The sequence below is a fragment of the Streptomyces sp. NPDC001027 genome (assembly GCF_040299045.1).
Lineage (GTDB): Bacteria > Actinomycetota > Actinomycetes > Streptomycetales > Streptomycetaceae > Streptomyces.
The window spans coordinates 1-49,853 of the sequence record NZ_JBEPBI010000045.1 but is presented as its reverse complement, the minus strand read 5'-3'; the positions used below and the strand labels follow the sequence as shown (position 1 = coordinate 49,853).

Below are 49,853 nucleotides of genomic sequence, written 5' to 3'. Positions count from 1 at the left end.
CGTTTTTTTGGTGGGGGGGGTTTGGGGCGGCGCGGGGCGGCGGTGGGTGGGCGGGGGCCCCGGGGGGGGGGGGGGGGCCCTCCGTCGATGCAGGAGCGGACGTCGGCGCACGTCCCTCATGGGGGACGTCAGTGCACGTCGCCCATGAGCTCCTTGACCTTCTTGCGGTACATCCACACCGCCGCGCCGGCGATGACGGCGAGCGCGGCCTCCAGGGCCACGATGCCCGTCTTGTTGAGGTCGACGCCGGCGATGGACAGCAGACCGGTCGTGGCGTCGCCCGCGGTGACGGCCAGGAACCAGACGCCCATCATCTGCGAGGCGTACTTCGCGGGCGCCATCTTCGTGGTGACGGACAGGCCGACGGGGGAGAGGGTCAGCTCGCCGACGGTCTGCACGAAGTAGATCGCCGCCAGCCACAGCGCGGCCGCCTTGTGACCGCCCTCGGCGATCGCCAGCGGGGCCAGGAACAGGAAGAACGACGCGCCGACCAGGACCAGGCCCATCGCGAACTTCGTCGCCGTGCTCGGCTCCTTGCCGCGCCGGGCCAGCGCCAGCCAGGCCCAGGCGAAGAGCGGCGCCAGCGCCATGATCAGGACCGGGTTGACCGACTGGTACCAGGAGACCGGGAAGTCCCACCCGAACACGCTGTTCTTCGCCGAGGACTCCGCGAACAGGGACAGCGTCGAGCCGCCCTGGTCGTAGATCATCCAGAACACGGCCGCGGCGACGAAGAACCAGACGTACGCCGTCAGCTTGGACTGCTCGGCGCCGTCCAGCTCCTTGTCCCGCTTCATCCGGGCGATGACGAGCACCGGGATGACCAGGCCGGCCACCGTGATCGGCACCAGCAGCCAGTTCAGCGTGTAGACGCCGGAGACGCCCACGACGGCGTAGAAGACGATCGCGACGGCCGCCCAGAACGCGGCCTTGCGCAGCGTGGCCGCCTTCTCCTGCGCCGACAGCGGCGTGGGGACGACGTCCGAGCGGGTGCTCAGGTGGCGGCCGCCGAGGAGGAACTGGGTGAGGCCCAGGCCCATGCCGAGCGCGGCGAGCGCGAAGCCCAGGTGCCAGTTGACGTTCTCGCCGATGGTGCCGATGATCAGCGGCGCGGCGAACGCGCCCAGGTTGATGCCGATGTAGAACAGCGTGAAGCCGCCGTCCCGGCGCGGGTCGTCGGGCCCGTCGTAGAGGTGGCCGACCATCGTGGAGATGTTGGCCTTGAGCAGGCCCGAGCCGATGGCGACGAGACCGAGGCCCGCGTAGAAGGTGCCGGCGTTCGGCAGCGCGAGGGTGAGATGGCCGAGCATGATGATCGCGCCGGCGACGGCGACGGTCCTGCGGGGGCCGAGCACGCGGTCGGCGAACCAGCCGCCGGGCAGGGCGAGCAGGTACACGAGCGACAGGTAGACCGAGTAGATCGCGGTGGCCGTCGCGGCGCTGAGGTGCAGGCCGCCGGGGGCGACCAGGTACAGCGGGAGCAGGGCCCGCATGCCGTAGTAGGAGAAACGCTCCCACATCTCGGTCATGAAGAGAGTGGCCAGTCCGCGGGGGTGGCCGAAGAAGGTCTTCTGGGAGCCGGGGGTGCCCGGGCGGACCGAGTCCTTCGTCAGGCTGGACGCCATGTCGTTCCTTGCTGGTCGGGACGCGCCGCGAGAGCTCGCGCCCGGTGGGGGGCTGGCCGGCACCGGCGGACCGCGTCGCCCACTCCCACGCCCGGGGGAGTCCGCTTCGGATCGCGAAGCGGTGGACGGCGACCGCCGGGATCCACGCCCCCTCGTCGGGGGCCCGGCCACAGGTCGTTCCTTTCGAGGCCGGCGGACCGGCCCGCACACAGAAGGGACCCTCGACGTCAAGCCGACCGCCAAAGGTCCTTGTGTGCTACAAGCGTTCTGCCACCATACGACAGCACAACGCCGCATATGGAAGGACTTGAGACACGGATCACAGGTGATCAAGGAACCGCGGTCGGCACTTCGAAGGTCTGCACCAGGATGCCATCTGCCGACCGCAGGTCCGTACCAGCGTCGGCGGGTCGGCGGCCCCGGGTCGGCGACCGGTGTGTCCGGCATGTCCGGGGTAAGAAACCGCATGGGCGATCACACTTCGACGGTCGCCTGCCGCGGACTACCATCAGCTCATGACCCGAGTACTGCTCGCCGAGGACGACGCGTCCATCTCGGAGCCGCTGGCCCGCGCACTGCGCCGGGAGGGCTACGAGGTCGAGGTGCGCGAGGACGGCCCCACCGCGCTGGACGCCGGAATGCAGGGCGGCGTCGACCTGGTCGTGCTGGACCTCGGTCTGCCCGGCATGGACGGCCTGGAGGTGGCCCGACGGCTGCGCTCCGAGGGCCACGCCATTCCGATCCTGATCCTGACCGCGCGCGCCGACGAGGTGGACACCGTCGTCGGCCTGGACGCGGGCGCGGACGACTACGTCACCAAGCCCTTCCGGCTGGCCGAACTCCTCGCCCGGGTCCGGGCCCTGCTGCGGCGCGGCGCGTCCGAACCGCAGCAGCCGCCCGCCACGCACGGCGTGCGCATCGACGTCGAGTCGCACCGCGCGTGGATGGGCGACGAGGAACTCCAGCTCACCGCCAAGGAGTTCGACCTGCTGCGGGTCCTCGTGCGCGACGCGGGCCGGGTCGTCACCCGCGACCAGCTGATGCGCGAGGTGTGGGACACCACCTGGTGGTCGTCGACCAAGACCCTCGACATGCACATCTCCTGGCTGCGCAAGAAGCTCGGCGACGACGCGGCCAACCCCCGCTACATCGCCACCGTACGAGGTGTGGGCTTCCGCTTCGAGAAGAGCTGAGGCGCCGCCGCCGAGCCGCCGCGGGGCGCCTGGGCCGCGTCGTCGGGTGCGGGCCGGCGGGGCTTCTCGCGCAGTCCCCCGCGCCCTGCGGGGCGGCCGGCACCTGAGTTGAAAAGTCACCGCACCGGAGGGCACCGTGCGCCGCCGTCTCATCCAGTCCACCCTCGCCGTGGTGCTCGTCGTCATCGCGGTGTTCGGGGTGTCCCTCGTCATCGTCGAGACCCGCACGATCAGCAACAGCGCCCAGGAGCGGGTCGACTCCGAGGCGCTGCGGCTGGCCAGCATCGTGGACAGCCGGCTGGTCGGCTCGGAGAACGTCACCCCGGCGATACTGCGCGACCAGGTCACCCAGGACCGCTACGCCGAGATCCGCATCCCCGGCCGGCCCGTCATCGAGGTCGGGACCAAGCCCACCGGCGACGTCATCAAGGCGCATGCCAGGGGCGAGGAGGGCGAGACCGTCCTGGTGCAGGAGCCGCGCTCCACCGTGACCCGGGAGGTCGGCCGGACCCTGCTGATCATCGCCCTCGTGGCGCTGCTCGCCGTGGTCGCCGCGGTCCTGCTGGCCATCCGCCAGGCCAATCGCCTCGCCTCCCCGCTGACCGACCTCGCGGAGACCGCCGAGCGCCTAGGCTCGGGCGACCCGCGCCCCCGCCACAAGCGGTACGCCGTCCCCGAGCTGGACCGGGTCGCCGACGTCCTCGACTCGTCCGCCGAACGCATCGCCCGCATGCTCACCGCCGAACGACGGCTCGCCGCCGACGCCTCCCACCAGCTGCGCACCCCCCTGACGGCCCTTTCCATGCGCCTGGAGGAGATCACCCTCACCGACGACCCCGACACGGTGAAGGAGGAGGCCACGATCGCGCTGACCCAGGTGGAGCGCCTGACGGACGTGGTGGAACGCCTCCTCACCAACGCCCGGGACCCGCGTACCGGCTCCGCCGTCACCTTCGACCTCGACGAGGTCATCCAGCAGCAGCTCGCCGAGTGGCGGCCCGCCTACCGCGGCGACGGCCGGGCCATCGTCAGCTCAGGCAAACGCCATCTGCGCGCGGTGGGCACGCCCGGCGCGGTCGCCCAGGTCCTGGCCGCCCTGATCGAGAACTCCCTCATGCACGGCGGCGGCACCGTGGCGCTGCGCACCCGCGTCACCGGCAACCAGGCCGTCGTCGAGGTGACCGACGAGGGGCCGGGCGTCCCCGCAGACCTGGGGGCCCGCATCTTCGAGCGGGCGATCAGCGGCCGCAACTCCACCGGCATCGGTCTGGCCGTGGCCCGCGACCTGGCGGAGGCCGACGGCGGCCGTCTGGAGATGCTCCAGGCGCAGCCCCCGGTCTTCGGTCTGTTCCTGTCCCGCACGGCCCCGCAGGCGCGCACGACGGGCGACGACGAGCCGACCGTCAGGTGAGCGCGGCGGGCCGTCGGCGGAGCAGGCCCCGCGGTGAGAGCGGGCCCTCGTGGGCTCAGCCGACCCGCTGCGAGGCCTTCGGCGCGGGCCTCCTGGCCTGCTCGGCCACCGCGCGGAACGTCTCGGCGCCGGGCACGGGCTCCGGCTCGGGCAGCGCCCGGAAGACCCAGGTGCGGTAGGACCAGAACCGGAACAGCGTCGCGACCCCGATGCCGACGAACTTGAACACGTTGTTCTGCAGCGGGCTGTCCCACCCGAAGCCGTAGGTCGCCACGAACAGCAGCCCGTTCTCGATCACCAGGCCGACCGCGCTGAACGCCATGAACAGCGTCAGTTCCCTCGTGCGTCCGCCCTTGTCGCGGTCACGGTAGGTGAAGTAGCGGAACCCCACGTAGTTGAAGGCGATCGACACGACGGTCGCCAGCACGCTCGCCCGCACCACCTGCAGATCGGTGAGATGGCGGACGAGGTTGAACACGCCGAGGTTGACCAGCAGGCCCGCGCCGCCCACGGCTCCGAACTTGGCCAGCTCGTGGACGAGCCTCTTCAGCCCCGAGGAACCATGCGCCATGGTCGTACAGGCCCCCGTCCGGGTTCGGTTTCGTCAACCCAGCCATGCTAACCACCACTCTTCTCGGTTTCCTGTGGTCCCGCTCACCGGACCGCGCCCGACGGGGCAGATGCGGCGATACGACAGGTATGGGCGCGGGTATGAGCAGGGAAAGGCACCGGTAAGAGGCGCGGGATCCGGCCGCGGTGGCGTGGCCGATACCCTGGGGGCGTGACGTTCCCGGTAGTCGGCATGGTCGGCGGGGGCCAGCTCGCTCGTATGACACACGAGGCGGGCATCCCGCTCGGCATCAGGTTCAAGCTCCTCAGTGACACCCCACAGGATTCCGCGGCGCAGGTCGTGAGCGATGTCGTCATCGGCGACTATCGCGACCTCGACACGCTCCGTGAGTTCGCGCGCGGGTGCGATGTGATCACCTTCGATCACGAACACGTTCCCACCGAGCATCTGCGGGCGCTGGAGGCGGACGGCATCCCCGTCCGCCCAGGCCCCGACGCGCTGGTGCACGCCCAGGACAAGGGGGTGATGCGCGCCAGACTCGACGCGATCGGCGTCCCGTGCCCACGGCACCGGATCGTGACCGACCCGGCCGACGTGGCCGCCTTCGCCGCCGAGGGCGACGGCTTCCCGGTCGTCCTGAAGACCGTCCGCGGCGGTTACGACGGCAAGGGGGTCTGGGTCGTCGACTCCGCCGAGGAGGCCGAGGACCCCTTCCGGGCCGGCGTCCCCGTCCTGGCCGAGGAGAAGGTCGACTACGTGCGCGAGCTCGCCGCCAACGTCGTGCGCTCCCCGCACGGCCAGGCGGTCGCGTACCCGGTCGTCGAGTCCCAGCAGGTCGGCGGCGTCTGCGACACCGTGATCGCCCCGGCCCCCGGCCTGGACGAGGCCCTCGCGCTGCGGGCCGAGGAGATGGCCCTCAGCATCGCCAAGGAACTCGGCGTCGTCGGCCACCTCGCGGTCGAGCTGTTCCAGACCCGCGACGGCCGCATCCTCGTCAACGAGCTGGCGATGCGCCCGCACAACTCGGGCCACTGGTCGATGGACGGCGCGATCACCTCGCAGTTCGCCAACCACGTCCGCGCGGTCCTGGACCTCCCGCTCGGCGACCCGCGGCCGCGCGCCCCCTGGACGGTCATGGTCAACGTCCTCGGCGGCGACTACCCGGACATGTACTCCGCGTATCTGCACTGCATGGCCCGCGACCCCAAGCTCAAGATCCACATGTACGGCAAGGACGTGAAGCCCGGCCGCAAGGTAGGCCACGTCAACACCTACGGCGACGACCTGGACGACGTCCTCGAGCGCGCACGTCACGCAGCCGGTTACCTGAGAGGCACGATCACCGAATGACACCCGCCCTCCCGTCGCCCGACCACCACCCCTCAACGAGCGCTGACGCGCCCCCCTTTCCCTTGGTCGGCATCGTCATGGGGTCGGACAGCGACTGGCCGGTCATGGAGGCCGCAGCCCAGGCCCTCGACGAGTTCGAGATCGCGTACGAGGTCGACGTCGTCTCCGCGCACCGCATGCCGCGCGAGATGGTCGCGTACGGCGAGCAGGCGGCCGACCGCGGCCTCAAGGCGATCATCGCCGGCGCGGGCGGCGCGGCCCACCTGCCCGGCATGCTCGCCTCCGTGACCCCGCTGCCGGTCATCGGCGTGCCCGTGCCCCTGAAGTACCTGGACGGCATGGACAGCCTGCTGTCCATCGTGCAGATGCCGGCCGGCGTGCCCGTCGCGACCGTCTCCGTCGGCGGCGCGCGCAACGCCGGCCTGCTGGCCGCCCGCATCCTCGCCGCGCACGACGAGGAGCTGCTCGCCCGGATGCGCGAGTTCCAGCAGGAGCTCAACGACCAGGCCACCGAGAAGGGCAAGCGCCTGCGGGCCAAGGTCGAGGGCGCGAACGGCTTCGGCTTCGGGAAGTGACGGGCCACGTGAGCGAGCCGACCTCACTGGCCGCCGCCCGCGAGCTCCTGCGCGAGTTCCCGGTCGCCGACGGCCACAACGACCTGCCCTGGGCGCTGCGCGAACAGGTCCGCTACGACCTCGACGCCCGCGACCTCGCCGCCGACCAGCATGCCCACCTGCACACCGACATCCCCCGGCTGCGCGCGGGCGGGGTCGGCGCGCAGTACTGGTCGGTGTACGTGCGCTCGGACCTGCCCGACGCGGTGCCGGCGACGCTGGAGCAGATCGACTGCGTCCGGCGGCTCGTCGCCCGCCACCCGCGCGACCTGCGCGCGGCGCTGACGGCCGCCGACATGGAGGCGGCCCGCGCGGAGGGCCGGATCGCCTCGCTGATGGGCGCGGAGGGCGGTCACTCCATCGCCAACTCGCTAGGCGTGCTGCGCGGGCTGTACGCGCTCGGCGTGCGCTACCTGACCCTCACCCACAACGACAACGTGGACTGGGCGGACTCCGCGACCGACGAGCCGGCCGCCGGCGGCCTGACCGCCTTCGGCCGCGAGGTCGTGCGCGAGATGAACCGCGAGGGCATGCTGGTCGACCTCTCGCACGTGGCGGCGACCACGATGCGGGACGCCCTCGACGCGACGAGCGCGCCGGTGATCTTCTCCCACTCCTCCGCGCGGGCGGTCTGCGACCATCCGCGCAACATCCCGGACGACGTCCTGGAGCGGCTGCCCGCCAACGGCGGCATGGCGATGGTGACGTTCGTGCCGAAGTTCGTCCTCCAGGAGGCGGTCGACTGGACGGCCGCGGCCGACGACAACATGCGCGCCCACGGCTTCCACCCGCTCGACACCACCCCCGAGGCGATGAAGGTGCACCGGGCCTTCGAGGAGACCCGGCCCCGCCCGATCGCCACCGTCGCCACGGTCGCCGACCACCTCGACCACATGCGCGAGGCCGCCGGCGTCGACCATCTCGGCATCGGCGGCGACTACGACGGCACGGCCTTCACCCCCGAAGGGCTGAACGACGTCTCCGGCTATCCCCGCCTGATCGCGGAGCTCCTCGACCGCGGCTGGTCGGCCGCCGACCTCGCCAAGCTGACCTGGCGCAACGCGGTGCGCGTGCTGGGCGCGGCGGAGGACGTGGCGCGGGACCTGCAGGCCACGCGCGCGGCGTCCCACGCGACGATCGGCTCGCTGGACGGCTGACCCTCCGACGCGGGCGGGGGCGGCCGTCCCCCGCCCGCGTACCCCCGAACGCCTTGTCCACCGGGAAGAACGCCGCCCCCCGTGCGACGGTGACCGTACTGCTGATCGACGTACGGAGACCGTCATGGCCGACCTCCAGGACGAACTGCGGCCTCTTCCCGAGGCCGGCGAGCTGGACGCCGAGGCGCAGACGGCCCCTTCCCCGGGCGCCCCGTACACGCGCGGGACGCACAGGACCGAGGAGTCCGGCGCCACCGAGCCGGGGGCCGTCCCGGAGCCTGAGTCCGAGCGAGGACGCGGGCCGGAGCCCGGGTCGGAGCGGGGACGGGAAACGGGACGGGAAAGGGAGCGGGAGACGCAGGACAGCCCCTTGGAGCGCGCCCGGGCCCTTCTCGCCGCCCACCCCGTCGCCGACGGCTACAGCGGACTGCCGTGGGCCCTGCGGCACCTGCCCTGGTACGACCTCCAGCTCGGCGAGAGCGCCGTCGACACCGACGTGCCCCGGCTGCGGGAGGGCCATGTCGGCGCGCTGCTGTGGTCGCTGCATCCGCCCGAGGGCCTCGCCCCCGAGCGGGCCGTCGGCGCGACCCTGGAGCAGCTGGACCACGCCCGGTCGGTGATCGCCGCGCACCCCGAGGGGCTGCGGCTGGCGCTCAGCGCCGGGCAGGTCATCGACGCCCACCACTGCGGCCGGGTGGCCGTCGTGCTGGGCCCCGCCACGGCCGCGGCGGTGGACGGCTCCCTCGGCATCCTGCGGTCGCTGCACACGCTCGGACTGCGCGTCCTGACCCTCGTCGACGCCTCCTGGGCGGGTGAGTCGGGGCTGACCCGGTTCGGCGAGGAGGTGGTGCGCGAGATGAACCGGATCGGGGTGCTGGCCGACCTCTCCGGCGCATCCGACGCCACGATCGGCCGTGTGCTGGCGCTGTCCAAGACGCCGGTGCTGTGCACCCGCTCCGCCGCCCGCGCGCTGCGCCCGCACCCCGGCAACCTGCCCGACGGCCTGCTCGCCGAGCTGGGCGCGGCCAAGGGGCTGTGCCTGGTGCCGCTGACCGCCGAGCAGACCGGCCCGAGCGTGCGGGACGTGGCCGACCACCTCGACCACGTCCGCGCGATCGCCGGCCCGGACTGCGTCGGCCTGTCCGGCACCTACGACTCCGGCGCCGCCCACCCGCAGGGCCTCGCCGACGCCTCCGGCTATCCGCACCTGATCGCCGAGCTGCTGGGCCGCGGCTGGCCGGAGACCGACATCGCCCTGCTGACCTGGGGGAACATGCAGCGCGTGTTGCGCACGGCCGACTTCGCGGCCCGGGCGGCCCGTGACCGCAGGGAGCCGCCCACGGCGGGAGTCGCGCGGCTGGACGGCCGCCAGGACGCCTGACCCGGCGCCCGCCCCGCGCGGGGCGGCCCGTTCACACGTGTTCGATGCGGCACAGGCAGAACGGGTGCCCGGCCGGATCGGCGTACACCTGGAAGTCCTTCTTCTCCCGGTCCTCCAGGTCCAGCGGGCGGGCGCCCAGTGCCAGCACCCGCTCGTGGGCGGCGTCCACCTGCTCCCAGGTGGCGCCGCCGTCGAGGTCCAGGTGGAACTGCTGCGCGTTGCGGTCCGCGCGCGGCCACTCGGGCGGGGTGTACCCCTCGACCTGCTGGAACGCGATCCTGGGGCCGCCGGGGACGCGCAGCACGATCCAGTCGTCCTCGCCCTCCTCGGCCTCCGGGGAGCCGCCCAGGACCGCCGCGTAGAACGCGGCCAGCGCGCCCGGGTCGGGACAGTCGAGGACGACGGAACGGAATCGGGCTACGGGCGGCATGGAACCCTCCAGGACGTCAGCACGAGCACAGGCAGAACGGGTGCCCTGCCGGATCGGCGTACACACGCCACCCGCGCGAGCGGTCCTCCGCGTCCAGCGGCTTCGCGCCGAGGGCGAGCACCCCGCGCTCGGCCGCGTCCAGGTCGGCCACCGTCAGGTCCAGGTGGAACTGCTGGGAGTGCTCGGGCGCGGGCCAGGCGGGCGGGGTGAACCCGGGGGCGGCCTGGAAGGCCAGCGACCGGCCGTCGGGCAGTCTCAGGTCGACCCAGTCGTCGTCGCCCTCCGTGCTGCCGCCCAGCACCTCGGCGTAGAAACCGGCCAGCGCGCGCGGGTCGGGACAGTCCAGAACGACGACGCCCAGTTCGGCGAGAGCCATGACGCTCCTCCTCGAGTCGAAGTTGCCCGCTCCCGGTTACCTATAGATGCGGATAACCGGTAACGGTTACTGCATACTCCCGCATCGGCGGTAACGTCGCAAGCATGAGTGAGCGATCGGCCGCGCCCGGCGACCTGGCCCTGGTCGAGTCCCTGGTGAACACGCTGGACATCGAGTCCGGCGCCGACGCGCTGGACACCGCGCAGGGCCGGGCGAGGTTCGGGATCGCCGAGGACGAGGCCGCGCACGCCCGCGAGCTGCGGGAGTCCCTGCGCGCCGCCCTGCTGGCCCACGCGGGCCATCCGCCGCACCGCGCGGTGACCCCGCTGAGCGACCTGCTCGCGGCCGCGCCCCTGCTGGTGACGGTCGACGCCGATGACGGCTCCGCCCGCCTCGCCCCCGCACCGGGCGGGGCAGCGCTGCTCGCCCGCACGGCGACCGCCGTGGCGCAGGCCCTCGTCGAGGGCACCTGGTCCAGGCTGAAGGCCTGCGAGGCCGTCACCTGCCACTGGGCGTACTACGACCGCAGTCCGGCAGGCCGGGGCCGCTGGTGCTCGATGCAGGTCTGCGGGGCCCGGGCCAAGATGCGCCGGTACCGGTCGAAGTGACCCGCTGGGCGGATCAGCCCGCTGGGCGAGGCGATCCGCGGGGCGAAGCAGCCGGCTGGGCGCAGGAGTTCACCCGGCGGGGAGTTCACCCGGCGAAGGAGTTCACCGGCCGTCGCACAGGCCGGTGGTGCAGAATGCAGAAAGACGCCGGTTCGGCCGACTGAGCCTCGGCCGAACCGGCGTCGCCTGCACGCGCCCCGCAAGAGCCCCCGCGCCCTCTGGCGTCCCGCGGCGCCCCGCGAGCCCGCGGGTGTCAGGCCGTCGGGCGGCCCATCCCGCGGTAGGTCCAGCCGGCCTTGCGCCACAGCTCCGGGTCGAGCGCGTTGCGGCCGTCGAGGATCAGCCGGGTCGTCGCCACCTCGCCGAGCGCCGCCGGGTCCAGCTCGCGGAACTCCCGCCACTCGGTCAGGTGCAGCACCGCGTCCGCGCCCCGCACGGCCTCCAGCGCCGAGGGGGCGTAACCGAGGGTGGGGAACAGCCGGCGGGCGTTCTCCATGCCCTTCGGGTCGTACACCGTGACCTGACCGCCCTGCAGATGGATCTGCCCGGCCACGTTCAGCGCGGGGGAGTCGCGGACGTCGTCCGAGTCGGGCTTGAACGTGGCGCCGAGCACGGCGACCCGCTTGCCCAGGAACGACCCGCCCCCCAGCGCCTGCCGAGCCAGCTCCACCATCCGCCCCCGCTGGCGCATGTTGATCGAGTCGATCTCGCGCAGGAACGTCAGCGCCTGGTCGGCGCCGAGCTCGCCGGCCCGGGCCATGAAGGCACGGATGTCCTTGGGCAGACAGCCGCCGCCGAACCCGATCCCCGCCCGCAGGAACTTCTTGCCGATCCGGTCGTCGTACCCGATCGCCTCGGCCAGCTTGGCGACGTCGCCGTCCGCGGCCTCGCACACCTCCGCCATGGCGTTGATGAAGGAGATCTTGGTGGCGAGGAAGGAGTTCGCGGACGTCTTCACCAGCTCGGCCGTGGGGAAGTCGGTGACGACGAACGGCGAGCCCTCGCCGACGGGCGTCTCGTACACCTGCCGCAGCAGCGCCTCGGCCCGCTCGGTGCGCACGCCGACGACGATCCGGTCCGGGTGCAGCGTGTCCTGCACCGCGAAGCCCTCCCGCAGGAACTCCGGGTTCCAGGCGAGCTCGGCGTCCTCACCGGCCGGCGCGAGCTCGGCGACCATGCGGGCCAGCCGGTCCGCGGAGCCCACCGGCACGGTCGACTTGCCGACGACCAGCGCGGGCCGCGTCAGATGCGGGGCGAGGGAGGCGAGGGCGGACTCGACGTACGACATGTCGCACGCGTACTCGCCGTGCTTCTGGGGCGTGTTGACGCAGACGAAGTGGACGTCGCCGAACGCCCCCACCTCGGCCCAGTCCTGGGTGAACCGCAGCCGCCCGCTGGAACCCTCGAACCCGGCGACGTGCCGGCGCAGCAGCTCCTCGAGACCGGGCTCGTACATGGGCGTCTCACCGCGCTCGAGCATCTCGATCTTCTCGCGCACCACGTCGAGAGCGAGCACCTCGAATCCCAGCTCGGCCATGGCCGCGGCGTGCGTGGCGCCGAGATAGCCGGTGCCGATCACGGTGATGTTGAGGGCCATGAATGCTCCAGGTGGGGGATGCCGGTCGCTGCGCGCCCGAGCATAGTCGGGGCGTGCGGACGCCCTTCACCGGGCAGATCACGGGGCGGGACCCCTGTCGCCAAGGTCACGTATCACCGGGCTCGGCGGCGCTTTAAAATTTGAGTTACTTAACGGTAATTAGCACGGTGACCGCAGCGTCTTTGGAGCGTGAGACACCTTGGCCGGATCGGCTGATTTCGACCTGTACCGCCCGTCCGAGGAGCACGACATGCTCCGCGACGCCATCCGTTCGCTCTCCGAGGCGAAGATCGCGCCGTTCGCCGCCGCGGTGGACGAGGAGTCGCGCTTCCCGCAGGAGGCGCTGGACGCGCTGGTGGCCAGCGACCTGCACGCGGTGCACGTCCCCGAGGAGTACGGCGGCACGGGCGCCGACGCCCTCGCGACGGTCATCGTGATCGAGGAGGTGGCCCGCGTCTGCGTGTCCTCCTCGCTGATCCCCGCGGTCAACAAGCTGGGCTCGCTCCCGGTGATCCTCTCCGGTTCCGAGGACCTGAAGAAGAAGTACCTGTCGCCGCTCGCCAAGGGCGACGCGATGTTCTCGTACGCGCTCTCCGAGCCGGACGCGGGCTCGGACGCCGCCGGCATGAAGACCAGGGCGGTCCGCGACGGCGACCACTGGATCCTCAACGGCGTCAAGCGCTGGATCACCAACGCAGGCGTGAGCGAGTACTACACGGTCATGGCCGTGACGGACCCCTCGAAGCGCTCCAAGGGCATCTCCGCCTTCGTCGTCGAGAAGTCGGACGACGGCGTCTCCTTCGGCGCGCCGGAGAAGAAGCTCGGCATCAAGGGCTCCCCGACCCGCGAGGTCTACTTCGACAACGTCCGCATCCCGGCCGACCGCATGATCGGCGAGGAGGGCACGGGCTTCGCGACGGCGATGAAGACGCTCGACCACACCCGCATCACGATCGCCGCGCAGGCCCTCGGCGTCGCCCAGGGCGCCTTCGACTACGCCAAGGGCTACGTCCAGGAGCGCAAGCAGTTCGGCAAGCCGATCGCCGACTTCCAGGGCATCCAGTTCATGCTCGCCGACATGGCCATGAAGATCGAGGCGGCCCGCCAGCTGACGTACGCGGCGGCGGCCAAGTCCGAGCGCCTCGACTCCGACCTCACCTTCCAGGGCGCGGCCGCCAAGTGCTTCGCCTCGGACGTGGCGATGGAGGTCACCACGGACGCCGTCCAGCTCCTCGGCGGCTACGGCTACACCCGCGACTACCCGGTCGAGCGCATGATGCGCGACGCCAAGATCACCCAGATTTATGAAGGCACGAACCAAGTCCAGCGGATCGTGATGGCGAGGAACCTTCCGTAGTCGTCCGCGCGGGAAGACAGGCCCCGGCACGGGTGTGCCGGGGCCTTCGTCGTGCGGGCGCTCAGTCCTCGAGCCCCTCCGAGATCCGGCGCTCGCGCAGTTCCATGATCGCCCGGCGGCGGGCCAGACGGTGGGTGCGGCGGATCTGGGCCTCCTGGAAGCGCCGCTTGTCGCGTTCCGTCTCGGGGAGGACCGGCGGGACCGTGCGCGGCTTGCCGTCGGCGTCGACGGCGGCGAACACCAGATAGGCCGAGCCGACCTGGGTGGCCGGGGCGGACTCGTTCCAGCGCTCGGCCAGGACCCGCACGCCGACCTCCATCGACGTCCGGCCCGTCCAGTTGACCTGCGCCTTCACATGGACGAGATCGCCGACGCGGACCGGCTCGAGAAACGCCATCTCGTCCATCGACGCGGTGACGGCGGGTCCGCCGGAGTGCCGGCCGGCCACGGCGCCCGCCGCGTCGTCGACGAGCTTCATGATCACACCGCCGTGCACCGTGCCCAGGAGGTTGGTGTCGTTGTGGGTCATGATGTGGCTGAGGGTGGTGCGGGACGCCGACGTGGGCTTGCCCGGGATGTCCGGGGTGCTGCCCGACTCCGCTGCGGTGACCTGGTCTGTCATGTCCTCCACCTTATGGTGCGGGGGACAAGCCGGGACTTTGTGTCAGCTTGGCAACAGCGGGGCCCTGATTCTCCGACGGCCCTTGTACGGCACACAGCACTGCCCTGCACACTGGTCCGCATGAACGATTGGCCCGAGGGATGGTCCGACAGGGACCGCGGCAACCGGTACGGCGGCGGCAGCGCGAACGCGCAGCCCGAGAGCCCGCGAGTCATGCGGCAGGTCCGCCGCGGCCCGGCCGCGCCGCCGCAGGGCGCCGGCGTCCCGCCGCAGCCGTCGTACGTCAACGGCCAGGGATACGGCGACTACACCGACGCCCGGCAGACCGGTTACGACAGCGGCTACAACACGGGCCAGGTCTACGGTGACGGCGGCGGGGGGAGCGGCGGATACGCCGGCGACGAGCCGCGGCCCGCGCCGAACTGGCGCCGCCGCATCAAGTGGACGGCGATCACCGTCGTGACCGTGCTGGTCGTGACGACGGTCGGCACCTACTTCTGGGCCGACGGCAAGCTCAAGCGCGAGGTCGACCTGTCGAAGGTCATCGACCGGCCCGAGGGCGGCGACGGCACGAACTACCTGATCGTCGGCTCCGACAGCCGCGAGGGCATGTCCGCCGAGGAGAAGCAGAAGCTGCACACCGGCTCCGCCGAGGGCAAGCGCACCGACTCGATGATGATCCTGCACGTCGGGTCGGGCGGCGACACCCTGATCTCGCTGCCGCGCGACTCGGACGTGGAGCTCCCGACGTTCGTCGGCTCGGAGTCCGGCAAGACGTACAAGGGCACCGGCCGGCACATCAAGCTGAACGCCGCGTACGCGACGGACGGCCCCGAGCTGCTGGTGCGCACGATCGAGTTCAACACCGGCCTGCGCATCGACCACTACGTCGAGATCGGCTTCGCCGGCTTCGCGAGCATCGTGGACGCGGTCGGCGGCGTCGAGATCACCATCGACAAGGCCTTCAAGGACAAGTACTCGGGCGCCGACTTCCAGGCGGGCAAGCAGACGCTGAACGGCGAGGAGGCGCTCGCGTTCGTCCGCACCCGCCACGCGTTCGCCGCGTCCGACCTGCAGCGCACCAAGAACCAGCAGAAGTTCCTCGCGGCCCTCGCCCACGAGGTGGCCACCCCCGGCACGGTCCTGAACCCCTTCAAGCTGTACCCGACGATGAGCGCGGGCCTCGACTCCCTCATCGTCGACAAGGACATGGGTCTGTACGACCTCGGGTCCATGTTCTTCGCGATGAAGGGCGTCAACGGCGGCGACGGCACCTCGCTGAACATGCCGATCTCCGGCTCCTCCGGCGGCAACCTCGTCTGGGACAAGGCGAAGGTCAAGCAGCTGGTCAACGAGCTGAACAACGACGAGAAGGTCACCGTCACCGGCAACTGACCCGGACCACCCGCTCAGCGAAAGGGGCGCCCGCACCGGGCGCCCCTTCTCCGTGGCCTGGCGGGGTGGCGTCACATCGTGGCGCCCGCCATCGTGCGGCACATCTCGGCGCAGCGGCGACAGGACTCCGCGCAGCGGATCATCTGGGGATCGTCCGGCATGGCCATGCACGCCTCGGCGCACATGTCGCACGCCTTGGCGCACATCGCGCACATCTCGGTCGCCATGGGCGAGCGTCGCATCATCATGTCCGCGCACATGCGGGTCGTCTCGGAGCAGTCCAGCAGCGCGCGCATGATCTGCATCTGGGCCTGGCCGCCCATCTGCATGCAGGAGCTCATGGTCTCCTCGCACATGCTGTGGCAGGACATGCAGGCCTCGACGCAGTCCTGCATCTGGCTGCTCATGGCGTTCATGGTTCCGGGCCGGGTCATGGCTCCTCCTCGTGGTGAGGGGCCCGTGCGGGAGTGAGGGGGGCCGGGCGGGCCCGTTGCGTGCCCTTCCATCCCTACGCCCTCCCGCGGACCCTCGCCATCGGGGACCGCCGCCCCCGCGATCCGCGCACCTAGCCGCAGCCCACCTCGTCGCCGCGTACGACGGCGAAGTCCCCGTGCTCTGCATCGGCCGCGCGCACCGTGCGCACGCCCCGGAAGTCCGCGCCGGCGGTCACTCTCAGCGTCGGCCCGAGCCCCTTGACGGCCCGCAGCTCGCTGTGCGGCAGGGCGGTCGCGAGGGACTTCGCGGAGCGGTCCCAGCGCGGGTCGTAGGAGACGACCGTGCGCAGGACGGTCGGGTCGGCGGCGCTGACCGGCTGCCCGGTCGTGCGAAAGCCCGTCGCCGCGAGCGCCGCGTCCACCCGCCTGCCGAGTCCCGTGGTGTGCGTGCCGTTCTCCACCTGGACGCGGATCTGCTGCGGCGCGACGTCCACACGGGCGACCCCGCGGTCGAGCCGCCGGGCGTGCGCGGCGAGGGGCTTGTCGTCGCGCAGGGCGCGGAAGAGGCGCCGCGACTTCACCGCGTCCCACTTCAGCGTCGAGCCGACCCCCTTCACGAAGTACGCCATCTCCCCGACGGGCACGGTGACGAACTCGGAGGAGGACGGCGAGAAGGTGCGCATCGCCCTTCCGAGGTCCAGCAGTTCCTCCGCGCCGAAGCCCCGGTCGGCCCGTACCGAGCCGAGCACCGCCCGCGTCACGTCGCGGAACCTCAGCGGGTTCAGCAGGACCCCGGAGGAGGTCGCCCGGTCCAGCAGGGCCGCGAGGAAGCGCTGCTGTCGCTTCATCCGGCCGAGGTCGGAGGAGGCGTCCGCGTGCCGTGAACGCACGTACTGCAGGGCCTCGCCGCCTTCGAGGGTGTGCGCGCCCGGCTCGAGGTCCAGGCCGGTGTACGCGTCCTTCAGATGCGTCGCCGTGCAGATCTTCACGCCGCCGAGCACGTCCACGGTCTTCATGAAGCTGGTGAAGTCGACCTCCAGATAGTGGTCGATCTTGACGTGCGTCATGTTCTCGACCGTGCGGACGGTCAGCTGCGGCCCGCCCTCCGCGTACGCCGCGTTGATCCTGATGGGGTGGCCGTGGTGCTCCCTGCCGGTGACCTGGTCGGTGTGCGGCGGGGTCTGGGCGTAGGAGTCGCGCGGGAGGCTGACCACGCTGGCCCGCTCCCGGTCCTCGGAGACGTGCACGATCATGATCGTGTCGGTGCAGTGGCAGGGCGCCCCGCCCAGGCGGTAGCGGCGGCGCTCCGCCGCGCCGATCCGGTCGCGGCCGTCGGTGCCGACCAGCAGCACGTTCATCCCGTGGCCGGCCCGCGGACGGTTCTTCATGTCCTTGAAGGGGTCGACCCGGGCGATGCCGGCGTCGAGGCTGCTGATCACCGAGTGGCCGATGCCCGCGGAGGCGAGCAGCACCACGGAGAGCGTGGTCGCCGCCCGTACGGCCCAGCGGGGGCGCCGTCGTCGGGCGGGATGAGGGGGCACGCGGCGCTGCGGGCGGGGGCGGCGCGGGATCCGGGGCGGTGTGGCGGGCATACGGGCACCTCCGGGCGGCGGCCGTGGGTGGGGGGAAGCCGTTGGAACGGTAGGCCCATACGATCTGCCGACCGGTGCAGCACACCCGGCGGGGCGGGCGCTGTCCCCCGTTCGCGGTAACGTGAGCCCCCTATGAACGCCAAGCCCGACGTGCAGCTCCCCGCCGTGTCCGTCATCATGCCCGTCCTCAACGAGGAGCGGCATCTGCGCGGAGCCGTCCAAGCGATCCTCGCGCAGGAGTACGCCGGCGAGATGGAGGTCGTGATCGCCATCGGTCCGTCCACGGACCGGACGGACGAGATCGCCGCCCAGCTCGTCGCCGAGGACTCCCGCGTGCACACGGTCCCCAATCCCACCGGGCGCACGCCCGCCGCGCTGAACGCCGCGATCAAGGCCTCCCGCCATCCGATCGTCGTCCGCGTGGACGGGCACGGCATGCTCTCGCCGAACTACATCGCCACCGCCGTGCGGCTCCTGGAGGAGACCGGAGCGCAGAACGTCGGCGGCATCATGCACGCCGAGGGCGAGAACGACTGGGAGCACGCCGTCGCCGCGGCCATGACCTCGAAGATCGGGGTCGGCAACGCCGCCTTCCACACGGGAGGGCAGGCGGGCCCCGCCGAGACCGTGTACCTGGGCGTCTTCCGTCGGCAGGCGCTGGAGCAACAGGGCGGCTACAACGAGGAGTTCATCCGCGCCCAGGACTGGGAGCTGAACTTCCGGATCCGCGAGGCCGGCGGTCTCATCTGGTTCTCGCCGGAGCTGAGGGTGTCCTACCGCCCCCGGCCGAGCGTGAAGGCGCTCGCCAAGCAGTACAAGGACTACGGGCGTTGGCGGCACGTCGTGGCCCGCTACCACGAGGGCTCGATCAACCTGCGTTACCTCGCCCCGCCGACGGCGGTGTGCGCGATAGCCGCCGGGATCGTCGTGGGGGCCGTGCTCACCCCGCTGGGCTTCGTCGTCCCCGGCGGCTATCTGGCGGCGATCGTCGCCGGGTCGCTGCCGGCCGGCAGGGGTCTGCCGGCGAAGGCGCGGCTGCAGATCCCGCTCGCCCTCGCCACCATGCACATGTCGTGGGGCCTCGGCTTCCTGACCAGCCCGAAGACGCTGGCCAGGAAGGTCATCGCGTCCCGTCGGCCGGCGGTCCTCACCGCGAGCTGAGCGCCGTCCTGTGTCGCACGCCGACGGTCTGCGACACGGGCATGACGCCGGGCGCCGCGGCAGGGGTGATCACGTCCGGCCGGGGGCCCGCCGTCGAGTGACGGCGAGCCGACGGCCGGGCTACCAGCGGTAGGGCGCGTACACGTCCATGCAAGGAGTGCTGTCCGACCCGTTGATGGCGTCGGCGTTGTCGGGGATGTCCCCGGCCTTCGGCGCCGACTTCTTCGGATAGGCCGTCCCCGAACGCCAGTCGGCGCCCACGACGACGGTGACCCCCGAGACGTCGCTGGTCCGCTCCACCGACGTCAGCGGAATCCCCAGCGCCTGGGCGACACGCTGGGCGTCGCCCTCCAGGTCCGCGCTGGGATAGCGGACGACGGTCCGGTCCATGTCGAGCAGCGCCGAGGAGTCGGCCACCGCCTGCGTGAACCCCTTGCCGACGAGCTGCTGCGCGATCGCGCCGGCCCGCCGGGGCACCGCGGCCTGGGCGCCGGTCCGCGTGCCGTTCTCCACCTGTACGGCGATCTTGTCGGCGGCCGCCGCCGGGTCCTTGGAGACCTTCTCCCCGGTCGCAGGCTTCTTCGTGTCCGAGGCCTTGCCGTTGGCGTCGAACGGCACGTCGTCCCGGATCATCGCCCACACCTTCTCGGCGTCCGAGCCGGCCGGCACCACGTGGTTGCGGTCCTTCGGGTCCTCGACGTTCGGCATCGTCGTCATGGTGATGCGGTCCGTCGGCACCGTCTTGAGCTGCATGCCCAGGTCGTACAGCTTCTTGACCGTGCCGATCTCCTCGGAGACCTTCAGCGACTTCGTGGCCGCCTCGGCCAGGTCCATCAGCCGGCCCGTGTCGGTGAAGACGTTCTGGCTCTTCAGCGTGCGGATCATCGAGTTCAGGTACATGTGCTGCGCCCTGGCCCGCAGGAGGTCGCTGCCCCAGGCGTGGCGCGTGCGCAGCCACTGGAGCGCCTGCTTGCCCTCGACGTTCTTCGTGCCGGCCTTCATCTTCAGGCCGGAGCCCCCGCGGTCCCACACGTTCTGCTTCACGCAGACCTCGACGCCGCCGATGGCGTCCGCCATCCTCACCACGCCCGAGAAGTCGATCGTCATCCAGTGGTCGATGTAGACGCCGGTGAGGTTCTGCCAGGTGGCCAGCGTGCAACCGGCTCCACCGCGGGCCAGCGACTCGTTGATGATGGTGTTGATCTTCGGGTAGGTCTTGCCGGTCTCCGCGTCCTTGCACCTGGGGATGTCGACCCGGGTGTCACGGGGAATGCTCACCACCGCGGCGCTCTTGCGGTCGGCGGACAGGTGGATGAGCATCTGCACGTCGCCCAGCGGCGGGTTGCCGCGGTTGTCCCTGCTGCCGCCCAGCGCCACGTTCTCGTCGGAGTTACGGCTGTCGGAGCCGATCAGCAGGATGTTCATCGGCGTCTGCCCGGCCGGGTTGGCCTCGGTCTTCCTCGCCTTGGAGTCGCCGCTGCTGCGCTCGCCCTTCTGGATGTTGCCGTTCAGGTGCTGGTAGTAGAGGTATCCGGCGCCGGCCGTCCCCGATATCACCACCGCGAGAACTATCGCGGACCAGCGAAGGACACGCCGTCTGCGCCGAGGGCGGTCGGTTCCGTGCCCCTGTCGGCGTCGCCCGCTTCCGCCGGCGCCGCCCGCCTCGCCCGACGCGCTCCGGTCCTGCGGTGCGAGGGACATCGTGTCCTCGACTGCGGAACCCTCTCCCTGCTGCACCCTGCTCTGCCCCAACTTCGTGCCCCTCCCCACCCGTTACCCGACAACTGCGCTCCCCGCCCGGACTTCCCCCGGATGGCGAGAGCGCACCTTGTCGGCTCATTCGTTCCGACACCCGTTCGCAACCTGTCAGACCCTTCCAGGTCCGGAGCCGGTTGGCCGCGCATCGGTAAAATCACGGTCCGGCACGGCCGCCCACGCGCTGCCGGATCGGCGTGCCGTCGGCACGGCGGTGCCGGTTGTCAGACAGATGTGCGTCCCGAATGGTTGCGTTGCGCGCCGGACGACACCGCACGGACGCCGGCGGCCGGACGCCCGAAGGCCCCGGCCACCCGCTCCACGAGACGGGGGAGCGACCCGGGGGTCACTCGTCCCACCGGCTCAGCTGGCGCACTGGACCTTGTCCGCCGTGGACTTCTGCACATCCGGCGTGGCCACCGTGGAGGAGTTCATCTTCACCCCGGCGCCCTTGAAGTCCTTGCCCAGGATGAGGGTCATCGTCGGCAGCCCCTGGGCGTTGGTGACGCTCTTGCCCGGCTTCATCGCCGACCCCGACAGGCCCATGATGTCGGCCAGCCGACGTGCCTGGTCCGCCTGTTCGGGCGCGTACTCGAGCGTCGTCGTGTTCTGGACGGCCCCCGCGTTGCCGGCGTTCTCGGACTTGCTCACGTCCGCCTCGGTCTGCAGCCAGGTCAGCTCCTCCTGCGCGCTGCCGCCGGGGGCGCCGCCGTTGAGGATGCGCACCCGCACGTCCGAGGCGGCGGACTTCGTGCCCTTCAGACGGGCGGCGATGGCGGCCTTCTCCTTCGCCTGCTCCTTCTTCACCTCGGTGAAGGACGTGTCGTTCTTGATCATCTGGAAGACCTGGGGCGCACGCGTCTGGTCGACGACGACGGTCGCCTTGACCTTCTCGGCCGGGTTGTCGATCACGGGCACGGTCAGGAACGTGATGTTCTTCGGCGGGACCTTCTTCAGCTGCAGCGCCACGTCCTTCAGCGTGCTGACCTTGCCGATGCCCGTGTCGACGGTCAGCGCCTTCGTGGCGGCCTCGGCCAGGCTCACCAGTTTCGTGGGGCTGGTGAGGGTGTCGCTGGAGGACATCTTGCGCATGAGGGAACTCAGGAACTGCTGCTGCACCTTGATGCGGTCGAGGTCGCCCTGGTTGCCGAAGCTGTGCCGGGTGCGCACGAACGCCAGCGCCTGCTCACCCTCGACCACCGACTTGCCGGCGGGGAGCTTCAGCTTCGACTCCTTGTCGTTGACGGAGTGCGCGAGGCACACCTCGACCCCGCCCACCGCCGTCGTCAGCGTCTTCACCGCGTTGAAGTCCGCCATCATGAAATGGTCCACCGGAATGCCGGTGACCTCCGTGACGGTGCGCATGGTGCAGCCCGCGTCCCGGCCGTCCTGGCCGAGGCTGGTGTTGAAGCGGACGTTCTGCGTGCCGCCGATGTCCTTCTCGCTGCCGTCGGGCTGCTTCGTCGGGCAGACCGGGACGTCGACGATCAGGTCGCGCGGAATGCTCAGCGCCGTCGCGTTCGTACGGTCCTTGGACACGTGCAGCAGGATGTTGGTGTCGGCGTGGCCGACGCTGCCCTTGTCGCCGTACCCCTCGTTGCCCTTGCCCGTGCGCTTGTCGGTGCCGATGATCAGGATGTTGAAGGCCTCGTCCTTGCTGAAGCCGCTCTTGCCCGCACTGCCGACGTCCGTCGTCGTGACGTTGCCCTCGAGGTGCTTGAGGTACAGGTAGCCCGCCCCGGCGACGCCGACCAGGACGAAGGCCATGGTGCCGCCGGTCCACACCAGGATCTTCTTCGCCTTCGACTTCTTCTTCACCGGCCGCCGGCCGCGCCGGTTCGCCGGCTCCTCCGGCGGCGCGCCCCGGCGCCTTCTCGGGCCGGGGACGTCCGCGCCCTGCGACCTCTCGGGCGACGACGACTCCCGGTCGGGCGCCACCGTACGGCCGCCCGCCCGGTCCGGGCCGGCGACCCGGCCCGCGACGGATCCGCGCGGTCCGGGGACGGTCGACTGCGCACCGGAAGCGCCCAGTCGCAGTTCGTATTCGCCGGTGTCCGGGTTGAGTACCCACTGGTCTGCGGGGTCGATGTCGTCCGCCCGCCCACGGCTCTGCGCGTCCACGATTGTCCGAATCCTCCGTCGGGGCCACGCGGCGCCTTTCCCCCCTCTAAGGCGCTCGGGTCTCGGTCACTCGGTGCGCGACCCCGGGAAGGACCTCGCGGCCGGGTGCACCGGATCGCTCACACTATCCGCCCGGTTCGGCGTCGAGCGACGGCCGTGACAAAGTCCACGCCCCTACAAGCGGGCAATCCGCCCCATTTCCTGGAACTCCAGTTCCCCGAAAGAGCTTCCCTTGGCAAGCGCTTTACCCGCAGTCGTCCGCGGCGGCGGTGTTCCCGCGGAAGGTGGGAGCGGGCGGAGAGGGCGAAACCGTCCCGTAAGCCGTCCCGCCCGCCCCCCGCCTGTTGTACGGAGTGTGTTCGTCCGACTCCGAAAGGGGCGCGTTCGTGGGAATCTTCTGAGAAACCACGATCGGCGTGTCGGTCCGCAGCCGGTCGAAGAGTTTCTCGGCCTCGGAACGCACCAGTTGGTCACGGTTCGGGTCATGGACATATGACTCACGCGGAACCGTCAGGAACTGCACATTTTCGATAGGGATGTGCCGTAGACCGCGCACGAGTGCATACAGACCGCGCAGACTCGCCAGATCCGGGTCGGTGGTGAGCGAGGACGTGGCCGCGTCCAGCAGCGGATACAGCTTCACCGGGTTCAGCAGGACGTCATTGCTCTGCACCTTGTTGACGAGCGCCCCGAGGAACCGTTGCTGCCGGTCCATCCGCTCGGTGTCGCTGCCGTCCCCGAGCGACTTGCGGGCCCGCACGTACCCCAGCGCCTGCTCCCCGTTCAGCGTGACCTTCCCGGCGGGCAGCCGCAGCTTGGCGGCCTTGTCGCTGATCGGCGCCTTCAGACAGACCTGCACCCCGTCCACGGCGTCGACCATGTCCTTGAAGCCGCTGAAGTCCACGACGACGTGATGGTCGACGCGCACTCCGGTCAGCTTCTCCACCGTCCGGATGGTGCAGGCCGAACCCCCGCTCTGGAAGGCGTAGTTGAACATCGCGAACGTCGGCTGTGCCCGCTTGCCGTCCCGCCGCAGGCACTCCGGCACGTCCACCATCAGGTCACGCGGCAGCGAGACGGCGGTCGCGCTGCGCCGCCCGGCCGCCAGATGCAGCAGGATCGTGGTGTCGGACCGTTCCGTGCCGGAGTCCCGCCCGTACTTCTCGTTCCCGTCCCCCGAACGCGTGTCGGACCCGATGAGCAGGATGTTCTGCGCGTCCTTCACCAGCGAGGTCGGCCGCTCCTTCGCGTACCGCGCGAGCTCCGCCGCGGCCGCGTCGTCGGGCGTGATGTTCCCGTCGAGCTTCACGTAGACCGCCCAGCCGGCCACCCCGACCCCCAGCACGACCACCGCCCCCGCCGCCGCCCCGTACCGCAGCCACCGCCGCCGACGCCGCCGCGCGAGCCCCCGCCCGTCGGCGGACGCCCCCACCCCCGGCCCGAGGGGCCCGCCCCCACCACCGGAGTACGTCACGTCGGATCCACCCTCCCGCACAAGCGCGCAGAGCTGCTCCCCCGACGATCCCCCGAACCCCCAGCCGAGTCCCCCCGAACCGATCCGAACGGGTGACGGCAACCATCGGACGAGGGCGCCTTCTCGGCGGGGGCGAGCAAATCCAGCCCGCCCGGCCTTCGAGGACGGCGCCTTCGCGGGCGGGCGCGCGGAACGGTGTGCGGGCGGCGCCTTCTTGGCGGGGGCTCACACGATCAGCCCGTCCGGCGTTTGAGGACGAGGCCCTTTCGGGGCCGACAGCGCGGGCCCGGGGGCGGCAGCCCCCGACCACGCCCGCCGCCGTGGCCGACGTCGACCCATGGCTACCGAGCCGTGGCAGACACCCGCTCCGCCTCGATCCGCCTGGCGACGACCTCCTCCTCGGCCTCCGCCAGGTTCCTGCACAGCACCACCGACCCCCCGCTCGCCAGCGGCGCGTAGAGCCCGGCGCTGAGCCCCTCCCAGGTGTCGTAGGGCAGCCCCGACAGCAGCCGCGCCCCGGGCCCCGTCAGACCCAGCCCCGCCGCCTCCGCCCGGGCCCGTTCCACGATCTCCGCGCCGGTGTACTCCGCGCCCGCCACGATCAGCGCGGGCTCATCGGGATCCACCGGACCGTAGGGCGCGAAACGGTCCCCGAAGCTCGGGACGTTCACGGCGTAGTCGTCGTACCCCTCCGGAGGGCCGGGCATGAACCGGCGTCCGAGCGGGGCGAGCGACAGCGCGTACCGCTCGCCCCGGCAGGCCAGCCCCGCCTCGAACCGGCCGGGCCCGGCGACGACGACGTCGGCCCGCGCGGGGTCGCCCTCCACGTCCGCGACGACGCCGACCGAGGCGCACGCCAGCAGCCACACCGCCGTCTGCCAGTGCGCGGGCAGCAGCAGCGCGACCCGGTCGCCGGGCTCGACGGAGAGTCCGTCCTGGAGGAGATTGGCGGTCTTGGCCACCCAGTTGGCGAACGTGGCCACGGACAATTCGACCCGCTCGCCCGTGGCGTCGTCGTAGAAGGTCACCAGGGGTCGCGCGGGATCGGCGGCGAGCGCGGAACGCAGCAGGTCGGCAGGGGTGCGATCGGTGGCAGTCACCCGCGCAAGCGTACGCGCCGCACGCACCGGGGGACCGGTCGCGGGGCCCGCTCCGGGCCACCGGTTCGGCCGAACGCATCCCGACGGTCCGTCAACTTCCCGATGGACAGAAATGTATGACTATGTCCAGGATCGGTGGCATGCGTGGATTGCTTGCTACCTCGATCGGTGTCACCTGTGCGGCGGCTCTCGCCCTCCCGCTGACGCCGCCCGCCAACGCGGCGACGGTGCGACCCGCGCCGACCGCGGGGGCGGCGACCACCGGGACGACCAGGGCCACGAGCCCCGACACCGCGACCACGGGATCCCTTCCCGACCGCCCGGAGCTCCGCGAGCTCCCCGAACTCCCCGACCACTCCCGACTTCCCGACCACTCCCGACTCCCAGACATCCCCGACCTCCCCGGCAGCACCCAGTCGCTGCCGCTGGCCCCCCTCGGCCGCGACCGCGCCCTCCCCGGCGCGGCGGTGGCCCAGGGGCTGCCCCGGCGGGACGTCCGCCGCTTCTCCCTCCTCGGCGTCGTCTGGGACGACCCGGCCGCCGAACTGCACGGTCGCGTCCAGGTCCGTATCCGCCGGACCGGCGCCGACGCCTGGTCCGGCTGGCAGGACGTCGAGACCCACAACGCCGACCACGGCGCCGATCCCGGTACGGCCGAGAGCGCCTCCGGGCGGGTCCGCGGAGCCACCGCCCCGCTCTGGGTCGGCGACTCCGACGGCGTCGAGGTCCGCGTCCATCCCGACACCGAACGCCGTACGGAGGACACGGCCCGGGGCGCTCAGACCCTCACGGCCACCGCGCCCCTCCCCTCCGGCCTGCACCTGGAACTGGTGGACCCGGGGGCGGCGCCGCCCGCGCAGGCCCAGGCCGGCCCGCCGCGCGGCCGCACGCTGACCACCGGCGCGCGGCGGGCGGGCACCGCCCCCGAGCCCCCGGAGGCGTCACAGGTCCCGGACGACTTCAACCCGACCGATCCGACCGATCCGACCGATCCGACCGATCCGACCGATCCGGCCGATCCGGCGGACGCCGTGGACGCGCCGAACGCGGTGGTCGCGGCGGACACGTCGGACGCGACCGACACGAAATCGGCGACCGGGCTGTCCGCCGAGGTGGCCGAGGCCTCCGCGGCCAACGTCGCCCTCGCGCCGCTCGGCGCCGAACAGATCCCGGCGCTGGACCGTGCGGACACCGAACGCGAACTGCTCGACCTGCGCGGGGCCGAACTGACCGCGGCCCAGCGGGCGAAGCCGTACATCGGCCCGCGCCCGAGCATCGTCACGCGCCGCGGCTGGGGCGCCGACGAGAAACTGCGGGAAAGCGGCTTCCGCTACACGACGAAGGTGAAGGCGGCGTTCGTCCACCACACGGCGTCCGGCAACAGCTACTCGTGCTCGCAGGCCCCGTCCGTCATCCGGGGCATCTACCGCTATCACGTCAGGAGCATGGGCTGGCGCGACATCGGCTACAACTTCCTCGTCGACAAGTGCGGCCGGATCTACGAGGGCCGTGCCGGGGGAGTGGCGAAGCCGGTCCTGGGCGCCCACACCCTCGGGTTCAACTCCAACAGCATGGGGATCGCCGTCCTCGGCACGTTCACGTCCGCCAAGCCGAACTCCGCCACCGTCAACGCCGTCGCCCGGCTGACGGCATGGAAGCTCGGCCTCTTCGGGGCGAACCCCAAGGGGAAGACCTATCTGACGTCCGGGGGCGGCAACCTCTACGCGAAGGGCAGGAGCGTACGGATGAACGTGATCTCCGGCCATCGTGACGGGTTCGCCACGGAGTGCCCGGGCAAACAGCTCTACGGCAAGCTCGGCTCGGCCCGCTCCACCTCGGCGGGCTACCAGGGCCGCTGACGCGCGGAAGCGCGGAAGCGCCGACGCGCCGACGCGCTGTGACGTCCCGGCCGACCGGCTCGCACCCGGTCGGCCTCGTCGTCCGCAAGAACCGGGACACCGGGACACCGGGACACCGGGACACAGGGCCGCCGACGGCCTGCAAGTCGCCGCACGACGGTCTGCATACACTGGCCGGTCGAAAGACAGTTCGGCCGGTCCCGGCAGGAAGCAGAGACGAAGGTGACAGAAGCGATCCTCCTGGTCGGCGGCAAGGGCACCCGGCTGCGCCCCCTCACGGTGCACACGCCCAAGCCCATGGTCAGGGCGGCGGGGGTGCCCTTCCTCGCACACCAGCTGGCGCGGGCGAGAGCGGCCGGCGTGGACCATGTCGTCCTCGCGACGAGCTATCTGGCCGAAGTGTTCGAACCGTACTTCGGCGACGGCTCGGCGTTGGGCCTGCACCTCGAGTACGTGACCGAGGACGAGCCCCTCGGCACGGGCGGCGCGATCCGCAACGTGGCGTCCCGTCTCACCTCCGCCCCCGAGGACCCGGTGCTGGTCTTCAACGGCGACATCCTCACCGGACTGGACATCGGACGCCTGGTGACCACGCACGAGACGACGGGCGCGGACGTCTCCCTCCACCTGACCAGGGTCACGGACCCGAGGGCCTACGGTCTCGTGCCCACCGACGAGACGGGCAAGGTACTCGCGTTCCTGGAGAAGCCGCAGACGCCCGAGGAGATCGTCACCGACCAGATCAACGCGGGGGCGTACGTCTTCCGCCGCGCGGTCATCGACACCATCCCGGCAGGCCGCCCGGTGTCCGTGGAGCGCGAGACGTTCCCCGGTCTCCTCGCGGCCGGCGCCCGTCTCCAGGGCATGGTCGACTCGACGTACTGGCTCGACCTGGGCACCCCGGCGGCCTTCGTCCGAGGCTCGGCGGACCTGGTCCTCGGTCGCGCTCCGTCCCCTGCGGTCCCCGGCCGCTGCGGCGACCGCCTGGTCCTGCCGACGGCACAGGTCGCGGCGGACGCGAAGCTGACCGGCGGCACGGTGGTGGGCGAGGGCGCGTTCGTGGCGGAGGGCGCGCGGATCTTCGGCTCGACGATCCTCCCCGGCGCGGTCATCGAACCCGGCGCGGTGATCACCGACTCACTCGTGGGGATCCGGGCCCGGGTGGGCGAACGCTCCGTCCTCACCGGCGCGGTCATCGGCGACGGGGCGGTCGTCGGCGCCGACAACGAGTTCCGCGAGGGCGCGCGGGTGTGGTGCGACGCGAGAATCCCGGCGGGCGCGGTGCGCTTCTCGTCGGACCAGTAGCACTCGTCCCGGGCAGGGACCGGTTCCACGCGGGCCGAGGGCCTGGGGGAGGAGGCGACGAAGGGACGGGGGACGGGGCGAATCCGCTCCCGTCGCGCTCACTCCATCCCCGGCCCGATCCGATCCCCCGGCCCGCGCGCGGGGCGCCCTGGCGGAGCGTCGCGCGGGGCGCCCTGGCGGAGCGTCGCGCGGGGCGCCCTGGCGGAGCGTCGCGCGGGGCGCCCTGGCGGAGCGGGCCCCTCACAACGTCCCGATGTCCCAGCGCGGCATCTTCGGGGCCCGTCGAGCCGGCGTCCGCCCGCTCAACAGGATCAACCGGACCGCGCGGTGCCGCTGCCCCGCGTACGGCTCCAGCAGCTCCAGCATCACCGAGTCGTCGGCGTCGCGGTCCCCGGCCAGCGCCCATCCCACGATCCCCGGCAGATGCAGATCCCCCACGGTCACCGCGTCCGCCGCGCCGTGACTGCGCTGCACGGTCTCCGCCGACGTCCACGGCCCGATCCCCGGCACCACCTCCAGCCGGGCCTGCGCCGCGGCCGGCTCCATCCGCACCGACTCCTCCAGCCGCCGCGCCACCCGGACCGCCCGCAGGATCGTCGACGCCCGCTTGTCGTCGACGCCCGCCCGGTGCCACTCCCACGACGGGATCAGCGCCCACGTCCGCGGCGCCGGCATCACCCACAGCCGTCCGTCGGCCGCGGGTCCGGGCGCCGGCTCGCCGAACTTGCGGACCAGCAGCCGCCAGGCCCGGTACGCCTCGTCCGTCGTGACCTTCTGTTCCAGGATCGACGGGATGAGCGACTCCAGCACCAGCCCGGTCCGCGTCAGCCGGAGCCCCGGACGCCGGTGCCGTGCCGTGGCCACCACGCGGTGGCGGGGCTCGAAGGCCTCCGGCGCGTCCGCGGCCCCGAGCAGCTCCGGCAGCTGCTCCAGCAGCCACTCGGCCCCCGGGCCCCACGCCTCGGCGCGCACCGCCCCGTCGCGGGCGGCCACGCGCAACGTCCCGGGCCCTGCCGGGGTGAGGCTGGCCCGCCACACGGACCCGTCCGGCGTCGCCCGGAACGTGGGATCGCCCGGCCCGCGGCGCAGCGGCCCGAGCACCAGCCCGAGGTCGAGCGGCCCCTCGGGCGTCCAGTGCCGCACCCGCCCCGGCGCGGAAGCCTGCCGCGGCACCCCGGCGGGCACGCCGACATGACCGCCGCGCACGGTGGCGCGGGTGGGCCGGGGAGAGAAGCGTCCTGCCACGAGTGAATTCCCGGGTCGTACGAAAGGGAGCCGGACGAGAGTAGACGCCGGTCGAGAGAGGGGCCGGTCGGACGAGAGTAGACGTCGGACGAGGGGGCCGTCAGCGCACCTCGACGAAGTCGGCCACCTCCCGCTCCCCGCGCGCCCGTGGCTCCTCGGCCGCGTGTCCCACCGCAACCGCGCCCATCGGGTCCCAGCCCTGCGGCAGTTCGAGGACCTCCCGGACCACGTCCCGGCAGAACATCGTCGACGACACCCACGCGGACCCGAGTCGCTCGCCGGCCAGTGCGACCAGGAAGTTCTGCACGCCGGCGCCGGCCGCCACCACGAACATCTCCCGCTCGGCCGCGTCCCGCCGGGCGTCCCCGTAGGTGTGCGAGCCGTCCATCACGAGACAGGGGACGACGAGATACGGCGCGTGGCGCAGGACGTCGCCCCGCCGCACCCGCTTCGCGATGGACTCCTCGGACTTCCCGTCCCGGCGCAGATCGGCGATCCACGCGTCCCGCATGGCGTCCAGCAGCCGGACCCTGGACGCCTGCGACTCGAGCAGCACGAACCGCCACGGCGTGGTGTGGTGCGGCGCCGGCGCGGTGACGGCGGCCGCCACGGCCCGCCGGACCGCTCCCGGGTCGACCGGCTCGTCGGTGAAGGAGCGCACCGTCCGCCGCTGGGTCACGGCCAGCCGGACCGCCTCGGAGGTCCCGAGGCGGAACATGTCGTCGCGCGCGCCGCGCACCATGGCCCGGGCGCCCGCCGCGGCCTGTTCGGACCCCGCCGCGTCGGACTCGGCCACGACGACGTGCCCGAGTCCGCGCACCACGGCCACGGGGAGCCCCGCGGCCTTGCCCTTCACGAGATCGCCCGCGGCGGCCAGCTCGTCCGCCGTGGCGACGACCGTCGCGCTCAGCGGATTGCCGTACGCGTCCGTGCCCCCGCGCAGGTCGTCCAGCACCCGCACGCCGGCCGCGCCGATCGCGACGTCCGTGAGCCCGGCCCGCCACGGCCGCCCGAAGGTGTCGGTGACGATGACGCCGACGTCGACGCCGAGCGCGTCCCGCAGCCCGTCCCGCAGGGCCCGCGCGGACGCGTCGGGGTCCTCGGGCAGCAACAGCACCGTCCCGGAGGGGGTGTTGGAGGCGTCGACGCCCGCGGCGGCCATCACCAGGCCCTGTCGGTTCTCGACGATCCGCAGCGTCCCGCGCCGGGCCACGACCCGGACCGTCTCGGCGTCGATCGCGGCCTCCCGGTCGTCCGCCCGGACGATCCGGCCCTCCGCCTTGGACACGATCTTCGAGGTGACGAGCAGCACGTCCCCGTCGGCGAGCCGTGGCTCGGCGGCGGCGATCAGCTTGGCGAGGTCGTCGCCCGAGCGCACCTCGGGCAGCCCGGGCACGGCCCAGACCCGGTAGCCGTTCTCGACGGACCCGCTCATGCGGCCCGCACCTCCTCCGCCAGCCGCAACGCCTCCCGCGCCATCTGCGCGGTCGCGTCGAGGTCCGTCATCATCAGCGGGACGGCCCGGCAGCGGACCCCGGCCGCCTCCACCTGCCCGACGGCGCCCGCGTCCACCGTGTCGACGAGCCAGCCGTCGAGCAGCCCCGAGCCGTAGTGCTCGGCCACCGCCGCCGCCGTCGACTCCACGCCTACCGCGGCGAGCACCTTGTCGGCCATGCCGCGCACCGGTGCGTCGCCGACGATGGGGGAGAGGCCCACCACCGGCACGCCGGCTTCGGCGATCGCCTCGCGGATGCCCGGCACGGCGAGGATCGTGCCGACCGAGACGACGGGATTCGACGGCGGGAAGAGGACGACGTCCGCCTCGGCGATCGCCTCCAGCACTCCCGGCGCCGGCTTGGCCTGCTCGGCACCGACGGGCACGACGGCCACCGCCGGCACGGACGCGCGCATCCGCACCCAGTACTCCTGGAAGTGCACGGCCTTGCGCTCGCCGTCGACCTCGACGGCGACATGCGTCTCGACGCGGTCGTCCGTCATGGGGATCAGCCGTACTCCCGGCTTCCACCGGTCGCACAGCGCCTCGGTGACCGCGCTCAGCGGATATCCGGCGCCGATCATCTGCGTCCGCACGATGTGCGTGGCGAAATCGCGGTCGCCCAGCCCGAACCACCCCGGCCCGGCGCCGTACGCCGCGAGCTCCTCCTTCAGGTGGAAGGTCTCGTCGGCGCGCCCCCAGCCCTGCTCCTCGTTGATGCCGCCGCCGAGCGTGTACATCACCGTGTCGAGGTCCGGGCAGACCTTCAACCCGAAGAGATGGATGTCGTCGCCGGTGTTGCCGATGACCGTGACGTCGGCGTCCGGCACGGCCTGCTTCAGACCGCGCAGGAACCGGGCACCGCCGATGCCGCCTGCCAGAACCACAATGCGCATGAGGGCAAGTCTCGCAGGCGGCGCCGACGGCCCGCCGCCAGGTTGTGGACGACGGCCCGCCTGTGGACATCCCGCTCACCCGCCGGTGCGCCCCGCCTCCCGCCCGGCGCAGTCGGCGCAGCCCGGGCACCCGGCCGGGGCCGCGCGAGCTACGCGCCGGCGACGCCCGCGTGGCCCTGCGCGCCGACGGGCGTGCACGCCACGGCGCCCACGTCGGCCGAACCGCTCCGCAGCTCGCTGAGCATGGGCATCTCCGTGAGTCCGGGGAAGTACACGTGCAGACTCACCGCGGGCTCCAGCGCGTCGTTGACGACCTCGTGCGCGTACCCGGGCGCGAACACGCGCTGGGCGCCCGCCGCGAGCACGCGCTTGCCGCGGTCCGTGCGCTCGGTGAGCTCGCCGTCCAGGACCGTGAGCACCCCGGAGGAACGGCCGTGGTCGTGCAGTCCGCTGCCCTGACCGGGCACCCAGGACAGCAGCCACACCTCGTAGCCGGGGCCGGTGCGCAGCCGGTGGTACCAGCGGGTCGTCGCGTCGTAGCGGACCAGGTGCTCCCACTGGGAGCGGTCGTCCGCGAGGGAGCGGGCCAGGCCGACGAACTCGGCCACCGTGGCGGGATGCTCGCGCGGCGCCTGGAGGAGGTGCGGGACTTCGAGGATGTCGCCGGCGATCTGGAGGTCGCTGTCGCTGTTCATGGGTGCGGTGGTTCCTCGGAGGAAGAGGCGGAAGAACGTGGGGGTCGGCGCGATGCCGTGTACCGTCCGCCCGGATCACGGGTGGATCAGCGAGGCCCTGGTGTGGGCCGGAGGAAGACGACGGCCGAGTCGCGGTGGACTCGCCGGGTGCAACTGGAGCGCGTTGGGCTCAACAGCTGGAACAGCGACAACAGCTACAGCGAACGCGGGCAGCACCGTGGGACCCGGCGGAGCCGGTCGAGGTGAGTGCCAAGTTCGCGAGCATGCCCACTAGGACAGCGGCTCACACCTTCACTGTCAACTCGACACCCAGGATGTGGGACGCGGTTCACCTCATCAGGTTCATCTCCGAGGTGAAAGGTTTGTGCACCCGCCGACCGGGACACATGGCGCACATGCCGGGCGCGCGAACCGCACGGCGAGCCGTGATCGGGCTGTGATCCGCTTCGCTTCCGCGCGCGTGCCGCAACGAGATCGAACCTCTGAACGTCCTACCCGTACAAGCACCGCGCGGGGCCGACGGCTCTCCGGGGCTTCATCTGCTTGTCAAGGTTTATGGCGATTTGAACACTTACCGCATGGCCTTGGTTCCGCAGAGTGAATAAGGGGCTCAATAGCAGATCTCGGCTTGACTCGCCCGGAGCAGCACACTTGTAATTTCACTCGTGTCGTTCAGCCGGAATCGGTAACGGCCACGTCACGGGGACGCGAAAGACAGAGCGAGGGGCGCACATGACCGAGCTGGTGCAGCAACTGCTGGTCGACGTCGACGACGCGGACGAGGAACTCGGCTGGCAGGAGCGCGCGCTGTGCGCCCAGACCGATCCCGAGTCCTTCTTCCCCGAGAAGGGCGGCTCCACCCGCGAGGCCAAGAAGGTCTGCCTCGCCTGCGAGGTCCGCTCCGAATGTCTCGAGTACGCCCTCGCGAACGACGAGAGATTCGGCATCTGGGGCGGCCTGTCCGAACGGGAGCGCCGCCGGCTGAAGAAAGCCGCGGTCTGAGCGCCGCCCGCTGGGCCGAGGAGCGGCGGACGGCACGCCGGCAGCGAGGCGCAGGGGTCCGAACGGCCCGTCGCAGGTGGGTTGTCCACAGGCGGCGGGCCGTCGTCCTGCCCAGCCGATAGTGTGGGCGCTCGTCCGAGACACCCCGCCGCCCCCACGCGGCGCAGGCGTCCACCGCAGTCCAGCGAACCGGGGCCCGTACCTCGATGTCCGTGCACAGCCACACGGCAGCCCGCCAAGACGGCGCTGCCACACCTGAGTTCCCGCGTCATGTAGTGACCGCGGTGATCGTCTCCCACGACGGTGCCCGCTGGCTGCCCGACGCGCTCGCCGGGCTGCTCGGTCAGGAGCGCCCCGCCCAGTCCGTCATGGCCGCCGACACCGGCAGCTCCGACGACTCCGCGCGACTGCTCGCCGAAGCCCTCGGCGACGACCGCGTCCTGCACCTCGCCCGGCGCACCGGGTTCGGCCAGGCCGTCGAGGAGGCCCACCGCACGGCCCCCGTCCTCACCCCCGAGGAACTGCCCTACCTCAAGCGCCCCAGCGGCTGGGACCCGGTCACCCGCACCTGGCGCGACGACGCCTACGACCTGCCGGAGCTCCCGCACGGAGAGCCCGTCCAGTGGCTCTGGCTGCTCCACGACGACTGCGCCCCCGAACCCGAGGCGCTCGCCGAACTGCTGCGCGTCGTCGAGAACGAACTCGAGCTCGGCCGTGACGACGTGGCCGTCGTCGGACCCAAGCTCCGCGGCTGGTACGACCGCCGCCAACTGCTCGAGGTCGGCGTCACCATCGCCCACTCCGGCCGCCGCTGGACCGGCCTGGACCGCCGCGAACAGGACCAGGGCCAGCACGACCACGTCCGGTCCGTGCTGTCCGTCTCCACCGCCGGCATGCTGATCCGCCGCGACGTCTTCGAACAGCTCGGCGGCTTCGACCGCCGCCTCCCCCTCATGCGCGACGACGTCGACCTGTGCTGGCGCGCACAGGCCGCCGGCCACCGCGTCCTCATCGCCCCCGAAGCCGTCGTACGGCACGCCGAGGCCGCCTCCCGCGAACGCCGCACCGTCGACTGCGCGGGCCGCACCAGCGCCTCCCCGCACAAGGTCGACAAGGCCGGCGCCGCCTACACCCTCCTCGTCAACAGCCGCACCGCCCTGCTGCCCTGGGTCCTGGTGCGCCTCGTCGTCGGCACCGTGCTGCGCACCGTCGCCTACCTCGTCGGCAAGGTCCCCGGACAGGCCGTCGACGAGATCCGCGGCCTGCTGGGCACCCTGCTGCGACCCGAGCGGATCATCGCCGGACGCCGCGCACGCGGCCGGGCCACCGTCGACAAGGACGAACTGCGCTCCCTGTTCCCGCCGCCCGGCGCGACCGTGCGGGCCACCATCGAACAGGCCGCCGGCGACCTCTTCGGCTCCTCCGACCCCGAGGCCGTCTCCGGCGCCGGCCGGCACGGCGGCGCCGTCGAGTCCGGCCCCGGCGGCGACGACGCCGACTTCCTGGAGATCGAGCAGTTCGCCCGCCTCAAGCGCATCGCCCGCAAGCCAGGCCCGGTGCTCTTCGTCGTCCTGCTGCTCGTCTCCCTCGTCGCCTGCCGCAACCTCCTCGGCGGCGGCGCGCTCGCCGGCGGCGCCCTGCTGCCCGCCCCGCCCGACGCCTCCGACCTGTGGGCCCGCTACACCGACGCCTGGCACGCGGTGGGCGCCGGCGGCACCGCGTCCGCCCCGCCCTACCTCGCGATCATCGCCACGCTGGCCACCCTGCTCCTCGGCTCGACCGGCCTCGCCCTCACGGTGCTGCTCGTCTGCTCGGTGCCCCTGGCCGGCGTGAGCGCCTACTTCGCCTCCCGGCCGCTCGTCTCGTCGCGTCTGCTGCGCGCGTGGGCGGCCGTCGTCTACGCCTTCCTGCCCGCCGCCACCGGCGCCCTCGCCGGCGGCCGCGTCGGCACCGCCGTCCTGGCCGTCCTGCTGCCGCTCATCGCCCGCGCGGGCGTCGCCGCAGCCGGCCTGACGCGACACGACGGCGGCCGCGGCAGCTGGCGCGCCACCTGGGCGTACGCACTGCTGCTGACCGTCACCACCGCGTTCACGCCGATCGTCTGGCCCATCGCCCTGGTCCTCGGCCTCGCCGTCCTCGCCCTGCGGCGCCGCGACGTCACCGCCCACGCCCTGCGCTTCCTGGCCCAGCTCGGCACGCCCCTGTTGATCCTCGCGCCCTGGTCGCTGACGCTGCTGCCGTTCGGCTTCTTCACCCAGGCCGGCCTCGATCACGGCCCGTCGGCCGCCACCGCGCTCGACCTGCTCGGCGCTAGCCCCGGCGGCCCGGGCACCGTCGAGGGCCTCATGCTGATCGGCATCGTGCTCGCCGCGCTGGCCGCCCTGCTCCGCTCCGAACGCCACTTCGGCGTCCTGGCGGCCTGGGCGGTCGCCCTCGTGGGCCTTGTCTTCGCCATCCTGTCCAACAAGTCCACCTGGGCCGGCCCCGCCACCCTCGTCTACGGCATCGCCCTCCTCGCCGCCGCCGTCGTCGGCGCCGAGGGAGCACGCACGCGTGTCGCCGAGCAGAGCTTCGGCTGGCGCCAGCCGGTCGCCGTCCTCATCGCCTTCGCCTCGGCCGCGGGTCCGCTGCTCGTCGCCGCCGGCTGGATGATCGGCGGCGCCGACGGCCCCCTGGAGCGCCGCGACCCCGTCCAGGTGCCCGCCTTCGTCGCCGAAGAGGCCGGCGACCGCGACCAGGCCCGCACCCTCGTCCTCGACAGCGACTCCGCCGCCCACGTCGGCTACATGCTGGTCCGCGGCTCCGGCGCACGCCTCGGCGACGCCGAACTCGCCGCGGCCGACGGCGAGAACGCCCAGCTCGACAAGGTCGTCGCCAACCTCGTCGCCGGCTCCGGCGCCGACCAGAGCGACCAGCTCGGCAAGTTCGCCGTGGGCTACGTCCTCGTCCACAAGGGCGCGCCACGCGAGGTCGCCCGCGTCCTGGACGCGACGCCCGGCCTGAAGCGGCTCAGCCAGCAGGACGGCAGCGCGCTGTGGCGGGTCGACCAGGAGGTCTCCCGCGCGGCCGTCGTCCCCGCGTCCGGCCAGGGCACACCGGTCCCGGTCGCCGCCGGGCCCGTCGACATCCACACCGCCCTCCCCGCCGGCGCCGGGAAACGCGTCCTGCGGCTCGCCGACGCGGCCGCCGACGGCTGGACGGCCACCCTCGACGGCAAGCCCCTCACCCCCACCACCGTCGACGGCTGGGCCCAGGGCTTCGAACTGCCCGCCTCCGGCGGCACGCTGGACGTCACCTACGACGACCCGTTCGCCCACACCGCATGGCTGTGGGCACAGGGCCTGCTCGCCGTGGTCCTCGTCGTGCTGGCCCTCCCCGGCCGCCGCCGCGACGTCGACGACGACCTCCCCGAGGAGGACGTCGTCCCCGCCCAGGCCGTCGAGGGCGAGGGCCGCCGCGCCCGCCGCCTGCGCGCCCAGGCCGAGGCCGAGGCCGAAGAGCCCGGCCGGGACGGCGAGTTCCCGGTCCCCCCGCAGGAGGAGCAGCCGTCGGCCCCGGTCCCCCAGCAGCAGTCCTACGGCGCCTGGAGCGAACCGGACCAGCCGGCCTACGCGGGCGCCGAGTACGGCGGCTACCCCGCCGACCAGTACCCGGGCGCCCAGCAGTACCCGGCGGGCGGCTACGACCAGCCGCAGCAGTCCTACGACCCCTACCAGGCCGGCGGCCAGTACGAGCCGTACGGCTACGACGGCCAGGCCCCGCAGGCGCCGTACGACCCGAACCACCCGCAGCAGGCCTACGACCCGCAGGCCTACGACCCCGCCGCCTACGGCCAGGGCGGCTACGACCCCGCCTACGACCCGGCCCAGCACCCCCACGGCGCCGGCAACGAGCGCCCCGACGGGAGCCAGCAGTGAACCGCACCACCCTGTCCCTGATCGCCGGCACGGTCGCTCTCGCCGCCGTCACCGGGTTCGCCGCGCTCGACCAGCCCGAGGCTCCCGGCCAGGACACCGCCAAGGCGGCCGCCGAACTGCCCGTGGAGCGCACCAGCCTGCTCTGCCCCTCGCCCAGCACCTCGGACCTCGCCGAGACGTCGTACACGTCCTTCACCCCCGTCACCAAGGGGACCGCCGCACGCGGCACGGCCGAACTCACGGCGGCGGCGGGGAACTCGGCCCCTCCGGCGGACACGGCGAGCGGCAAGACGGGGGACAAGGCCAGCGGCAAGAAGAAGGCGGCGAAGCCCGTCGTCGCCCCCAAGGCCCCCGGCACCCCGGCCGTCGGCGTCACCACGGGCGGCGACGCACCCGCACTCCTCGGCACCGCCGACGGGAAGTTCGCCCCCGGCTGGACGGTCCAGGAGACCACGGAGGTCGTCGCCGGCAGCGGTCGCGGCCTGCAGGGCCTCACCTGCACCGCACCCGACACCGAGTTCTGGTTCCCCGGCGCCAGCACGTCCGCCGACCGCACGGACTACGTCCACCTCATCAATCCGGACGACTCCGCCGCCGTCGTCGACATCGAGCTGTACGGCAAGGGCGGCGCCCTGGCGAGCACGGTGGGGGAGGACATCACCGTCCCCGCCCACTCCAGCGAGCCGATCCTGCTGTCCACGCTCACCCCGGAGAAGCAGGAGGACCTCACCGTCCACGTCAACGTCCGCAGCGGCCGCCTCGGGGCAGCCGTCCAGGCCCTGGACGCGAAACTCGGCGGCGACTGGCTCGCCTCCTCCACCGAACCGGCCGCCACCCAGGTCATCCCCGGCATCCCCAAGGACGCCACCGCCGTCCGCCTCATCGCCTACGCCCCCGGCGACGCGGACGCCGACCTCAAGGTGCAACTGGCTTCAGCCTCCGGCCTCATCACCCCGGCAGGGCACGAGACGCTGCACGTCAAGGCGGGCATGACGACCTCCGTCGACCTCGGCAACGTCACGCGCGGGGAGGCCGGCTCCCTGATCCTGACCCCGACGGACCGGTCGACGCCGGTGGTCGCCGCCGTACGGGTGCTGCGCGGCAAGGGCGACAAGCAGGAGTCGGCGTTCATCCCGGCGGCCGCCCCGGTCGGCGCGCGCGCGTCGGCAGCCGACAACACCGCCAAGACCGCCGTCCTGTCCCTCACCGCCCCCAAGGGCGCGGCCAAGGTCAAGGTCACCGCGTCCGCGGGCAGCGGCGGCGGCACGCCCGTCTCCCAGACGTACACGATCAAGGCGGGCGCCACACAGGAGGTCCGACCGCCCGTCCCCGCCGGTCTGAAGGGCACGTTCGCGCTGACCGTCGAACCCCTCACGGCCACCCCCGTCTACGCCTCCCGCACCCTGACGGTCACTCAGGAGGGCGTCCAGGGCTTCACGATCCAGACCCTGCCGGACGACCGGGGGACGGTGGCGGTACCGCAGGCCGACGAGGACGTCTCCGTGCTGCAGAGGTGACCCGAAAGGGTGGCTCCGTCCCCCGCAAGGGGGACCCCGGACGCCGCGACGCTCAGTCCTCGCCGTAGCGCGGATCCACCGTCTCGGGCGTCAGCCCCAGCAGCTCGGCGACCTGCTCCACGACGACCTCGTGCACCAGCGCGGCCCGTTCGTCGCGTCCCTTGGTGCGGATCTCGACCGGCCGCCGGTAGACGACGACCCGCGCCCGTCGCCCCTCACGCGCGGGGATCGTGCCGCCCAGCGGGACCGCCTCGTCGTTCCACGGCTCCGACGCCGCGTCCAGCCGCGGCACCTCAAGGACCATGAAGTCGATGTCGGTGAGCTGCGGCCATCGCCGTTCCAGCCGGTCCACGGAGTCCTGCACGAGGTCGGCGAACACATCGGCGCGACTGGCGGCCAACGGCACCTGGGGCGGTGCGACAGGCCCCCGCATCCCCCGCCCATGGCGATCGCGACGACGGGGTCCGGGGCCGGCGGCAGGGGGCGGTACGGGGCTCTCCATCACTACTGAAGCGTAGTCCCCGCGATGCCCCGGCGCCCCGCCCCCACACGGCTCCGCCGGCGTCCCGCCCGTCACGTCCTGTCGTCGGCCCACACGCGCCGTCTGTCGCAGGATGACCATTCCAGCCAAGGTTGGGCTCGAATCCGTATCCCTCCGAGACCGGTGAGCTCATGGCAATTGATGCCGTTTGTGCCGAGTGGTGACCGCGAGCCGACAGGTTCCCATCCTCAATCACTGGTGTTCACGCAGGTCAGCGGGGTATGACTGAACCGGCGCGTGGGGCGTTTCACAACCCGACACGGTGGAGTGACCTGGTGGAGAGTCGTCGCGGCCCGCTCAAGAGTGCGGTACCGTCCAACATCGTGAGCCCTGTACGTCGCTGTTCGCGCACCGCCTGCGGCCGACCCGCCGTCGCGACGCTGACGTACGTCTACGCCGACTCGACCGCTGTCCTCGGCCCGCTCGCCACCTACGCCGAGCCCCACTGCTACGACCTGTGCGCCGAGCACTCCGAGCGCCTCACCGCGCCGCGCGGCTGGGAGGTCGTCCGGCTCCTCGACAGCTCGGCCCCCGCCCGCCCCAGCGGAGACGACCTGGAAGCGCTTGCCAACGCGGTGCGCGAGGCCGCCCGCCCGCAGGAGCGCGCTGCCGGAGCCGGCGGCGGCCGACGCACGGCGGACCCGATGGAGGTCGCGCGCCGCGGCCACCTGCGGGTCCTGCGCTCGCCGGACAACTGAGCAGCCGCACCCGCCGCTCCCCTAACCCCCTCGGCGCCCTCCCTCGGCGAGCCCCCGCACCGCCCACCCCTCGTGAGGTACGGCGAGCAGGACGGCAACCGCTTTCTGAGCCTCAGCCGACCGGGACCAGACCGGGACCAGACAGGAACCCGGCCGGCGCCCGACCTGCACCTGACCGCGCATCACCCCGTCCCGGCGGCGACGAACCCCGCGCATCATCCGAGCCCGAGACCTTCCTCCTCGCCCCCACCACCCGCCCCGCCGGCGGCTCCCCGGCCCGCTCCGCCCGCCGTGCCGGACCCCCGCGGCCCCACCCTCACCAGCGGTACGCTGACCAGGCACGTCCGCACCCCCGGGAGCACACCCGCCCGTAACCGCGACTCGCACCTCGACCCGCAACCTCGAAGGGACACCCCATGCCGCTCGAAGCCGGCCTCCTGGAGATCCTCGCCTGCCCCGCCTGCCACGCGCCCCTCAAGGAGCAGGACACCGAGCTGATCTGCACGGCGCAGGACTGCGGCCTGGCCTACCCGGTGCGCGACGACATCCCCGTCCTCCTCGTCGACGAGGCCCGCCGCCCGGCATAACGCGCCCGCCGCGCCCCGCCCGGCGACCCGCGCCGCCCCCGGAGGCGCACCGCGCCCGGCCCCCCACACCCCCGGCCCCGAAACCGACGACGCTCCAGGCGATCGGAGACTGCCGCCATGCTCGACGACTCGCTGCTCGACACGCCGGAGGCCCTCACCGAGGCCGACCGCAGAGCCCTACTGCGCGGCGCGGCCGAAGCCGGCGCCCGCGTCCGCACCGCCGCCCGGCACGCGGCCGAGGCCGGCGTGAACGACCTGGCGCCAGACGGCCGCCCCCGCGCCATCCTCATCGCAGGACCCGGCGCCGCCGCCGTCTGCGTGGCCGACCTCCTCGGCACCCTCGCCGGCGCCGCCTGCCCCGTCATCCGGCTCGCGCCCACCGGCGTCGCCCCCGCCGCAGGCGCCCTGCGCTGGGAAATCCCCGGCTGGGCCGGCTCCGTGGACCTCCTCCTCATCGCCACCCCGGACGGCAGCGAACCCGGCCTCTCCCTTCTCGCCGAGCAGGCCTACCGCCGGGGCTGCACCGTCGCCGCCGTCGCCCCCGCCCGCTCGCCGCTCAGCGAAGCCGCCGTCGCCGCGCACAGCCTGTTCATCCCCCTGGCGACCGCCCCGTACGAACAGGACGAGCAGCCTCCCGTGGCCGCGTCCGCGCCCGGCGTCCTGTGGGCCCTGCTCACCCCTCTCCTCGCCCTCCTCGACCGCATCGCCCTGATCGCCGCCCCGCCCGAGGAGCTCGAGAAGGTCGCCGACCGACTCGACCAGGTCGCCGAACGCTGCGGACCCGCCGTCGCCACCTACAGCAACCCGGCCAAGACCCTGGCCGCCGAACTCGCCGACGCGCTCCCCGTGATCTGGACGGAAGGGACCTCGGCCGGCCCCGCGGGACGCCGCTTCGCCGCCGCCCTCGCCGAACTCGCCGGCCGCCCCGCCCTCGTCGCCGAACTCCCCGAGGCCCTCGCCGAGCACAACGCGCTTCTGGCCGGCCCACTCGCCGCCAGCGCCGACCCGGACGACTTCTTCCGCGACCGCGTCGAGGAACCGCCCGCCCTCCACGCGCGCGTGGTGCTGCTGCGCGACCGTCCGATCGGCGGCCTCACCGCCGCGCCGTCCGCCCGCGAACTGGCCCTCAGCCATGACACGCCGATCAGCGAACTCGAACCCGAGGAGGGCGGCGAACTCGTCACCCTCGCCGAGCTCATCGCCACCACGGACTTCGCCGCCGTCTACCTGGCGCTCGCCTCGGGAGCCTGACGCGACCGCGTAGCGGCCGCCGAACGACCGTCCACGGCCGACCGCCCCCGCCCGACGCCGCCCCCGCACGACCGACGACCGACAACCGACCGACAACCGACAACCGACCGACCGACAACCGACCGACCGACAACCGACCGACGACGGACGGGCAGCCAGAGAGAGACCGCATGGACCGCCTCGACAACACCGTCCGCCCCTACGCCTGGGGTTCCCCCACCGCGATCCCGCATCTGCTCGGCGTGGAGCCCACCGGCGAACCGCAGGCCGAGATGTGGATGGGCGCCCACCCGGGCGCGCCCTCCCGCACCGACCGGGGCACCCTCGTCGACGTGATCGACGCCGACCCGCGCCGCGAACTCGGCGAACGGACCGTCGCCAGATTCGGCCCCCGCCTGCCCTTCCTCCTCAAACTCCTCGCCGCCGGCGCCCCCCTCTCCCTCCAGGTCCACCCCGACCTCACCCAGGCCAAGGAGGGCTACGAGGACGAGGAGCGCCGCGGCATCCCCGTCGACGCCCCGCACCGCAACTACAAGGACGCCAACCACAAGCCCGAACTCCTCTGCGCCCTCACCGAGTTCGACGGCCTCTGCGGCTTCCGCGCCCCGGCACACGCCGCCGACCTCCTCGACGGCCTCGGCGTCGACTCCCTCAAGCCGTACGTCGACCTGCTGCACGCACAGCCCGAAGAAGCCGCCCTGCGTGAGGTGCTGACCGCGATCCTCACCGCCGACCCCGACGAGACGGCGCACACCGTCACCGCCACGGCCACCGCCTGCGACCGCCTCGGCGGCCCGTACGCCCCCTACGCCGGCATCGCCCACCACTACCCCGGCGACCCCGGCGTCATCGCCGCCATGCTCCTCAACCACGTCCGGCTCCAGCCCGGCGAGGCCCTGTTCCTCGGCGCCGGCATCCCGCACGCCTACCTCAACGGCCTCGGCGTCGAGATCATGGCCAACTCCGACAACGTCCTGCGCTGCGGACTCACCCCCAAACACGTCGACGTCCCCGAACTCCTGCGCGTCGTCCGCTTCGAGCCCGGCGACGCCGCCGTCCTGCGCCCCGAAGCCGCCCCCGACGGCGAAGAGGTCTACGACACCCCCATCGACGAGTTCCGGCTCTCCCGCTACGTCCTCGCCGCCGGCGCCCCCGCCCACGACCTCACCCTCCCCACCCCGCAGATCCTGCTGTGCACCGCGGGGGCCGTCCGCGCGGGCGCACACGCCCTGACACCGGGCACGTCTGTCTTCGTCCCCGCCGGGCACAAGGCCGAAGTGAGCGGTGCGGGTACGGTCTTCCGGGCCACGGTCGTCGCGTGACCCCCCTCGCGACGACCTGACGCAGCACCGCCGGAGGGGGCTGCAACAATGGCCCCCCGGCAAAGGACGGGCAAAGCCACAACGGGCCGCGCCCAGCACGGCGTACGCACGAAGGCGAAGGGACAACGCGAACACATGAGCGCGTCAGGCGGCACCAGGGCGATCGTGGCGGCACTCGGGGCCAACCTCGCGATCGCGGCATCGAAGTTCGTGGCGTTCGCGTTCAGCGGCTCGTCGTCGATGCTCGCCGAAGGCGTGCACTCGCTCGCCGACTCCGGCAACCAGGCCCTGCTCCTCATCGGAGGCAAGAAGGCCCAGCGCGAAGCGACCCCGCAACACCCCTTCGGCTACGGCCGCGAGCGGTACATCTACGCCTTCCTCGTCTCCATCGTCCTCTTCTCCGTCGGCGGCATGTTCGCCGTCTACGAGGGCTACGAGAAGATCAAGCACCCGCACGAGATCGAGCACTGGTACTGGCCCGTCGGCGTCCTCGTCTTCGCGATCATCGCCGAGGGCTTCTCCTTCCGCACCGCCATCAAGGAGTCCAACGAACTCCGCGGCAAGCTCTCCTGGTCACAGTTCATCCGCCGCGCCAAGGCCCCCGAACTCCCCGTCGTCCTCCTCGAGGACTTCGGCGCGCTCATCGGCCTCGTCCTCGCCCTCGGCGGCGTCGGCCTCGCCCTCCTCACCGACGACGGCATCTGGGACGGCATCGGCACCGTCTGCATCGGCGTCCTCCTGATCCTCATCGCCCTCGTCCTCGCCGCCGAGACCAAGTCCCTCCTGCTCGGCGAGTCCGCAGGCCTCGAGGACGTTCAGAAGATCGAGGCCGCGATCGTGGACGGCGACACCGTCACCCGCGTCATCCACATGCGCACCCTCCACCTCGGCCCCGAAGAACTCCTGGTCGCCGCCAAGATCGCCGTCGAGCACGACGACACGGCCACCCAGGTCGCCACCGCCATCGACGCCGCCGAGGCCCGCATCCGCGCCGCCGTCCCCATCGCCCGCGTCATCTACCTCGAACCGGACATCTACAGCGAGGCCGAAGCCGCCAAGGGCCCCGACGCCGACGCCACCCCCGGCGGCCCCAGCCGCCCCACGGCCGACCACTGAGCACCCCCTGACATCACCCGACAGGACCCCCGGCACGACACCGCCGGCGGGTCCTGTCGCCGTTCCGCACCCGCCCCCTCACCTCCACCGCCCGACCGGCCGGCCGCCCGGCCCACCGGGGCGATCCGACCCGACCCCGCTCGACCCCGCTCGATCCGGCCGGATCCGGCTGGATCCGATCGGATCCAGCCCGATCCGACGCCATCCGATCGGACGCGGACTGGGGCCGCCCCGCGCCCGCGGTGTAGCTTGGAACGGAGCCAGACGTCGCTGCTGATGGCGGTCGGGCGGTCCCCAGCGGACCGTCCGAGGGAGAGAGGGCCTCCGACGGACTGCGCTGCGCGCACGCGGGCATGCCTGTGTCCTCCATCGGGCACCCCTGTGTCCGCCGCCGCGCAGACCAGCCGTACCCACACCTCGCCCCGACCCCCGAGGAGCAGCACACCATGACGACTGTCGACAACCGACAGGACTTCAAGGTCGCCGATCTCTCCCTGGCCGCCTTCGGCCGCAAGGAGATCACCCTCGCCGAGCACGAGATGCCCGGCCTGATGTCCATCCGCAAGGAGTTCGCCGCCAGCCAGCCGCTGGCCGGCGCCCGGATCATGGGCTCGCTGCACATGACCGTGCAGACCGCCGTCCTGATCGAGACCCTGGTCGCCCTGGGCGCCGAGGTCCGCTGGGTCTCCTGCAACATCTTCTCCACCCAGGACCACGCCGCCGCAGCCATCGCGGTCGGCCCGAACGGCACGCCCGACGACCCGCAGGGCGTCCCCGTCTTCGCCTGGAAGGGCGAGACCCTGGAAGAGTACTGGTGGTGCACGGAGCAGGCCCTGACCTGGCCGAACAGCCCCACCGGCGGCCCGAACATGATCCTCGACGACGGCGGCGACGCCACCCTCCTCGTCCACAAGGGCGTCGAGTACGAGAAGGCCGGCAAGGTCCCCTCCGTCGACACCGCCGAGAACGACGAGCACCGCGTCATCCTCGAACTCCTCAACCGCACCATCACCGACGGCTCCCAGAAGTGGACCCAGCTCGCCTCGGAGATCCGCGGCGTCACCGAGGAGACCACCACCGGCGTCCACCGCCTGTACGAGATGCAGCGCGACGGCGCCCTCCTCTTCCCGGCGATCAACGTCAACGACGCCGTGACCAAGTCGAAGTTCGACAACAAGTACGGCTGCCGCCACTCCCTGATCGACGGCATCAACCGCGCCACCGACGTCCTCATCGGCGGCAAGACCGCCGTCGTCTGCGGCTACGGCGACGTCGGCAAGGGCTGCGCCGAGTCGCTGCGCGGCCAGGGCGCCCGCGTGATCGTCACCGAGATCGACCCGATCTGCGCGCTCCAGGCAGCCATGGACGGCTACCAGGTCACCACCCTCGACGAGGTCGTCGACAAGGCCGACATCTTCATCACCACGACCGGCAACAAGGACATCATCATGGCCTCGGACATGGCCAAGATGAAGCACCAGGCCATCGTCGGCAACATCGGCCACTTCGACAACGAGATCGACATGGCCGGCCTCGCCAAGGTCCCCGGCGTCGTCAAGGACGAGGTCAAGCCGCAGGTCCACACCTGGACCTTCCCCGACGGCAAGGTGATCATCGTCCTGTCCGAGGGCCGACTGCTGAACCTGGGCAACGCCACCGGCCACCCGTCGTTCGTGATGTCCAACTCCTTCGCGGACCAGACCCTGGCCCAGATCGAGCTGTTCACCAAGCCCGACGAGTACCCGACCGGCGTCTACACGCTGCCCAAGCACCTCGACGAGAAGGTCGCCCGCCTCCACCTCGACTCGCTCGGCGTCAAGCTGACCACGCTCCGCCCCGAGCAGGCCTCCTACATCGGCGTCGAGGTCGACGGCCCCTACAAGTCGGACCACTACCGCTACTGAGCCCGTAGCCCCGGTCCGCAGCAGCGCAGAGACAGGCCCCCGCACCCCCGTGTCGGGGGCCTGCCCCTACGCCGCCCGGACCGGACGCCGCGGCGCCCCGACCACCCGTCACACCCCAGGACCCCCATGCCCCGCGGCCGGTATTCGCTGCACGACCCGCACGACCACACCCTCCTCGCACACGAGCACTTCCACTGCGCCCCCGGCCCCTCCGGCTGGCGCTACGTGTCACAGCTGACGACCCCTGCCGGCGATCACACCGGCTCCGTCGACCTCACCCTCGACGACCTCGGCCGCCCCCTGCGCCTCGAACTCCACGCGAGCAGCTGGCAGGTACGCGGCGCAGCTCTGGACGGCGTCACCTGGGTCCGCACCGACCCCACCGGATCCCACGCCACCGAAGGCAACGTCCCCGCCCACGCCTTCACCGGCGCCTCGCCCGCCTTCCTCGTCGCCATCAGCCGACTCCTACGCCTGACCCCCTCCTCCCCGGCCACCCGCGTACGTCTCGTCGCCTTCACCGACCCCGTCCTCGCCCCACGCACCGTGGACCAGTCCTGGTCCCTGCTGAAAAGCGAAGCACACGCCACTGACAGCGGCCCCCTGACCGTGGACGAATACCAGGTCACCGCCCTGGACACGGGCGAACAGCACAGCGTGCACCTCGCCGGCGACGTCGTCCTCGCCGCCCCCGGCATCGACCTCGAAGACCTTGAAACACCCCCCTCGGCCTTCGACTGACCGCCACCCGGCCTACGCCGGCGGCACGAACCCGGTGCCCGGCCCCGCAGACCGGTCGACGACAGCCGGCCCCTCCGACGGAACCCCGGCCGCGCCCGCCGGCCGGACATACGACGCCGGCGGACCGTACGCCGGCGCCGCACCACCCGCGCCCGCCACCGGTACGCCCCCGAACGCCCGCCGCGCCTCCCGCACCTGCCGCTCCTGCACGACCGCCGCCAGATAAGCGGCAGGCGGCACCCCCTGCGGCGCCGGCGCCCCCGTGCACGCTGCGAGCTCGCCGGCCAGCCGCACCGCCATCGCCCAGCCGACCTGCGGATCCAGCTGGCCCATCCGTCCCAGGTACTGCCGGACCGCCAGCCACAGCCCGTCCGGCACCGCCGACAGATCGAGACCCTGGAACCGCCCCGCCAGCCAGGGCGGAGGCGGCTCCACGAAACCGGACCGCGCAGCGGGCACCCGCTCCCGCACCACCAACGTCCCGGCGAAGACGTCACCGAGCCGCCGCCCCCGCGCCGACACGAGCGAGGCGACACAGGCCACCACCCCGAGCGTCAGCAGAATCTCCACCACCCCGATCGCACCGCGCACCAACGCGTGCCGGAAACGGATCGGTCCGCCGTCGTCCCGAACCACCCGCAGACCGCAGGCCAGCTTCCCCAGCGACCGCCCATGACTGAGCGTCTCCACCGCTATCGGCCCACCCACCAGCACCAGCAGGAACGTGGCGATCGACAGAGCGATCTGCGCCGCGTCGTCCAAAGACGCCGTCGACACCACCACCACGACACTCACGACCACATAGGCCGTGACCGCAACCACGAGGTCCAGCAACGTGGCCAACCCCCGGCTGGGCAGCCTGGCAGGCCGCAGCTCCAACGCCACGGCCTCACCCGTCACCAGCTCACTCACGCCCGACATCCCTTCCCTGGCCCGCCCCGAGAACCGCCAGTCTGCCAAGCTGAGGGCACTTCGCGCCGCAGTACGACAAGCTGACATCCCACCGCCGGCCGCCGACGAACAGCCGAGGAGCAGGCACACCCATGGACCTCGACGTCTTCGTCTCAGCCCACCGAGCCGAATGGGACCGCCTGGACGCCCTCCTGCGCCGCCGACGCACTCTCACCGGGGCCGAGACCGACGAGCTCGTCACCCTCTACCAGCGCACCGCCACCCACCTCTCCCTCATCCAGTCCAGCGCCCCCGACCCCCAGCTGACCGGACGGCTCACCCAGCTCGTGGCACGCGCGCGCAGCACGGTGACCGGCACCCGCCGGGCCTCGTGGCGCGACGTGACGCGTTTCCTCACCCAGGGCTTCCCCGCCGCGGTCTACAGGTCACGGCACTGGTGGGTCCCCACGGCGCTGCTCTCCACCGCCGTCGCCGCCCTCTTGGGCTGGTGGATCGGCGTTCATCCGGAAGTACAGGCCTCGATAGCCGCCCCGGACGAACTGCGCGACCTCACCCGGCCGGGCGGCCTCTACGAGACGTACTACTCGAGCCACCAGGCTGCGGCGTTCGCCGCACAGGTCTGGACGAACAACGCCCAGGCCGCCGCTCTGTGTCTGGTCCTCGGCGTCTTCCTCGGCCTGCCGGTCCTCTGGATCCTCTTCCAGAACATGCTCAACCTCGGCATCGGAGTCGGCCTGATGTCCTCGGCCGGTCGTCTCGACACCTTCCTCGGTCTCGTCCTGCCGCACGGACTCCTCGAGCTGACAGCGGTCTTCGTGGCGGCCGGCACCGGACTTCGGCTGGGCTGGACCGTCATCGACCCGGGCCCCCGCACCCGGCGCACCGCGCTCGCCGAAGAAGGACGTGCCGCCGTCGGCATGGCGATAGGCCTCGCCCTGGTCCTGTTCGTCTCCGGTGCCATCGAAGGCTTCGTCACCCCGTCCGGCCTGCCCACCTGGGCCCGCATCACCATCGGCATCGCGGCCGAACTGGGCTTCCTGGCCTATGTCTACGTGCTCGGCGGGAGGGCCGCCCGGGCCGGCGACATGGGTGACGTCGAGGCGGCCGAGCGCAGCGCGACGGTGCCGACAGCCGCCTGATGTGCGACCGCCCCCTATGAACTGCTAGTCTCCTCTTCGCCTCGCAAACGCCGTTGACACGGAGTGCGTGAGGAGGTAGATTCGAACAGTTGCCTGGAACTGGACGCAGTCCGGTCGGCAAGGGTTAGTATCTGTCGGCCTCGTGAATCTCTGATTCCATAGAGGCCTCTCGACAAGTCGGAAATCGAATGGCCGGTCAGACCGCCCAGAAACTTCTGATAAAGTCGGAACCGCCGGAAAGGGAAACCGCGAGATAAGCGGGGAACCTGGAAAGCGCCGAGGAAATCGGATCGGAAACGGTCTGATAGAGTCGGAAACGCAAGACCGAAGGGAAACTGCCCGGAGGAAAGCCCGAGAGGGTGAGTACGAAGGAAGCGTCCGTTCCTT

The 49,853-nt window shown here is 72.3% G+C and carries 42 protein-coding genes; 23 read left to right on the top strand and 19 right to left on the bottom strand.

The genetic code is table 11. The annotated features are described in order from the left end of the window. Window positions 1-128: 128 nt before the first annotated feature. Window positions 129-1,625, bottom strand: a complete 1,497-nt coding sequence (locus ABT300_RS15760) for an oligopeptide:H+ symporter (RefSeq protein ID WP_351675470.1) — start codon at window positions 1,623-1,625, stop codon at window positions 129-131. Window positions 1,626-2,140: 515 nt separating this feature from the next. Here ABT300_RS15760 and ABT300_RS15755 point away from each other — a divergent pair. Both ABT300_RS15755 and ABT300_RS15750 read left to right on the top strand, forming a co-directional pair. Next, window positions 2,141-2,818, top strand: a complete 678-nt coding sequence (locus ABT300_RS15755; protein ID WP_069768534.1) for a response regulator transcription factor — start codon at window positions 2,141-2,143, stop codon at window positions 2,816-2,818. Between the two features lie 136 nt (window positions 2,819-2,954). Beyond that, the gene (locus ABT300_RS15750; RefSeq protein WP_351675468.1) at window positions 2,955-4,229 is read left to right on the top strand and encodes a sensor histidine kinase; all 1,275 of its coding nucleotides are present in this window, start codon (window positions 2,955-2,957) and stop codon (window positions 4,227-4,229) included. Between the two features lie 55 nt (window positions 4,230-4,284). On the opposite strand, the gene ABT300_RS15745 is transcribed toward ABT300_RS15750, so the two are convergent. Then, window positions 4,285-4,800 carry a GtrA family protein gene (locus ABT300_RS15745; RefSeq protein ID WP_351675465.1) on the bottom strand — a complete coding sequence of 172 codons (516 nt, stop codon included), beginning with the start codon at window positions 4,798-4,800 and terminating at the stop codon, window positions 4,285-4,287. Between the two features lie 210 nt (window positions 4,801-5,010). Between ABT300_RS15745 and ABT300_RS15740 the strand changes: the two genes are divergently transcribed. From ABT300_RS15740 to ABT300_RS15725, 4 genes are all read left to right on the top strand, one after another. Beyond that, on the top strand, window positions 5,011-6,150 hold the full coding sequence (locus ABT300_RS15740; RefSeq protein WP_351675462.1) for a 5-(carboxyamino)imidazole ribonucleotide synthase: 1,140 nt from the start codon (window positions 5,011-5,013) through the stop codon (window positions 6,148-6,150). A 77-nt stretch (window positions 6,151-6,227) separates the two neighbouring features. Next, complete coding sequence (gene purE / locus ABT300_RS15735) at window positions 6,228-6,725, top strand: 5-(carboxyamino)imidazole ribonucleotide mutase (protein ID WP_351675473.1); 498 nt, start codon at window positions 6,228-6,230, stop codon at window positions 6,723-6,725. An 8-nt stretch (window positions 6,726-6,733) separates the two neighbouring features. Next, a complete protein-coding gene (locus tag ABT300_RS15730) occupies window positions 6,734-7,921 on the top strand; it encodes a dipeptidase (RefSeq protein ID WP_351675460.1) in 1,188 nt (395 codons plus the stop codon). Window positions 7,922-8,045: 124 nt separating this feature from the next. Next, on the top strand, window positions 8,046-9,302 hold the full coding sequence (locus ABT300_RS15725) for a dipeptidase (protein ID WP_351675457.1): 1,257 nt from the start codon (window positions 8,046-8,048) through the stop codon (window positions 9,300-9,302). Window positions 9,303-9,333: 31 nt separating this feature from the next. Here the strand turns inward: ABT300_RS15725 and ABT300_RS15720 are convergent, their stop codons facing one another. Both ABT300_RS15720 and ABT300_RS15715 read right to left on the bottom strand, forming a co-directional pair. Beyond that, window positions 9,334-9,732, bottom strand: coding sequence for a VOC family protein (locus ABT300_RS15720; protein WP_351675454.1), 399 nt, complete (start codon window positions 9,730-9,732; stop codon window positions 9,334-9,336). Between the two features lie 16 nt (window positions 9,733-9,748). Then, complete coding sequence (locus ABT300_RS15715; protein ID WP_351675451.1) at window positions 9,749-10,108, bottom strand: VOC family protein; 360 nt, start codon at window positions 10,106-10,108, stop codon at window positions 9,749-9,751. A gap of 104 nt (window positions 10,109-10,212) precedes the next feature. On the opposite strand from ABT300_RS15715, the gene ABT300_RS15710 reads away from it, so the two are divergent. Beyond that, window positions 10,213-10,716: a CGNR zinc finger domain-containing protein gene (locus ABT300_RS15710; RefSeq protein ID WP_351675448.1), complete on the top strand. Its 504-nt coding sequence runs from the start codon at window positions 10,213-10,215 to the stop codon at window positions 10,714-10,716. Between the two features lie 253 nt (window positions 10,717-10,969). Here ABT300_RS15710 and ABT300_RS15705 read toward each other — a convergent pair whose 3' ends face one another. Beyond that, the gene (locus ABT300_RS15705) at window positions 10,970-12,313 is read right to left on the bottom strand and encodes a UDP-glucose dehydrogenase family protein (protein WP_351675445.1); all 1,344 of its coding nucleotides are present in this window, start codon (window positions 12,311-12,313) and stop codon (window positions 10,970-10,972) included. A 199-nt stretch (window positions 12,314-12,512) separates the two neighbouring features. Between ABT300_RS15705 and ABT300_RS15700 the strand changes: the two genes are divergently transcribed. Further along, window positions 12,513-13,670 (top strand): acyl-CoA dehydrogenase, encoded by a 1,158-nt coding sequence (locus ABT300_RS15700; protein WP_351675442.1) that lies wholly within the window; start codon window positions 12,513-12,515, stop codon window positions 13,668-13,670. 61 nt (window positions 13,671-13,731) lie between these two features. On the opposite strand, the gene ABT300_RS15695 is transcribed toward ABT300_RS15700, so the two are convergent. After that, a complete protein-coding gene (locus tag ABT300_RS15695) occupies window positions 13,732-14,292 on the bottom strand; it encodes an acyl-CoA thioesterase (RefSeq protein WP_351675439.1) in 561 nt (186 codons plus the stop codon). A 120-nt stretch (window positions 14,293-14,412) separates the two neighbouring features. Between ABT300_RS15695 and ABT300_RS15690 the strand changes: the two genes are divergently transcribed. Beyond that, window positions 14,413-15,687 carry an LCP family protein gene (locus ABT300_RS15690; RefSeq protein ID WP_351675436.1) on the top strand — a complete coding sequence of 425 codons (1,275 nt, stop codon included), beginning with the start codon at window positions 14,413-14,415 and terminating at the stop codon, window positions 15,685-15,687. Between the two features lie 71 nt (window positions 15,688-15,758). Here ABT300_RS15690 and ABT300_RS15685 read toward each other — a convergent pair whose 3' ends face one another. Together ABT300_RS15685 and ABT300_RS15680 are read right to left on the bottom strand one after the other, a co-directional pair. Then, window positions 15,759-16,121, bottom strand: a complete 363-nt coding sequence (locus tag ABT300_RS15685; RefSeq protein ID WP_351675434.1) for a four-helix bundle copper-binding protein — start codon at window positions 16,119-16,121, stop codon at window positions 15,759-15,761. A gap of 131 nt (window positions 16,122-16,252) precedes the next feature. Then, complete coding sequence (locus ABT300_RS15680; RefSeq protein ID WP_351675432.1) at window positions 16,253-17,713, bottom strand: LCP family protein; 1,461 nt, start codon at window positions 17,711-17,713, stop codon at window positions 16,253-16,255. A gap of 132 nt (window positions 17,714-17,845) precedes the next feature. Between ABT300_RS15680 and ABT300_RS15675 the strand changes: the two genes are divergently transcribed. Further along, complete coding sequence (locus ABT300_RS15675) at window positions 17,846-18,874, top strand: glycosyltransferase family 2 protein (protein WP_351675430.1); 1,029 nt, start codon at window positions 17,846-17,848, stop codon at window positions 18,872-18,874. A 120-nt stretch (window positions 18,875-18,994) separates the two neighbouring features. Here the strand turns inward: ABT300_RS15675 and ABT300_RS15670 are convergent, their stop codons facing one another. The 4 genes from ABT300_RS15670 to ABT300_RS15655 all read right to left on the bottom strand — a co-directional run bounded on the left by ABT300_RS15670 (window position 18,995) and on the right by ABT300_RS15655 (window position 25,324). After that, window positions 18,995-20,575, bottom strand: a complete 1,581-nt coding sequence (locus ABT300_RS15670; RefSeq protein WP_351675428.1) for an LCP family protein — start codon at window positions 20,573-20,575, stop codon at window positions 18,995-18,997. A gap of 417 nt (window positions 20,576-20,992) precedes the next feature. Continuing rightward, window positions 20,993-22,750 (bottom strand): LCP family protein, encoded by a 1,758-nt coding sequence (locus ABT300_RS15665; RefSeq protein ID WP_351675426.1) that lies wholly within the window; start codon window positions 22,748-22,750, stop codon window positions 20,993-20,995. Between the two features lie 244 nt (window positions 22,751-22,994). Further along, window positions 22,995-24,224, bottom strand: a complete 1,230-nt coding sequence (locus ABT300_RS15660) for an LCP family protein (RefSeq protein ID WP_351675424.1) — start codon at window positions 24,222-24,224, stop codon at window positions 22,995-22,997. Window positions 24,225-24,565: 341 nt separating this feature from the next. Beyond that, window positions 24,566-25,324: a TIGR03089 family protein gene (locus tag ABT300_RS15655; RefSeq protein ID WP_351675422.1), complete on the bottom strand. Its 759-nt coding sequence runs from the start codon at window positions 25,322-25,324 to the stop codon at window positions 24,566-24,568. A gap of 140 nt (window positions 25,325-25,464) precedes the next feature. Between ABT300_RS15655 and ABT300_RS15650 the strand changes: the two genes are divergently transcribed. Both ABT300_RS15650 and manB read left to right on the top strand, forming a co-directional pair. Further along, entirely contained in the window at window positions 25,465-27,183 is a 1,719-nt protein-coding gene (locus ABT300_RS15650; RefSeq protein WP_351675419.1) for an N-acetylmuramoyl-L-alanine amidase, read from the top strand. Between the two features lie 222 nt (window positions 27,184-27,405). After that, window positions 27,406-28,488, top strand: a complete 1,083-nt coding sequence (gene manB / locus ABT300_RS15645; RefSeq protein WP_351675417.1) for a mannose-1-phosphate guanylyltransferase — start codon at window positions 27,406-27,408, stop codon at window positions 28,486-28,488. Between the two features lie 240 nt (window positions 28,489-28,728). On the opposite strand, the gene ABT300_RS15640 is transcribed toward manB, so the two are convergent. The 4 genes from ABT300_RS15640 to ABT300_RS15625 all read right to left on the bottom strand — a co-directional run bounded on the left by ABT300_RS15640 (window position 28,729) and on the right by ABT300_RS15625 (window position 32,819). Next, window positions 28,729-29,733, bottom strand: a complete 1,005-nt coding sequence (locus ABT300_RS15640; protein ID WP_351675414.1) for a DNA-3-methyladenine glycosylase family protein — start codon at window positions 29,731-29,733, stop codon at window positions 28,729-28,731. A gap of 100 nt (window positions 29,734-29,833) precedes the next feature. Next, entirely contained in the window at window positions 29,834-31,168 is a 1,335-nt protein-coding gene (locus ABT300_RS15635; protein WP_351675411.1) for a coenzyme F420-0:L-glutamate ligase, read from the bottom strand. Beyond that, the gene (gene cofD, locus ABT300_RS15630) at window positions 31,165-32,124 is read right to left on the bottom strand and encodes a 2-phospho-L-lactate transferase (RefSeq protein WP_351675408.1); all 960 of its coding nucleotides are present in this window, start codon (window positions 32,122-32,124) and stop codon (window positions 31,165-31,167) included. Before cofD ends, ABT300_RS15635 begins: the two co-directional genes overlap by 4 nt. Before the next feature lie 149 nt (window positions 32,125-32,273). Then, window positions 32,274-32,819 (bottom strand): cysteine dioxygenase, encoded by a 546-nt coding sequence (locus ABT300_RS15625; RefSeq protein ID WP_351675405.1) that lies wholly within the window; start codon window positions 32,817-32,819, stop codon window positions 32,274-32,276. 732 nt (window positions 32,820-33,551) lie between these two features. Between ABT300_RS15625 and ABT300_RS15620 the strand changes: the two genes are divergently transcribed. From ABT300_RS15620 to ABT300_RS15610, 3 genes are all read left to right on the top strand, one after another. Then, window positions 33,552-33,821 (top strand): WhiB family transcriptional regulator, encoded by a 270-nt coding sequence (locus ABT300_RS15620; protein ID WP_020128551.1) that lies wholly within the window; start codon window positions 33,552-33,554, stop codon window positions 33,819-33,821. Window positions 33,822-34,027: 206 nt separating this feature from the next. Then, window positions 34,028-37,738: a glycosyltransferase gene (locus ABT300_RS15615; protein WP_351675402.1), complete on the top strand. Its 3,711-nt coding sequence runs from the start codon at window positions 34,028-34,030 to the stop codon at window positions 37,736-37,738. After that, window positions 37,735-39,255, top strand: coding sequence for a DUF5719 family protein (locus ABT300_RS15610; protein WP_351675399.1), 1,521 nt, complete (start codon window positions 37,735-37,737; stop codon window positions 39,253-39,255). Before ABT300_RS15615 ends, ABT300_RS15610 begins: the two co-directional genes overlap by 4 nt. 52 nt (window positions 39,256-39,307) lie before the next feature. Here ABT300_RS15610 and ABT300_RS15605 read toward each other — a convergent pair whose 3' ends face one another. Continuing rightward, window positions 39,308-39,757: a metallopeptidase family protein gene (locus ABT300_RS15605; protein WP_079041240.1), complete on the bottom strand. Its 450-nt coding sequence runs from the start codon at window positions 39,755-39,757 to the stop codon at window positions 39,308-39,310. A 314-nt stretch (window positions 39,758-40,071) separates the two neighbouring features. Between ABT300_RS15605 and ABT300_RS15600 the strand changes: the two genes are divergently transcribed. From ABT300_RS15600 to ABT300_RS15570, 7 genes are all read left to right on the top strand, one after another. Next, window positions 40,072-40,494, top strand: coding sequence for a DUF3499 domain-containing protein (locus tag ABT300_RS15600; RefSeq protein WP_319279863.1), 423 nt, complete (start codon window positions 40,072-40,074; stop codon window positions 40,492-40,494). A gap of 416 nt (window positions 40,495-40,910) precedes the next feature. Beyond that, window positions 40,911-41,081: a Trm112 family protein gene (locus ABT300_RS15595; RefSeq protein ID WP_079041239.1), complete on the top strand. Its 171-nt coding sequence runs from the start codon at window positions 40,911-40,913 to the stop codon at window positions 41,079-41,081. A 117-nt stretch (window positions 41,082-41,198) separates the two neighbouring features. After that, entirely contained in the window at window positions 41,199-42,332 is a 1,134-nt protein-coding gene (locus ABT300_RS15590; RefSeq protein WP_351675395.1) for an SIS domain-containing protein, read from the top strand. A gap of 170 nt (window positions 42,333-42,502) precedes the next feature. Next, window positions 42,503-43,654: a mannose-6-phosphate isomerase, class I gene (gene manA / locus ABT300_RS15585; protein WP_351675392.1), complete on the top strand. Its 1,152-nt coding sequence runs from the start codon at window positions 42,503-42,505 to the stop codon at window positions 43,652-43,654. A 135-nt stretch (window positions 43,655-43,789) separates the two neighbouring features. Then, complete coding sequence (locus ABT300_RS15580) at window positions 43,790-44,770, top strand: cation diffusion facilitator family transporter (RefSeq protein ID WP_351675389.1); 981 nt, start codon at window positions 43,790-43,792, stop codon at window positions 44,768-44,770. Window positions 44,771-45,216: 446 nt separating this feature from the next. Continuing rightward, window positions 45,217-46,674 (top strand): adenosylhomocysteinase, encoded by a 1,458-nt coding sequence (gene ahcY, locus ABT300_RS15575; protein ID WP_351675386.1) that lies wholly within the window; start codon window positions 45,217-45,219, stop codon window positions 46,672-46,674. A 126-nt stretch (window positions 46,675-46,800) separates the two neighbouring features. After that, window positions 46,801-47,415, top strand: coding sequence for a hypothetical protein (locus tag ABT300_RS15570; protein WP_351675383.1), 615 nt, complete (start codon window positions 46,801-46,803; stop codon window positions 47,413-47,415). A gap of 12 nt (window positions 47,416-47,427) precedes the next feature. Here ABT300_RS15570 and ABT300_RS15565 read toward each other — a convergent pair whose 3' ends face one another. Then, window positions 47,428-48,327, bottom strand: coding sequence for an RDD family protein (locus ABT300_RS15565; protein WP_351675381.1), 900 nt, complete (start codon window positions 48,325-48,327; stop codon window positions 47,428-47,430). A 131-nt stretch (window positions 48,328-48,458) separates the two neighbouring features. On the opposite strand from ABT300_RS15565, the gene ABT300_RS15560 reads away from it, so the two are divergent. After that, complete coding sequence (locus ABT300_RS15560; RefSeq protein ID WP_351675379.1) at window positions 48,459-49,466, top strand: stage II sporulation protein M; 1,008 nt, start codon at window positions 48,459-48,461, stop codon at window positions 49,464-49,466. Between the two features lie 196 nt (window positions 49,467-49,662). Here ABT300_RS15560 and ABT300_RS15555 read toward each other — a convergent pair. Further along, window positions 49,663-49,853 (bottom strand): hypothetical protein (locus ABT300_RS15555; protein WP_351675376.1); only part of this gene is annotated, 191 nt, incomplete at its 5' end.

Bases quoted from the DNA above. Each gene is read 5' to 3' on its own strand.
- ABT300_RS15760 (WP_351675470.1), bottom strand. From the start codon at position 1,625: ATGGCGTCCAGCCTGACGAAGGACTCGGTCCGCCCGGGCACCCCCGGC.
- ABT300_RS15755 (WP_069768534.1), top strand. From the start codon at position 2,141: ATGACCCGAGTACTGCTCGCCGAGGACGACGCGTCCATCTCGGAGCCG.
- ABT300_RS15745 (WP_351675465.1), bottom strand. From the start codon at position 4,800: ATGGCGCATGGTTCCTCGGGGCTGAAGAGGCTCGTCCACGAGCTGGCC.
- purE (WP_351675473.1), top strand. From the start codon at position 6,228: ATGGGGTCGGACAGCGACTGGCCGGTCATGGAGGCCGCAGCCCAGGCC.
- ABT300_RS15725 (WP_351675457.1), top strand. From the start codon at position 8,046: ATGGCCGACCTCCAGGACGAACTGCGGCCTCTTCCCGAGGCCGGCGAG.
- ABT300_RS15720 (WP_351675454.1), bottom strand. From the start codon at position 9,732: ATGCCGCCCGTAGCCCGATTCCGTTCCGTCGTCCTCGACTGTCCCGAC.
- ABT300_RS15715 (WP_351675451.1), bottom strand. From the start codon at position 10,108: ATGGCTCTCGCCGAACTGGGCGTCGTCGTTCTGGACTGTCCCGACCCG.
- ABT300_RS15710 (WP_351675448.1), top strand. From the start codon at position 10,213: ATGAGTGAGCGATCGGCCGCGCCCGGCGACCTGGCCCTGGTCGAGTCC.
- ABT300_RS15705 (WP_351675445.1), bottom strand. From the start codon at position 12,313: ATGGCCCTCAACATCACCGTGATCGGCACCGGCTATCTCGGCGCCACG.
- ABT300_RS15695 (WP_351675439.1), bottom strand. From the start codon at position 14,292: ATGACAGACCAGGTCACCGCAGCGGAGTCGGGCAGCACCCCGGACATC.
- ABT300_RS15690 (WP_351675436.1), top strand. From the start codon at position 14,413: ATGAACGATTGGCCCGAGGGATGGTCCGACAGGGACCGCGGCAACCGG.
- ABT300_RS15685 (WP_351675434.1), bottom strand. From the start codon at position 16,121: ATGACCCGGCCCGGAACCATGAACGCCATGAGCAGCCAGATGCAGGAC.
- ABT300_RS15680 (WP_351675432.1), bottom strand. From the start codon at position 17,713: ATGCCCGCCACACCGCCCCGGATCCCGCGCCGCCCCCGCCCGCAGCGC.
- ABT300_RS15675 (WP_351675430.1), top strand. From the start codon at position 17,846: ATGAACGCCAAGCCCGACGTGCAGCTCCCCGCCGTGTCCGTCATCATG.
- ABT300_RS15670 (WP_351675428.1), bottom strand. From the start codon at position 20,575: ATGTCCCTCGCACCGCAGGACCGGAGCGCGTCGGGCGAGGCGGGCGGC.
- ABT300_RS15650 (WP_351675419.1), top strand. From the start codon at position 25,465: ATGCGTGGATTGCTTGCTACCTCGATCGGTGTCACCTGTGCGGCGGCT.
- ABT300_RS15635 (WP_351675411.1), bottom strand. From the start codon at position 31,168: ATGAGCGGGTCCGTCGAGAACGGCTACCGGGTCTGGGCCGTGCCCGGG.
- cofD (WP_351675408.1), bottom strand. From the start codon at position 32,124: ATGCGCATTGTGGTTCTGGCAGGCGGCATCGGCGGTGCCCGGTTCCTG.
- ABT300_RS15625 (WP_351675405.1), bottom strand. From the start codon at position 32,819: ATGAACAGCGACAGCGACCTCCAGATCGCCGGCGACATCCTCGAAGTC.
- ABT300_RS15620 (WP_020128551.1), top strand. From the start codon at position 33,552: ATGACCGAGCTGGTGCAGCAACTGCTGGTCGACGTCGACGACGCGGAC.
- ABT300_RS15615 (WP_351675402.1), top strand. From the start codon at position 34,028: ATGTCCGTGCACAGCCACACGGCAGCCCGCCAAGACGGCGCTGCCACA.
- ABT300_RS15605 (WP_079041240.1), bottom strand. From the start codon at position 39,757: ATGGAGAGCCCCGTACCGCCCCCTGCCGCCGGCCCCGGACCCCGTCGT.
- ABT300_RS15595 (WP_079041239.1), top strand. From the start codon at position 40,911: ATGCCGCTCGAAGCCGGCCTCCTGGAGATCCTCGCCTGCCCCGCCTGC.
- ABT300_RS15590 (WP_351675395.1), top strand. From the start codon at position 41,199: ATGCTCGACGACTCGCTGCTCGACACGCCGGAGGCCCTCACCGAGGCC.
- manA (WP_351675392.1), top strand. From the start codon at position 42,503: ATGGACCGCCTCGACAACACCGTCCGCCCCTACGCCTGGGGTTCCCCC.
- ABT300_RS15580 (WP_351675389.1), top strand. From the start codon at position 43,790: ATGAGCGCGTCAGGCGGCACCAGGGCGATCGTGGCGGCACTCGGGGCC.
- ahcY (WP_351675386.1), top strand. From the start codon at position 45,217: ATGACGACTGTCGACAACCGACAGGACTTCAAGGTCGCCGATCTCTCC.
- ABT300_RS15570 (WP_351675383.1), top strand. From the start codon at position 46,801: ATGCCCCGCGGCCGGTATTCGCTGCACGACCCGCACGACCACACCCTC.
- ABT300_RS15560 (WP_351675379.1), top strand. From the start codon at position 48,459: ATGGACCTCGACGTCTTCGTCTCAGCCCACCGAGCCGAATGGGACCGC.